Consider the following 40963-nt stretch of genomic DNA (forward strand, 5'->3'; position numbering starts at 1 on the left):
ATCCTTCCGGCCCACCAAACCGCAACCGAAATTGTTCTTGCGACATCGGAATAGTAAAGTGTCCGTTTTCTTCGAAAACGGATCGCTTGCGACGCAGCAAAGCTGCGCACTTGACGACCCAGATGTCGCGCTCATCCTCGATCATCCATTTTGGTGAAACAAGGTTTCCACCAAAATGGGTCCAGACGGAAAAAACCTTTCAGGCCGCTTCTTCTGGCGGGATCGGGCGATGTGTCGCGTTAAATCGCCCACGAACAATAATGTATGGCTTTTGGGGCAGGCAGGGCCTGCGCATAAGCCTTCCTGACGTAAACTTGAACAGAGCCACTTCAGGTTTTGCTTGACCGTTTGGCATTCAAGGACTGGGATTCACCTTAGGTGCGGCGCTTCTGTCGCCGGATGACACCGAATGCCACATCACTGAAGCGGCTACCGCTCGCTTTAGATACCGATGCAATTCAGAGCTAAAGGGAAATAACAGGTGACCGAATTCTGGGCAGCAATCGGCTTGATGGCATCCTTTCTGGCGTTAAGGCGTCTGGCTCGCTGGTACAAATGGAGCGCATTGATTCCCTACTTGGCCGTTCTTGGGTTGGGTTTGTTGTTCGCCTTTAGTTCAACCGTTACCTTGGATCGTTTGCGGCAATACTTTACCCCACCCTCTGACATCGCTGGTTTCCTGTCACAAGTTGCCATGACGCTGATCGTAGGCTTGGGAGGTGCGGTTTTATATATCCTGATCCATAAGGCCTTTCGACTGCCGCGTTCGGACGACAACAACCCATATGAGCGCTTTCTCACCGCAAAGCCTTATCAATTCTGCATTTTCGTTGCGCTTTATCTTCCCGTTATGGCGACGCTAGAAGAACTTGTATTCAGGGTGGCCTTTATTGGCATAGGATTGTCTGATGGCAGCACGAATTTTGAGACGTTTTGTCTTGTTTTGATGTCGTCAATTATCTTCGGCTTGGCTCATTTGTCGAAGGAAAGGCCGGGGCATGCCATCCACGCCGGGATCGCCGGCCTCATCTGGGGCTGTGCCTTTACCATTTCTGGATCAATTTGGGTGCCTTTGGTAGCGCACACCCTACACAATATGATCTTCTTTACCGCGCTCTATGTGCGCCTGCAAATCTCTCCGGAGGTAGAGTGAAGTCTAAATCGAGATTATTTCAAATAGGCTGAAAAGGCGCTACCCAACCACCTTCTGCTCAATCGCCCCAAAGATGGAGTGGCCGGAGGCGTCATCGGCCCAGATGCGTACGACTTGGCCGTGTTTGAGGAAGGGCGTCTTGGCGGCACCGTGCAGAATCGTTTCTACGACGCGCACTTCGGCCAAGCAGGAATAGCCAAGGCCACCTTCGGCGATCGGCTTACCTGGGCCACCAGCCGCATCGCGGTTGGACACCGTGCCAGAGCCAATAATCGTGCCAGCGCAGAGGTTACGGGTACGGGCGGCATGGGCGATCAATTGGCCAAAATCAAACGTCATATCCACGCCGGTTTCGGCCCGTCCCAAGGGCTTACCATCGAGGTCCACGCTTAAGGTGACATGCAGTTTGCCGCCGTCCCATAAAGGCCCGAGGCTGTCGGGCGTCACGGCGACAGGGGAGAACGCGCTGGCGGGTTTGGCCTGGAAGAAGCCAAAGCCCTTGGCCAATTCATTGGGGATCAGATTGCGCAGGCTGACATCATTGACGAGACAAATGAGAGCGATGTGGTCACGCGCTGCTTCTGCGCTAATTCCCTGCGGCACATCGGTGGTGATGACGGCGACTTCGGCCTCAAGGTCACAGCCCCAAGCTTCATCGGCCAGCGGGATGGGCGCACGTGGCGGCAAGAAATCGTCGGAGCCGCCTTGATACATTAGTGGGTCGGTCCAAAAGCTTTCTGGCATCTCAGCGCCGCGGGCTTGGCGCACCAATTGGACATGGTTCACATAGGCGGAACCATCGGCCCATTGATAGGCGCGCGGCAGCGGCGAATGGGCCTCACGTTCATGAAAGCGTTCGGTGGGAACTGCACCGCGTTCAAGGGCCTCGCTCAACGTCTGTAGGGCAGGGCCGCACCGGGCCCAATCGTCAAGCGCGGCTTGTAAAGTTGGAGCGATCAGGCCCGCATCGGTACAATAATTCAAGTCAGACGAGACCACGACGAGGCGACCATCGCGGCCAGATTTGAGTGAGGCGAGTTTCATCAGCGTTTCCTAAAGGCTGGGTGGTCCCAGACCGTTTCTATGGTACTTTTTAAGCCGGATCAGATTTTGCGTGGCTGGCGCGGGCCTTGGCGTGCAGCCAGTCGGCATGGCGTGGCGCTTTTTTCGTGCGCGACCATTCTTCCAGCATCTCGGGCGCAACCCGTCGCAGTTCGGTTAGTTCTGCAGCAGTGCCGGTATCATGGGCGAGTTCCAACCTGTGCCCATTGGGGTCGAAGAAATAGATGGAGCGAAAAATGCCGTGATCGGTTGGGCCAATCACCGTGCACCCGCGCGCCTCAGCTCGCGCCTTGCCAGCGAGCAAAGCTTCTTCACTATCGACCTTAAAGGCGATGTGCTGCACCCATTCGGGCGTATTGGGGTCGCGGCCCATGTCCGGCTGCTCAGGCAGTTCGAAAAAGGCCAGCACATTGCCGCCGCCGGCATCGAGAAAGACGTGCATATAAGGGTCATAGGCACCGGTAGAGGGCACATGGTCTTCGGCAAAGGCGATTTGAAAATCCATGCCCAACACGTCGTGATAAAAGTCCACCGTTTCCTTCGCATCGCGGCAGCGATAGGCGACATGGTGAATGCCTCGAAGCTGGCTCATGACTCGTCCCTTATCCTAGTTCTCGTCTGCATAAATGGCCACGCGCGCAGGGCTAACCGCACTCATTTGCGCGCGATACATGCCAGGTGTGTTCATGCTTGCAACCGTCTGCCCCCGCGCATTGACGACAATGACCCCGCCATCACCGCCCAAAGCGGTCAGGTCCTTTTTCATAACCGCATCTGCTGCAGCCTGCAGGTCCATGCCGGGCTCTGCCGCCTTATCGCAAATGGCACGGGCAACGCCTAAGCGGATGAAATATTCGCCCGTTCCAGTGCCCGAGACCGCGCAGGTGGGCGTCGCATAAGTTCCCGCCCCAATGACGGGCACATCGCCGACGCGGCCCCATTTCTTGCCGGTGAGACCGCCAGTGGAGGTGCCAGCCACCAACATGCCCTTGGTGTCGCGTACCACAATCCCAATCGTCCCAAAGCGCGCTTCCCCTGACTTGGCCGCATTCGGGCCCGAGCGGACGGGGCCATCATTGGTGAGGCCCGGGGGCTTTGGCGGGATTGGCATTTTTTGTTCGGTCAGAACTTCTTCAAGAATTTGCCAGCGCCGCGCCGTCAAGAAGAAGGTGTTGGGCACTTGTTCAAGGCCTTGTTCGCGGGCGAATTGATCCGCGCCTTCGCCGATCAGAAACACATGTGGAGTCTTTTCCATCACGGCACGCGCTGCACTGATCGGGTGGCGAGTTGTCATCATGCCCGCAACTGCGCCCGCCTTAAGGCCTTGGCCAACCATAATGGCTGCGTCCAAGGTCGCTTTGCCAGAGGCATCAATCGCTGCACCCCGGCCTGCATTGAATAAGGGATTATCTTCCAGATAACGGGCTGTGGCTTCCACCGCGTCGATCCCGTCGCCACCTTTGCGGAGGATATCGGCACCAATCTCAATGGCTTCTGCCAAGGCGGCGCGATAGGCTTTGTCCTGCTCGGGCGTTAAGTCCTTGCGCTCAATCACGCCAGCCCCGCCATGAATAGCAATCGACCAAGCAGGCATGGGGGCTGGGGGGCTTGTCAGGAAGGTGCGGGTCTTTTCCGGGCCGTCACCTATTTGGGTGGTCATGGTGCAGGCACCCAGCGCGAAACCTAAAGCCGCTATGCTGCAAAGCGCACCAAATTTTCCCATCCTAAACCGCTCCCAATTTCGGCCTTAGCCTTGCAAAACCCCGCGTCGAATCTGGTCCAATTCGATGCTTTCAAACAGGGCTTTGAAATTGCCTTCACCAAAGCCCTCATTTCCTTTTCGCTGGATAAACTCGAAAAAGATAGGGCCAACGGCATCCTTGCCGAAGATTTGCAACAACAGGCCTTGGCCTTCGCTTGGCGCACCATCAATCAAGATTTTGCGCTGACGCAGGGCTTCCACATCATGGCCGTGACCGGGCAGGCGGGTGTCGATCAAGTCAAAATAGGTATCGATCGTGTCCTGCAGTTCGACACCGCGAGCGCGGAGCTGGTCGACTGTGGTCAATAGGTCGGAGGAACCCATGGCGATATGTTGAATGCCTTCACCCTTATAGCGCTGAAGGAATTCTTCGATCTGGTCGGTCTTGCCTTCTTCGCCCTTGCTTTCGTTCAAGGGGATACGGATTTTGCCACAGGGGCTGGTCATGGCTTTAGAAAACAAGCCGGATACTTTGCCTTCAATGTCGAAATAGCGGATCTCGCGGAAGTTGAAGATGCGCTCATAATAGTCTGCCCATACGTCCATTTTTCCGCGGAACACATTGTGGGTTAGGTGGTCGAGATAGGTCAGACCTGTTGAATTGATGGCTTCTTCTTCGGCAGCGCCGGGGATGGGTTTAAAGTCGACATCATAAATGCTTTGGGCACCATAGCGATCAACCAGATAGATAAAGGCTCCACCAATGCCCTTAATCGCAGGAATATCCAGTTCCATCGGCCCGATGGGGCTGTCGACAGCTTCGGCCCCGCGCGCGACTGCCTCCCGGAAGGCGTGGGCGGCATCCTTGACCCGAAACGCCATGGCATTGGCCGATGGTCCGCGCTGCTGGCGGAACTCAGCTGCTTGACCCACAGGCTCCATATTGAGGATGAAGTTGATGTCGCCTTGTTTGAACCGGATCACATTCTTCGAGCGATGCTTGGAAACCGCCGTAAAGCCCAATTGGCGGAAATAGGTCGCCAATGCGTCGGGGTCTGGGCTTGTGAATTCAACAAACTCAAAGCCATCAGTACCAAGGGGGTTTTCAAACAAGTCCGTCATCGGGGGCTCCAACCATAGCTAGCCCCATTATAGTTTCATTTGTTACTAATTGCCAAGATGGGGCAACACCTATTTTGCCAATTTTTCGGTCTGGTCTTCCAACTTGCGCAGCATGGCTTCCAAGCGCTCAGCGGCTTGGCCGCCAATGGCCTCAATCAGAGACTTCTCAAAGGCGAGCGCAACGGGGGCGACCTCTTGAACGATGGAAACCCCTGCTGCCGTCAGGCTCAACTCAACAGCGCGACGGTCTTTTTCGCTCGGCTTGGATTGCACGAGGCCACGTGTGATCAGGGCTTGTGCTGCACGGCTGACGGTGACTTTGTCCATGGCGGTGCGGGTGACGAGATTTTGCTGCGACAGCGGCACGCCTTCGGCGAGGATCGCCAACAAGCGCCATTGTGGGATCGTCAACCCAAATCGTGCCTCGTAGGCCTTGGCAATCAAGGCGCTGACCTTGTTGGAGGCCACGCTTAATCGATAGGGCAGATAGGTTTCAAGATTGAGGGGCTTCATGATCTAGGTGTGGGTCTTTGGTTGGTGAAGACGAGATCAAACGCCAGTTGTCTGCGTCCTGCTTCGCCGATCTTGGTCAAAGCTTCTAGGGCTTCTTCGGCTTGTAAGATACGGGATTCTGCCTCTTGGAGAGAAGCTGTGAAAAAGGGGTCGTAGTCTGCAGAATAGCGCGCTTCTTGCAGTGCAATGCAATTGCTTGCCCAAACATGTTGTACGGCCTTGGCAGGACTCATGGGGACTGTTTTTGACCGCTCGCGGCCGCCTTCTGCGATCTTAAGCGCTATCTTGCGGAGCGTAGCATGCTCCAAAGCTCGAAAGGCACGTTGATAGCTGGCCTCACTTATCGCCCCTGCAGCGTGTTCAGGCTCAACAAAGGTTTTGGCGATGGGCGCACACACTTCTGAGAAAATGGCGTAATAGGCGGTGCTCACCGCTCTGTTTCGTGCAACTCTTGCCTCTGCGGTTTCGCCAGGCAGAAGCAACAAGCGGGCGACATCCAAAAGCGGATAAGTCATGGCTAAGCCGCTTGTACTTTTTCGCCCGCCAATCTGAGATACACAGGACGATCAATTTGACGGTCAGCTAGGATGGAAATGATCCAAGTATGCGCAGAGCGATACTCTGGACCACTGAGGAAGGGCTTATGGGTTGGCAGGTAGAGCGTCACAAACACAGCCTCTTCCCCGGTCGAATCGAGCTCTGTTCGTGCCTCAATGTCGGCAGGACTCCACCCGAGAACATTAAAGCTGTTCGCAAGGGCCTTTTGCAAAAGGATGGTTAGCTTGTGTTCGTGTTCCATAGGGTAACTCTAACGTAAACTGCACACTTAAGCTACAAAAATCAGCCTGCCTGCGTCTCTGGGGCGGTTGCAACAAAGGCCGGATGCGCGCGCGCTTTGGTATCGGCGGCAACCAAAAGCGGGAAGGGGGTCAAGTCCACCCCATAGCGGCGGGCATTATTCATCTGTGGAACTAAACAGATATCCGCCAAAGTTGGCGACGGCCCAAACAAATAACCCTGTTCTGGTGACCAAACGCGCTTGGCCGTCTCAATTTCTAATGCGGCAAAGCCTTTGGCAATCCATTCCGCACACCATTGCGTTGTACGTGCTTCATCGGCGCCAAAGTCGGCAGCCAGCTTGCGCCGAACACCCAAATTTTGCACCGGGAAGATATCGCTCGCAATGGCATGGGCAAAGGCGCGGCATAAGGCCCGCTGCCACGTATCAGTGGGATAAAGGCTCGGTTCTGGGATGGTGTCTTCCAACCAGTCCATGATCGCAAACGATTGGGTCAGAACCCCGTGCTCGGTCACGATTGCTGGCACCCGACCCTCGGGGTTGAGAGCGCGATAGGTCTCCGACAAATGGTCATTGGCAATCAGCGAGACAAAGTGGCTGTCACTGGTCACCCCTTTCAGGGCCAAAGCAATGCGAACGCGGTAGGAAGCCGAGGAGTGGGAAAATGTATGTAATTGAAGCATAGGCTTCTCCTAGCATAGTGCGTGTAGCCTCACCATATGGAAGGCTAACAGGGGTTGAGATCGGCGGCGACGGTGGCTGCTAGACAAAACGATCAGGCAACTCAATCGACTCATTACGGCCTCGCACACAAAATCGTGTAGTAAAGTTGTCTTGCGTCCAATGCTTAGCGGCATGATATTAAGGCCAAGCAATGCGACAGAAGGCTGTCCGCATGTTGAAAAGGAAAGAAAATGAACGACCAAAATAGGTTTCACGCTCAAGCGATCCCAGCCGGGACTACGATGGACATGTCCGTCGACGCTGGCCTGCGGAGCTTTATGTTGGGCGTCTACAACAAAATGGGCCTTGGCTTGGTGCTCTCGGGCATCTTGGCCTATATTACATCATCGGTGCCGCCGGTCCGCGATCTGTTGTTTGTGATGAACAATGGTCGCATTGGCTACACCGGCCTCGGGATGGTTGTGGCGTTTTCACCCATGGTGATCCTGCTCATCTCGATGTTTGCGATGCGTAACCCATCGAAGACCGGTGCGAGCCTGTTGTACTGGACGATTGTGACGCTGATCGGCGCGGGCCTTGGCGTGTTGGCTCTGATCTACACGGGTCAGTCCTTGGCCTCGACCTTCTTCATCACGGCGTCGGCCTTCGGTGCTCTGTCGTTGTGGGGCTATACCACGAAGCGTGACCTGACGGGCTTTGGTTCGTTCTTGATCATGGGCATGTTTGGCCTGATCTTGGCCGGTATCGTCAACATCTTCCTGCAAAGCCCGATGATGAATTTCGTCATCTCCGGCTTGGGCGTGTTGATCTTCTCAGGTCTGATCGCTTTTGATACCCAGCGTTTGAAGTTCGAGTATTATTACTTGAAGGGCAACGAAACCGCGATGTCAGTTGCAACCACGATGGGTGCCTTGAGCCTCTATCTGAACTTCATCAACCTGTTCCAATTCTTGCTCAGCTTCTTGGGCGACCGCGAATAGGCTGATAGGTCCAGCTAAAAAACAAAGCCCGTCGACGAAAGTCGGCGGGCTTTTTGTTTGACCAGATCGGCAAGGCTTTAGGCCTCGTCCCCCTCATCCAGCACATCGTCCAGCAGGTCTTGCGACTGGGCAAAGGGCAGGGCGGTCAGGGGCGCGCTGCCCGGCAGGGTTTCGACCGCCCGCAATTGCCGACCCAGCACATTTTCGCGGGTGCGGGCTTGTTGCACAACCGTCTTGGCTTGATCCAGCTTGTCTTCAACTTTCTTCAAGACGCCGCCAAACTTCTCAAACTCTTGCTTGACCTTACTCAGCACCTGCCAGACTTCGCTGGAGCGCTGTTGGATCGCCAAAGTCCGGAAGCCCATGCGCAGGCTTGTTAGAGTCGCCATCAAGGTCGTGGGGCCAGAAACCAAGACTTTGAAGTCGCGCTGCAAGCTGTCAACGAGGCCCGGCCGGCGAACCACTTCGGCAAACAAGCCTTCGGTTGGCAGGAACATGATGGCAAAATCGGTTGTGTGCGGAGGCGCGATATATTTCTCGAATATGTCTTTGGCGGCGATCTTGATGGCGCGTTCAAGACCCTTTTGTGCAGCATCGATTCCCACCGTGTCGGCCCGTTCTGAGGCATCAATGAGGCGCTCATAATCTTCCACCGGCAGCTTGGCATCAATCGGCAGCCAGACCGGCGTATCACCATCATTGGGCAGACGGATGGCGAATTCGACGCGTTGGTTGCTGCCCGGTTTCACTTCAACATTCTGGGCATATTGCTCTTGGCTCATTGCCTGTTCCAGCAGCATGCCCAAAGTAGCTTCACCCCACGTGCCGCGGGCTTTCACATTGGTTAGGACGCGTTTGAGGTCGCCAACGCCGGTGGCAATGGTCTGCATCTCACCGACAGACTTAAATACGCGCTCTAATTGCTCATTCACTTGGTTGAAGGAGGCACCCAAGCGTTGCTCCAACGTGCCTTGCAGCTTTTCATCAACCGTCACGCGCATCTGTTCCAGCTTAGCTTCATTTTCCTGCCGCAGGACATCAAGGCGGCCTTCGACGGTTTGGCGCAGCGCCAGCGCGGTGCGATCATTTGCCTCCATCATTTCCTTGATCTGGGTTTGCGCTTTGCTGAGCTCCTCAGCTTGAGAGCGGCCCTGCGCTGTCATGCCGTCGACCAATGTGGCCGAAAGCAAAGCAATGGCTTTATTGACCTCCTCGCGCAGGGCGCGGCTGTCTTCGCTGGTAGCGGCGCGATACTCCGCCAAACTCACGCCAAAGGCGTCGAGCCGCTCGCGCTGGGCAGCCGACATGACGTCAATCAGACGCTGCAGGTCTTGGGCGATTCCTGCCATGCGACTGGCCATTTCTTCGCGCGCTTGCAGGTTCTGGCGTTGGGCTTCTTCGCGAACCGAGGTGATGCCGGTCTGAAGGTCCTGCCGATAATCGACAAAACGCACATTCATGTCCTCAATCCGCCGACCCAATTGGGTCAAAGGACGGTTAGACCGCGTCAGGGCAAAATAGACCGCGACTAAGAGGATTAACACATAGAGGCCAATAACAGCCATCAAGTTCAAAAATTCGGGCGAAATGGTTTCCGGGCTCGTGGAGGGGGCCATGGCTAAGATGTCCTTGCGACTCAATCTGGAGATAGTCTGACATGTTTGTGCCACAGCTGGTGCCGGGCTCACACACAGCACGACAGTCTAGTCTAGTTCTACGTCAAAACGGGACGCAGTCGAGCTTTTGATAAAACAGATTGGGAGGTGGCAAGATAAAAAAAGGCCGCGCCATGGTTAGGCGCGGCCACCCTCTCGCGAGAGCCAAAAGGGCGTCTCCTCCCCGAAACGCCGCCGGACCGAAGTCCAAGCCTCTTTTGTGTGACAATCTGTCACCTTTCTGTCAAGTCCTTTGGACTCTCTGTTGCAGCAATTCGAAGGACAACTAAATTCCACTGTGCGGTCAACACACCTGATAATCTTCCCAAATTACAGTATTCACGGCCTCGGCATAAGCGGTGCAATTACGGCCCCAATTTTGTGTAATTTGCCCTTTTTCATTCTTGTACCAAGAATTGCAGCTGGGATCTGCCCAAACAGTTCGGCCTAAATCTTCTTGTAACTTCGCGATAAACCGTGCCTGAGCCTCGGGCTTAATGCTCGCGGATTTGGCCTTTTGTTCGGCTAGGCCTGCCAGCATTGCCCGCACATACTCAATCTGCCGCTCAATCATAAAGGTGATGGAATTGTGGCCCAGATTGGTATGGGGGCCATAGAGCATGAAGAAGTTTGGGAAGCCCGCTGTGGTGATGCCCAAATAGGCCTCAGGCCCTTCTGCCCAGTGATCGGCAAGGCGTGTCCCTTGTTGGCCGACGACATCTAAGCTCCAGTGCCAGCCGGTCGTTTCAAATCCGGTGGCATAAATCACCACGTCCAAATCATAATGGGTGCCTGTTTCAACGCTGAGGCCCGTTGCATCAAACCCTTCGATCCTAGCGGTCTCGAGCGTCACATGGTCTTGGGTGAGGGCGGGGTAAAAGGTGTCGGTGAAAAGAAAGCGTTTGCAGCCAACGGGGTAATTGGGCGTGAGCTTCGCGCGGAGAACAGGGTCTGCAATCTGCTTTTCCAAATGGCGCTTGGCGATGTCGGCATAGGCAGCGCGGCCTTCCGGGGTCCAGCTAAATGTCTGCCAGAAATACGTGTCGGCGGTGTCAAAAATCATGGCGCGATTGCGTGCGCCTAGGTCCATCGCCGCTTGTGGGTTGCTGAGCAGAAGCGCAATTTCGGTGGGTGGGATTTCGCGGTCACCGCGAGGCCCGATATAATTGGCAGAGCGTTGAAACACCACCAGCGAGCCCGCAACCTTTGCGACTTCTGGAATCAATTGTACCGCGCTCGCCGCAGAGCCAATGACCCCCACCCGCTTGCCTGTAAGGTCGATGTCATGGTTCCAAGCTGCCGAATGCATGCTGGCCCCCTGAAAGCCTTCTTGCCCCGGAATCGGCGGGATTGACGGGCGGTTCAATTGACCCAAGGCCGAGATGATGGCCCCGACCTGGTGAACTTGGCCGTCGCGTGTGGTGATCGTCCAGTGCTGGTGGGTCTCGTCCCAGACAGCAGAAGTGGCTTCGGTGTTCAGGGAAAGCATGGGGCTTAAATCGAACCCCGCGACCAATTGTTCGCAATAGGCCTGAATTTCGGCCGAGCTGGGATAGGTGTTGGTCCAATGGATCGCCGGGGCAAAGCTATATTGATAGAGCGCAACCGGCACATCGCAGGAGCAGCCGGGATAGGTATTCTGGGCCCACGTGCCCCCAACGCGGCTGGCTTTCTCCAGCAGGATCAGATTGGTGTAACCAGCCTGTTTCAACTGAATGGCAGCAGCAAGCCCACCGAGGCCCGCGCCGATGATTGCGATGGGGGTTGAATGATCCATGAAAGTCGCTCCCAGTTTTTATTGTGAGCGCCACGATCATACAAAAAGAGCTGGCTTACAATGCCCCTGTTTGGCTGGGTCTCAGGCGCGCAGATCGCCAAAGGCCAGACGATGCGCCCGTGTTATCTTTCCGCCCACGCCGGCAAGCTTGAGATCGAGTGTCTGACCTGCCCAATCCACCTCAACAAGGCCAAAGTTAATCGGTCCATAGCCATCACCAATCCGATTGCTGGCAGGCTCTCTTATCCAATCTGTGCCGGGTGCTGTGGTAAAGCCCTTATTGATCCCAGAGGCTGTGATGTCTGTCAGCGGATAGGCAACGCCGGTTTTTTGTTGATGGATTGAGCCAAAATGGCGGTCGCCAGATGCAAAGACGACACCATTGGCCTTGGTTTGGGCAATCAGATCATACAGCCGTTGTTGCGCCCGCGGGAAATTGCCCCAGCGCTCCCAGCCGTGGCCGTCCGCAATGACTTGGATAGAGGAGATGATGAGGCGCAAATCGGCGGGCTTTTTTAACTCCTCTTCTAAAAACGCCCATTGCGCAGCCCCCAAAATGTCGGCTTCAGAGCTCAGGGGGTGGGGGATATAGCGTTCTTTGCCCGGTGCATTGCGTTGATCGGTTCGCACAAGGGGGTCGCGAAAATAGCGCGTGTCGAGCAAAATGACCTGCAAGACTTGGCCAGGCGGGCCTGAACGAAACGCACGATAAATGCCCGGACGCTGGCGAATTGGGTTGTTGCGCGCAATGTTCCAAAAGCTCACGAACATGGCTTGGGCTTTGGCCTTAAAGGCAAAGTCTCCACCGCCATCATTCATGCCGTAATCATGGTCGTCCCAGACGGCTTCTGTTGGCGTGGCAGAGACCAGTCTGCGAAAGGCCGGTGCCTCGGAAAGCTTGCGATAGGCTTCTTTCAGGCCGGGCAATTGCGGATCTTTGGGCGTATCAGAGCCATAGACATTATCGCCCATCATAATCAGGAGATCGGGCTTTGCCGCCTGAACATCGTCAAGCAGGCTCAAGTCCAAGTCTTGGTCTGAACATGAGGTGAGTGCGATACGTGACACACGGCGATTGCCAAGTCGTGGGCTGATGGGCGCGCGGGGAAAATCGGGCAAATCTTCCAAGAAAGGCTTGGCGGTGACGCAGCCTGCTAAAGGCAGTGTGGTAAGGGCAGCACTGCCCCCTAGGGTCAAAAATTGGCGTCTTTGAAACATGCTTTTCCCTTAATCCCACTCAGCGTCATCTTCATGACAAAGTGAGGGTGAGTCGCACCTGTCATGAAGCGAACGGTCTTGAGCCGGTCAAGGTGTGGGCTTAGCACTGTTAGACAAGGGCTGCCGCCACCCGATACGTGGCGACAGCCCCGGCTTGATTAGTTCTTCTTCAGATCAAAGCGATCCAAGTTCATCACTTTGGTCCAAGCGGACACAAAGGCATCGAGGAAGCGGGCTTGCCCATCTTGGCTCGCATAGACCTCAGCCAAAGCCCGCAATTGCGAGTTAGACCCAAAGACTAGATCAACCCGCGTTGCCGTCCAAACCTTGGCTCCGGTGTGACGATTGCGGCCTTGATAGAGGCCAGATTCTCCCGCAATCGGGGCCCAAGCCACATCCATATCAAGCAGATTGACAAAGAAATCTGCCGTCAATGTCTCAGGGCGTGCGGTCAGAACACCATGGCGTCCATCCGGGCTTGTCACCCCTAAAGCGCGCAGGCCGCCTACCAATACTGTCATTTCAGGCGCGGTGAGGGTCAAAAGCTGCGCCCGGTCCACCAGCAATTCTTCAGCCGAAATCGACAGATTGGGCTTTTGATAATTGCGGAAGCCATCTGCGACCGGTTCCATCACTTGGAACGAGGCCACATCGGTTTGCTCTTGGCTGGCATCCATCCGCCCGGGGGTGAAGGGTACTTTGATGCTATGGCCTGCCTTGGCGGCTGCGGACTCTAGGCCGACAGAGCCTGCCAGAACAATCAAATCTGCCAAGGAGACTTTTTTGCCCGAGGTAGCTTTGGCATTGAACTTGGCCTGGATGGTGCGCAAGTGCTCCAATACCTTGGCCAATTGCTCAGGTTGGTTGACCTCCCAGTCCTTCTGCGGGGCCAAAGCGATGCGAGCCCCATTGGCCCCACCACGCTTGTCTGAGCCACGGAACGTCGAGGCCGACGCCCAAGCTGTTGACACCATTTCCGAAATGCTAAGACCTGTAGCCGCAATTTCTGCCTTTAGGGCGGCAATATCGGCGTCATCTACCAAGGCATGGTCCAAGGCAGGGATTGGATCTTGCCAGATCAATTCTTCGGCTGGAACCCAAGGGCCAAGATGCAGGGCGCGTGGGCCCATGTCACGGTGGGTGAGCTTATACCATGCCCTTGCAAAGGCATCGGCAAACTGGTCTGGATTTTCATGGAAGCGCTTGGAGATCGGCCCATAAATCGGGTCGAATCGTAGCGCGAGGTCGGTGGTAAACATCACAGGCGCATGACGCTTATTGGGGTCATGTGCATCCGGGACTGTGCCATGGGCATCGGCTTCTGCTGGCACAAATTGGGTCGCCCCAGCTGGGCTCTTGGTCTGTACCCATTCATAGCCAAACAGATTGTCGAAATAATTATTGTCCCACTTGATCGGATTGGTGGTCCAAGCCCCTTCAAGGCCGCTGGTGATGGTGTCTGCACCCTTGCCAGAGCCAAAGCTATTGGCCCAGCCAAAGCCCTGTTCCTCAATTGTGGCACCTTCAGGTTCAGGGCCCACATATTTGCTGGGGTCTGCGGCACCATGGGCTTTGCCAAATGTGTGGCCACCCGCGATCAATGCGACGGTCTCTTCATCATTCATCGCCATACGGCCAAAGGTCTCGCGAATGTCGAAGGCCGAGGCCAAGGGGTCAGGCACGCCATTGGGACCTTCTGGGTTCACATAGATCAAGCCCATCTGAACGGCAGCCAAGGGGTTTTCTAATTCCCGTTCGCCTGAATAGCGCTGGTCATCCAACCAGCCCTTTTCTTTACCCCAATAGATATCTTCTTCTGGTTCCCAGACATCCACACGACCACCAGCAAAGCCAAAGGTTTTGAAGCCCATCGACTCAAGCGCACAATTGCCTGCGAGGATCATGAGGTCGGCCCAGGAAATGGCACTGCCATACTTCTGTTTGATCGGCCACAGCAGGCGACGGGCTTTGTCGAGATTGCCATTGTCGGGCCAGCTGTTCAACGGCGCGAACCGCAAGGTTCCAGCGCCAGCGCCGCCCCGGCCGTCACCCGTGCGATAGGTCCCGGCACTATGCCATGCCATCCGAATGAAGAAGGGGCCATAATGGCCGTAATCGGCTGGCCACCAATCTTGCGACTGGGTCATCAATGCCATCACATCGGCCTTTAGTGCGTCGAGGTCTAAAGCTTGGAAAGCGGCGGCATAGTCAAAGCCTTGTCCCATGGGACTTGAAAGGCTGGTATGCTGATGCAGCATTTTCAGATTAAGCTGGTTTGGCCACCAATCACGATTGGATTGGGTTCCAACTTTAGCGGGTTGGCCGCCACCATGCATAACAGGGCATTTGCCTTGGGTTTCCATCGTCATATCCTCTTTTTTTGGTGGTGAAGTCATGGATCTACCCTAAGGCCACAGGTAACATTGGTCCAATCGATTATATGACGTTGATCAATAGCTTTAATCTATGTTGCATGCGCTCGGGTTAGCCGGGGTGGCCTTAAGTCGTCTTATGCAGGCGGCTTTGATAGAAGCCGGGCTTATTCATGACGGTTCCGGCTGCTTCATCCAAAGCCATTACCGCCCGCGACAGCGCCATATATTCGGCCCCCCCAGGCCGATAGGCTTGCGCCATGGTCAAGAGTTGATCGCGATAGGCGCGCAAGCGCTCAAAATCCTGCTCGGGGGCAAGAAGGCCAAGATAAGAACGTGCAACCATAGCCCATAGTATGTTCTTCTTTTGTTCTTTTGCAAGGGCCAAATGCGGGCAACAGGCTGTGTCGCAGCATCGGGATGTGGATAGAGCGCGGCAAGCCTTGCGTCTGTCCGGCGCGGCCTTCCTTGACGCAGACGTCACTTTGGCTTCCTATGCCCGCAATCGCCCACACATGGGCAAAACCCTGGGGAGGCAAACAGATTATGACACCACTTTTAACCGTTCTGGCTTGGACTTTGGTTTTGGCCTTTGTCCAGATTCTGTTGTTTGATGTCGCCCGGACGGGCCAATATGGCTTGAAGTGGAACATGGGGGCCCGCGATGAAACCATGCCGCCGCTCTCGCCCATGGCAGAGCGTCTCCGCCGAGCGCAAGACAATCTCTACGAGACCCTGCCCCTCTTCATTGCCGCAGTTCTGATTGCGGTTGCAGCGGGCAAGGAAAACGCGATTACGGTTTGGGGTGCCCATATTTATCTGATCGGACGGATCATTTACGTGCCGCTTTATGCCTATGGCGTGAAGAATATTCGCTCTTTGGTATGGATTATTTCCACCATCGGCCTTGGCATGGTGATTGTGCCTTTGCTGCTTGGCTAGGCGATTTGGGCAACCTTTAGGACGGCCAGCGCCTTGAGAAGGGGCGTTGGCGGTTCTGCCCGAGGCAAGTGCGTAAGGGTGGCTGGACAGATCACGTCTTATGCGCGCACCATCTTACTAGCCCAGTAAGATCAAAAGTAATGGAAATCCGACAATGCGTGACCGCTGCTTTCGCCAAGCCAAATTGGCCCTCATAAGTTTAAGCCTTGGGATGCTGGCCTTTGGCCCAGCGCTTGCCAAGACTATGCCGTCAGAGCGCGCAGCACGCGCGCTGCATGAGCGGATTTTGACGCTTGATACCCATCTAGATACGCCCGCTGTCGTGGCGCGTCCGGGGTTTGATATTCTCAAGCACAATGACTGGAAGACCGCCTTTGCCCAAGTCGATGTGCCGCGCATGAAGGAAGGCGGGCTCGATGGCGGCTTTTGGGTGATCTATACGGCCCAAGGTCCACGAACACCTGAAGGCCTCAATGCTGCGCGCGATGCGGGGCTGATGCGCGCCGTGGTGATCCGCGAAATGCTGGCGCGCAGTCCCAAAGTCTTTGGTCTTGCCTTGAAGGCCGATGATGCAGCCAGGATTGCCGCTGAAGGTAAGCGCGTCGTCTTCATGTCGATTGAGAATTCTTACCCCTTGGCCAAGGACGTTTCTCTGCTTGAGACCTTTTACAAACTCGGTGTGCGTATGGTCGGGCCGGTCCATTTTGCCACCAATGACTGGGCGGATAGTTCAACGGATAAAGCCGAATGGGGTGGGCTTAGCCCGCTGGGCAAGCAATTGGTGGCAGAGGCTAATCGTTTGGGCATGATCCTTGACCAGTCTCATGCCTCCGACCAAGTACTCGACCAGATGCTGGAATTGTCGACGGCACCCATCATCGCCTCGCACAGCGGCTGTAAGGCAATCTTTGACCACCCACGCAATTTGGATGATGACCGCCTGAAAGCTCTGGCTGCCAAAGGTGGCGTGATCCAGATGAATGCTTTTGGGGCCTATTTGAAGGCTTTGCCGCAATCGCCAGAGCGCCGCGCGGCCCTTGCAAAACTGGCGGCTGCTTATCCCAATCTCGCCAGCCGCAGCCAAGCCGATCAAGAGGCTTTCCGCCAAGCCCGCGTGCGCTTGGATGCAGAGTTTCCCGAAAATCGGGCGACCTTTGATGATTTCATGGCCCATCTGCTCCATGCAATCCGGCTGATCGGCGTGGATCATGTTGGTATTGGCCTTGATTGGGATGGTGGCGGTGGGGTCGTTGGCCTTGAAGATGCCTCTAAGGTTTGGAAGATCACGCAAGCCTTGATGGCCGAAGGCTATTCTGAGGAAGACATAGCCAAAATCTGGGGCGGCAATGTGCTGCGCGTGATGCGGGAAGTAGAAGCCAAGGCGCAGAAATAAGGCTTGCGGGCAGGGCGCTTGGCCAAATGGGTCGATGCGTCTAGAAGGGCGTCATGACCCAGTTAAACAGCCAATTTTTGACCGCCCTCCGTCTCCAAGTTGATTTCGCTGCGATGGCACGGATCGGCAAAACCCCCTTGGGTAATCGCCTCATCGCGCCGGTGACTGGAGGTCGATTTGAAGGGCCCCGTTTGACCGGCGATGTCCTTCCGGGCGGCGCTGATTGGGCGCTTTATCGCGGGGAAGACCGCATGCTGGTCGATGTGCGTTTGACGCTGAAGACCGATGATGGGGCTTTGATCTATCTGACCTATCAAGGAGCGCTGCGGACGTCTGCAGAAGATATGGTCCGCTTCAAAAAGGGCGAGATCTTGCCAAAAGAGGCGTTTAACTTGCGTACCGTTACCCGCTTCGAGACAGGTGCCGCCCAGTATGACTGGCTGAATGATATGATTGGCATTGGCGTCGGGACGCAAGAAGCCACTGGCGTTGTCTACCAGATTTTTGAAATCCTCTAATCCGCGCTGGGGCGGCAGCTTTACAAGCTTAGGCCAATGGCATTAGCGAGGCCAAATTGCCGACGTGGGAAGGGGCCAGACATTGCCAACCGATATCGAAATTGCTCAAGCCGCAACTCCTGTCCCCTTGGCCCAGGTCGCAGCCAAAATTGGCATTCCAGCAGACGCTCTAATCCCCTTTGGCCGCACGAAGGCTAAACTCGACACGGCACGACTGGCGGGGGCCAAGCGCGACCATAAAGCAGCGCTCGTTCTGGTCACAGCCATGAGCCCAACGCCTGCTGGCGAAGGCAAGACCACCACGACAATCGGTCTGGGCGATGGTCTGGCCCGGCTGGGCAAGTCAGTTGCGATCTGCCTACGCGAACCCTCACTCGGTCCCTGCTTTGGGCAAAAAGGCGGTGCCACGGGTGGCGGCCACGCCCAAGTCATCCCGATGGATGAGATCAATCTCCACTTCACCGGCGACTTCCACGCCATCACTGCCGCGCATAATCTGTTGGCCGCCATGGTCGACAACCATCTCTATTGGGGCATTGCACTTGGGATTGATCCCCGCAAAGTCGTGTGGCGGCGGGTGATGGACATGAATGACCGCGCGCTTCGCTCGATCGTCAGCTCCCTTGGCGGAAATGGACAACCGGTGGAGACGGGCTTTGACATCACAGTTGCCTCAGAAGTCATGGCTATCTTTTGCTTGGCGAAGGATTTGGCAGATCTGCAAGCCAGACTGGGGGCCATTATTGTCGCGTATCGGAAAGACCATAGTGCTGTTACCTGCGCAGACTTAAAGGCCGATGGGGCCATGACCGCCCTTTTGAAGGAGGCGTTTGAGCCCAATCTGGTCCAGACGTTGGAGGGTAATCCAGCCCTGATCCATGGCGGGCCTTTTGCCAATATTGCCCATGGGTGCAACAGCGTGGTGGCCACCAAAACAGCCATGGGCTTGGCTGACTTTGTTGTGACCGAAGCCGGTTTTGGCGCGGACCTCGGCGCTGAGAAATTCTTCAACATCAAATGCCGCAAAGCAGGCCTCAGCCCGAAGGCGGTTGTTGTGGTCGCCACAATCCGTTCCTTGAAAATGAATGGTGGGGTGGCAAAGTCAGACCTTAGTCGTACGGATGTGGAGGCTTTGGTTCGCGGCTGCGCCAATCTTGGCCAGCATTTGGAAAATCTCGCCCGCTTTGGCGTGCCCGCTTTGGTGGCAATCAATCATTTTGTGCAGGATTCAGCTGAAGAGATTGCCGCGGTTGAGCGCTTTGTTGAGGGCCACGGCAGCCGTGCCATCCTGTGTCGTCATTGGGCAGAGGGCGGGGCCGGCACGCAAGAGCTGGCGCAAGCCGTGGTTGAAGTGGTCGAGGCAGACCGTGCGCGCTTTCAACCGCTTTATGCCGATGATCTGCCCTTGAGCGCTAAGATCGAAGCAGTTGCCAAAGACATTTATCGGGCCGCCGAGGTGGTGATCGATAAAGCTGCCCTCACCAAACTCCGCCGCTGGCAAGAGGCAGGCTTTGGTCATCTGCCAGTCTGTATGGCCAAGACCTAATATAGCTTCTCAACCGATCCAACCATCTTGGGCGCGGCGCAAGGCCATGTCGTAACCGTCCGCGACGTGCGTCTAAGCGCCGGGGCAGGCTTTGTTGTCGCATTGTGCGGCGACATCATGACGATGCCCGGCCTGCCCAGAATCCCAGCCGCTGAAGCCATTGGGGTGGATGCAGACCGTCACATCACCGGCCTATTTTGACGGCGCAGCCCCGATCGTAAACGGCCCAATTGCGTCCATGATTTTGGGGTCATTGGCGGATTTGGCCCCGCCGAAGATAAAGGCCCCAGCCTTGGGCTCTAGCGCGCGATAGGCGGCATCATAATCCCAGGTCGTCAGATAGAGCTTAGCTCCACTCAAATCGGCTTGCTCACCAAAGCTGGAGCTTGGGAAAATCAAAGTAATCCGCTTGGCGTCTTTATCCACCGAAATGCTGGGAGCCGGACCCGTCTTGGTGCCTTCTTGGGTCGCACTGGCACCGACATGGCTGAACAGTGCATTGGTCCAGCCATGGGCGCGGAATCGATAGTGCCAACTCATGCCGTCTGGTAATTCCCCGCGCTGGTTTGGCATGACGCGCGCGCCGCTATCGGTCTCACCTGGCAATTGGATGAAGCCGGTTAGGCTAAGATGGTCAAAGCCATTTTGCGGGCTCCACACTTGGCTAATCGCGCCCACATCAATCTCGAGCTTGAGAGCACCGCCAGCAGTCGAAGCCCGCACGCCGCGCAAGTCCATGGTGGGCTCGGCAAAGCTCGGGTCAGTTGGATAAGCATAGGCTGCCCCCGGCGGCCCCGTATCGTCCCCCGCAGGATCGGCCACATTATTGCGCAGGTTCCAAGCCGGGCGCACGCTGAATGTGCCCGCGTTTGAGGCTTGACCCGAGTTGGTAGCATAGGCCGTCACCCGATGCGTGATGGTCTCATCGACAAAAGCGGCGGTGGAGATTTTCGCGGACCAGCGCCCTGTGGCATCGGCTTGGACAGTTTGGGCATCGCCCAAATTGCCATCGAGTACGAGCTTGATGGTTTCTGAGGGTGCAGCTTGCCCCCGCACGGTCAAAGTCGGCTCGGTAATCGGGCCAGAGGGCAAAGGGTCTAGGGCCAAGCTGTTGGGTGCGGCCTTCAGGGTAAGCGGCGGGGCTTTGGAAACCCGCCATACGGCCCCCGCATGTGGACCCAATTCGGTTGTCAGGCGCTGGTTTTGGCCGACCACCAAGAGAGGGGCCTTGCCGTCCATCGCAAAGAGCGGCTGAAGAACCGTACCTGCGCCTTTGCCGATATCGAGATTATCGAGAAGGACCGGATGGTCGGCGGTATTCATGGCAACCACGAGGGTCTCGTTGCCATCCTGCATTAGATAGACCAGTGCCCCAGCACCAGCAGCCTCCCCCGCCAAAACTTTCGGCGTGCCGCGCGATAAGACCCGGTTTTCGCGACGCAATTTCGTAAGGCTGGCGATATAGCGATAAAGCGGGCTTGTGGTGTCGAAATGATCGCGTCCGCCCGAGCCCCAACCTTCGGCAAACATGGCGGCGCGCTGGACGGTGAAGCCTTGCTCTGTCCCATAATAAATGACGGGAATACCCGGTAGCGTCATCATCATCAGCAGGTTTTGACGCAAGCCCGTTTCTGTTCCGCCACTCAAAAAGCGGTCGACATCGTGATTATCGAGGAAGGTCGGCATCAGATGGGGCTGTTTGTGCAACGCCATCATAGTTTCGATCCGATAGGCCAATTCTGCGGGCGGTCTGCCGCGCGCGAAGACATCTGTGGCGGTGCCATAGAGCGGGAAGTTGATCATGCCGGGCGCACGCGCTTCGCCATTTGGGCCGACCATATAGCTGTTGATGCGCCGGGCGACTTTGTCTTCAAAGCGGCGGTCCATCCCAAAGCCTTCGCCAAAGACATGGAAATTGTCCCGGCCAGTCCGTCGCGCCACTTCGGCAATTCCAGGTGCCTTTGGGTCCTTGCTGTACAGAAAATCGGTCATTAGTTCTGGCGGCACATAGAAGATCGTATCGACCCGGAACCCATCCACCCCCGCTGCCTTGATCCAATGCGCATAGGACTCGCGCAAGGCGCGCTTCACCACAGGATTTTCGGTATTGAGGTCATCGAGGCCGCTTAGTTGAAAATTGAGCTCTTGATCGCGGATGGACAAATTATTGATGTCCGGCGTCCAATGATAAATCCCGGCTTCACGGTCCGCCTTCCGGCGCGGGTCATTTAAGGAAAACGGATATTGCGTGGGGGCTGCCATGGGCACGGAGTTTGGATATGGCGTATAGCCCTTGGTCGGGTCTTTTGGGTCGTAATCTGGCCCATAATTGAAGAAATTACCGGTATGGTTGAGGACGATATCTTGGATCAGATACATGCCCCTGCCGTGCAGCGCGCGCGATAGGCTTTGATAATCCTGAAGCGACCCCAAATGCCGATCAATGGCTTTGAGATTGCTCGCCCAATAGCCATGATAGCCGCCATAGCCCGTCGCGGGGTCCAGCCATTGATTTTCGACCGGCGGCGTCACCCAGACGGAGGTTGCACCAAGGCCCTGAATATAGTCGAGCCGCTTTTCAACACCTTTGAGATCACCCCCTGAAAATCGCCCGCGCTGGGTGGGGTCAAATTCACCCTTGCCTTGGTCATTATTGCTGGGGTCGCCATCCTCAAACCGATCGGTCATCACAAAATAAATGACCTGATCACGCCAATCGGGCGAGGGCACATGTAGGGGCCCTGTGGCCTGCGCCATTGCCCCACCGCCCGCCAAAGTCGCGCACGTCAGTGCTGCCAAGCTTAAGCCTTTAAGAAGCGAACGAAAGGTCATGCAGAAGTCCTTATGGGCTGGGGTAAGCTGCGTGTCTGGCCGGCGTGTCGATAGGCACGCGGGGTTAGTCCAAAACGCTGTTTAAACTGAAAGGCAAAATGGGCGGGGCTGGAAAAGCCTGCATCTTGGGAAATGATGCCAATGGGGTCCCGGCCTTGAACCAAGCGCCGTGCGGCCAGTTGCAAGCGGTAAATCCGAATATAGGCGGTTAGGCTCATGCCCATAATCTCGGCAAACCGCCTGGAAAAATAATTGGCTGACATGTGACAAAGCGAGGCCATTTGCTCCAAGGTCCAGTCCTTGCCCGGCTGGGCGCGCAGGGCGTCCAAGGCTGGGCGCAGGCGGTCGACAGGCAGCGCGACTTGTTGGCCCTTGCCGTGCAATGGGGCGGGCGAAACCCGGGTGGCATGGGCGGCCCACAGGATCAACTCAGCGGTTCGGGCCACGATGGCCGATTGTGCGTTAGTCTGGCTGGCTTCTAAGAGGAGGTCACAGAGCGTGTTCAGTTGCTTGCTTTGTTGCGGGCTTGGCAGGCCATAAAATGGATGGCCCAAGTCCAATTCTGGCAGAACTTGAGAAAGTGCCTGCACCGTATCGGCGTCCAGTTGCAGCAATACCCACGATTTTTCCCCGGGGCTGAAGGCATAATCATGGCTGCACATCGGCGGGACATAGACGACACTGTGTGGCTCAAGTGTGGTCTCTTCCCCGTCCAACCAAAATGAGCCCTTGCCGGACTCAAAAATCACCAATTCGGCGACGCTGTGATAATGGGGAAAGCGATCTAAACCCGGTGCGTCGGGGCCATGCTTTACCCGCTCAGCCCATACGTGCGTGCCAGCGGCTAGTTCAACGGGTTCGCAAAGGTGACGCAGCGGCATGGTGTTACCATGACTTGAATTGAGATGGGGTGCAAGATTAGCTTGGCTGACGAGGCTGTGAACCGGGCGGCCTACCCACCTGAGCGCATCATGTCTCTGGCTAAATGATCGCCCACGCGCAAAGCATTGGCCACAATCGTCAGCGTTGGATTGACGGCGGCAGAGGAGACAAACACGCTGGCATCCACCACATAGAGATTGTCCAAATCATGCGCCTTGCACCATTTGTCGACGACCGAAGTTGCAGGGTCGTCCCCCATCCGCAACGTGCCGCATTGATGGGCTGTGCCATAGAGCGGCAATTCTTGGTCAATGGTGAAATTGGCTTCGAACAAGGAAGAGCGTTCCCGCGTGAACCCTTCAAGCCCAGCTTCTAACTTCTCGACCAATCTCTTATGCGCCGTCAAATCGCCTTCGGTGTAAGACAGCTTGATCCCGCCATTTTCATTCAGTGTCACCCGATTAAAAGGCCGAGGCAGGTCTTCCGACATGACCAAAAAGCTGACCATGCGTTCGGCCAATGCGTCCATGAAACTGTCGGGCAGCAGATTGGGGCTGATGAAGTCTGCTAACTGCCCTTCAAGCGTCTGCCCGGACATATATTCCAGCATTTGGATTTGCCCCATCGGATAGGGGAATTCCTGTTGGGTATCGCCATAGTAAAAATCATTGACGCAGAGGGTCTTTGGGAAGCTGGAATCGAAATGCCGCAATGCTACCGAAATCACCGCCGATGTGGTGTGAAACATATAATTGCGCCCAACTTGGTCCGAGCTATTGGCTAGGCCATTGGGATGTTGCGCGTTGGCGGACTTAAGCAATAGGGCCGCAGAATTGGCCGCACCAGCGGCTAACGCGACATAATCGGCGGAGAAGGAGACCTCGCCATCTGGTCCAGAGGCCACCACTTCGGTGACTTTCTTACCACGTGCGTCCGTCTTCAACTCCAGAACCTTATAGCCCGGTAGAAGCGTCACATTCGAAAAGGCCTCTAAAGGCTTCAGTGCGGCCGTGCGGGCATCGACCTTGGCCAAGAGACGGCATGGGAAGCCGCCACAGGTCTTGCAACGCACGCATTTGCCTTCCTGCGGATTGGCATCATTGCGGCGAATACCCAAAGGCAAGGGCGAAGGGGTCCAGCCCAAATCCTCGAAATGGGCTTTCAGCCGCAGCATGCCGGGGTCATGGGTCAGGGCGGGGAAGGGGTAAGGTGGGTCGTTGGGATCGTCCGTTGGATCAATCCCGCGTTCGCCATGCACCTCCCACAGGCGCTCTGCCTTCTCATACCAAGGCCGCATATCGTCATAGGTAACGGGCCAAGCTGGGCTGACGCCATCGACATGGTCTACCCGGTCAAAATCCAGCGGCTTAAAACGCATCAGGGCGGCACCATAGAAACTCGTATTGCCGCCCACCCAATAATGGGTGTTGGGGGTAAAGGGCTTGTCATCCTTATCGGTCCATTGCTCGTCGGTGCGATAGATTCGGTCGACAAACACCCGTTTCGGGTCCCAGTTTTCACGCCCAACGGGAAGATGCTCACCCCGTTCTAAGATCAGGATTGACTTGCCCGTGTCCGCCAAAGCTTGGGCAAAGCTCGCGCCGCCGGCACCAGAACCGATAATCACAACATCATAATGGGGCATCAGAATCTCGTCAGGCTTTTGGGTCGGGTAGGGAAAACTTCTTAGCTTGCGGCCGGATCAGGGCCGCCGTCCAACTATCGGGAAGAATTTTCATAAATGCAACTGCAAGTTTATTGGGCCAGCCAGGCACGACCACTTCCTTGCCTGCCTCATTGGCGGCAATCGCAATGGCAACAACTTCTTCGGCGGTTTGTTTGTAGAGGCCGGATTTCGCGATCAATTGGTCGGTACCATTCGCCTTGGCAAACTCACTTTCGGTTTGGCCGGGGCAGATGGCGGTCAGTATCACGCCCTTATCTGCCACTTCAGCGGATAGAGATTGGGTCATTTTCACAACAAAGCTTTTGGCAGCAGGGTAAAGCGTATGGCCCGCTGCACCCGAGGAAAAAGCAACCATGCTGGCCACATTGATGATCCGTCCATAGCCGCGCTGGACCATCGCAGGCAAAAGTGCATGGGTGAGGCTGACAACAGATGTTACCAGAACCGCGACAAAATCGGTTTGCTCTTGGCCTTTAGTGGCCAAAAAGGTCTGGGGCAGGGAATAGCCTGCATTATTGATGAGGATATCACAGGATCGACCTTGTTTGGCCAGAGCGCCGACGATTAGGTCAGTGGCCTCGGGTTTGGATAAATCTGCCTGCACAGCAAAAGCCATAATGCCATGTTGCTGGCTCAATTCGAGCGCCAAAGCTTCTAAGCGGTCGAGACGGCGCGCCACCAGACAAAGGTCCGTATCGCGCTTGGCATAGGCGCGGGCAAAGGCCTCCCCAATCCCCGATGAAGCCCCGGTGATAACGGCAAGGCGGCGCGTAGGTGCGGGCTCGGTCATAACAGATCGCCTTTTCTTGGTGAGTTGGCCCACCCTAATGTGAAACCATAGCACTTGCACAGGTGGCAGGGTGATGGATGTGCGTTGCGCACCGGTGCTCATGCAGTCGGCATAATCTTGCCTGCGAATGTCCTGCGGTGTCAGCAACCGCTGAAGCCAACAGGAAATTACACGTTCCTTGGTTGGCAAGCGGGAAAAGGGGTGCAACAGTTGACAGTGGAAGTGCTGAAATCAAACTGGACTTGCTCGACCTGCTTTCAGCCTACGGATCATTTTGGGGGGCCAAAACGAATGTCTTTGAAGTCTAACATGCTGTGTTGCACCATTTTGGCGACACTCTCCTTTGCCGTTGTCGCACCCGTTTTTGCGCAAACAGCACCCGCACCAACCCCAGCAGAACCTGCCAAGGAAGCAGAAGTCGTGGTCGTGGTCGGCACACGCATTGAAGGCGCGAAGGCTGCTGGTGATTTGCCGGTTTCGGTTCTGACGGCTGAGCGGATTGCCGCCGTTGGCAGCGTCTCGGGCGATGATTTGTTCCGCTCCATCCCGCAGGCAGGCGACGTTCAATTCCAAGAATCACGCACCACCGGCAATTTGAACGATGCCCGCGGCGACAACTCATCCATCAATTTGCGCAGCGTCGGCACTGGCAACACCTTGGTGCTGCTCAATGGTCGCCGCATGATCCTGACGCCGGGCACCCAGACAGAAAACTTTGTGCCGGTACAAACCGCCAATACCAACTCGTTGCCAGTCGGCGCGATCAGCCGCGTTGAAGTATTGCGCGATGGCGCGGCGGCCATTTATGGCGCGGATGCGGTTGCGGGCGTCGTCAATGTCGTGCTCGACAAGCGCTATAAGGGCGTGCGGGTAGATGTGCGCCATGCATTCGCAGACGGGACCGAAGAATCGACAGCCGCGATCAAGTCGGGCTTTGAGACCCCAGGCGGTGGCCGCCTCATGTTGTTTGGCAGCTATACCCACCGTACCCCGTTGATGGCGAGTGAACGCGAATTCTCGGCCAGCGAAGATCATCGCGCCGCTTTGTTTGGCACGCCTTGGGCGGGTGATACCTCGTTTGATAACCGCTCAACCTCTTCGCCATGGGGGTCGTTCACCGTCCTTCCGGCAACCACGATTGTTCGCCAAGGCACAACGGCTTTGACGGCTTCGGGCGTGTTCCATGTGGAGCCGGTCAATAACTTTGCAGCCGGTTGCTCCAGCACCGTTTATAATGGCAACCTCTGTCTGCGCAGTGGCACCATCACGGGCGCAAACTCCCGCGTGTTGCGCTATGATGAAAACCCAGATCGCAGCATTCGTGGTGGTCTAGACCGCGCGACATTTTTCGGCACCTTCAGCCAAGATATTGGCCCGATGGAGTTCTTCTCAGAGCTTGGCTATTATCACGCGGAATTGGAAGGCCAGCGTGAGCAGTCGGCCCCGATCTCCAGCGCGGTTATCTCCATCCCTGCCAGCAATTTCTACAATCCCTTCGGTGCGACGACCATTAATGGTGTGGCTAATCCCAACCGTCTGGCAAATCTGACAGGTGTACCGACTACGGGCTTGGCGCTGCGCATCACCACCTATCGTCCTGTGGACACTGGTCCGCGTACCTTTGTCGTAACCGATGATATGGTGCGTGGTCTGGCAGGCCTGCGCGGCGATTGGCGCGATTTCAAATGGGAATCGGCGGTGACCTATTCTTGGGCACGCACGAATGACGAGACCCGTAACGCCATCAGCAATACCCTGTTCCAGCAGGCCTTGGCCAAATCGACGCCAGATGCCTATAACCCCTTCAATGGCGGCACGCAGCCTACCTATTCGTTTGGCGACGCAACCCCCAGCAATGCTGACACGATCAAGTCCTTCTTGGTGAATGCCAACCGGATTGGCACCACCTCTTTGGCCACCATCGACTTTAAGGCCTCTAAGGCAGAGCTGTTCAAACTGCCTGCGGGTTCGGTTGGTTTTGCTGGCGGCGTGGAAGTCCGCAAAGAAACCTATCAGGACAATCGCGACTCTCGCCTCGATGGGAAGATTACCTATACCGACATTGTGACCGGCATCACCTATGGCACCGACATTATGGGCGCGAGCCCTGCGCCGGATGTGAAAGCAGACCGCACGGTTTCGGCCTTGTTTGCTGAATTGTCGGTACCCGTCGTCTCCGAAGAGATGGGCGTGCCTTTGATCAAGTCCATCGACTTGCAATTGGCTGCCCGCGGCGAAAGCTACTCGGATTTCGGCGACGTGGTGAAGCCAAAGATTGCGGGCAGCTGGGTCATTGTCGATGCGGTCAAGCTTCGCACCTCTTGGTCGCAAAGCTATCGCGCGCCAAACTTGGCGCAATTCTATAGTGCCGGGACCCAAGTGGCCAACACGCGGACCGACTTTGCCGCGTGCCGCCTCAACAATACGACCTGTACCGGTGTCAGCACGCTGGAAGTGCGGGCTGGCAACCAAAAGCTGAAGCCGGAAGATGCCGAAACCTTCTCTTACGGTGTCGTATTCCAGCCGGTTAAGGGCCTGACCTTGACGGTCGATTCCTGGTCTTTGAAATCAGAAGGGGTGATTGGGATCCAAGGGGCTCAAAACCAGATCCTCTACGACCTCTTGTTGCGCCAAAGCGGCAAGTCCAATCCAAACGTGGTGCGCTTGGCCCCCGTCGGCACCCAAGTGGTGGGTGATCTTTCCTTTGTGCAGGATGATTATTTCAACCTCGGCCCCCGCACTTTGGAAGGGATCGACATTGGCTTGAGCTATGACCTCCGGACCAAAAAATATGGCAATTTCAGCATTGATTTGGCCGGTTCCAAGCTGACGGAATTCCAACAGTCCGCCTCACCCTTGCAGCAAGAGCTGATCGATGCCAATGCGGCGGGCAAGTTTGGTACGGGCGTGACGATCACCCAAGCTGGCAGCCAAATTCAGGTCAATGGCAATCCTGAATGGCGTGCTTCTGCGAACCTGACATGGCGCAAGGGCCCGATCAGTATTGGTGCTTTGGTCAATTATGTTGGGCCTGTCTTTGATACGGGCACCTTGTTGGTCGATGGACAGAATTACCAGCTCGAATCCATGACTACGGTCAATACCTACATCCAATATCGCAAGGACGGCTATCGGGCTCGCTTTGGCGCACGCAACGCGTTTGACCAAAAACCACCCCGTAGCTCGTCCAATTACGGCTTCTTGGGTTCCTTGCATGACCCAATTGGTCGGATGTTCTATCTGGAACTGTCCAAAGACTTCTAAGGACAGACCAAGCGCGATGGAGGCCTCTTTCAGGTGCACTGCTTGAGAGAGGCCCTGCGTGTTTGAGGTATGTGGATTGGATTTTTAGCGGGGAAGACATAGCGATGAAGCAAACATCACCACTGATGCGATTGGTTGTGGGGGTTGTTGTTTCAGCCTCGCTGATTTTCACCCCCGTTCAGGCTCAACGCAGACAGCTGCTGGAATATCCCAGCATTCATTCCCCCGTTGTCGGCCAGTCCGGCATGGTGGTGACCCAGAATGCCACCGCGTCGAAAGTTGGGGCTGACATCATCGCCGAAGGCGGCAATGCGGTTGATGCGGCGGTTGCCATAGGTTTTGCGCTTGCTGTGACCTTGCCGCGTGCGGGCAATATTGGCGGCGATGGCTTTATGCTGATCCATGATCAGGCCACTGGCAAACAAGACTTTATCGACTTCCGGTCCGTCGCGCCCAAGGCTGCGACTTTGGCCATGTTTATCGATAATGCCGGTAAGGAAAGCCCGATTGCTGGGCGGGGTTATTTGGCCCCTTCGGTTCCGGGCACCGTCGCAGGCCTTTATTTGGCCCATCAAAAGCATGGCAAACTGCCGTGGGCGAAAGTTGTGGCCCCGGCCATTGCTCTAGCGCGTGACGGCATCGCCATTACCCCTGACGAAGCTTTTGTATTTGAATGGGCGAAGGAGCGTCTTTCGACCAGCGAGGCAGCCAAGCGCACTTTCTATAAGCCAGATGGCAGTCTTTATAAGGCCGGTGAGATTCTCAAGCAGCCAGACTTGGCTTGGACTCTGACCCAGATCGCCCGACGCGGTGCGGATGGCTTTTACAAGGGGCCTGTCGCCAAGAAGTTTGCCGCCGATATGGCCCGCCACAATGGCCTGATTACCGAGGCAGACCTTGCCGCCTATCGCCCTGTAGAACGCCAGCCCCTCAGGGGTAGTTATCGCGGCATTGAAATTGTGACCGCCCCGCCAGCCAGTGCAGGTGGGGCCACCATGCTCAATATTCTGAATATGCTTGAGAATTTTGATATGGCCGCCACACGTTCAGGCTCTGCGCAATCCTTGCATTTGATGTCAGAAGCCATGAAGCGGGCCTATATCGACCGTGCTGAAGTTTTAGGTGACACCGATTTTGTGAAAGCCCCCGTGCAAGGCTTCATTTCGAAGGCATATGGCCAAGAGCGCGCCAAGACCATCGACCCAAATAAAGCGTCAGAAGTGAAAAAACTGAGTGTGGGTGATCCCATGCGCTTTGAAAGCCCATCGACAACCCATTATTCGGTGGCCGATCCTGAGGGCAATGTCGTCAGCACCACCTATACCCTGGGGGCAGACTTTGGCTCGGGCGTCATGATTGAGGGGACGGGCATTCTTCTCAATAATCAGATGAATAATTTCGACCATGAAGGGGCCTTTGAAGCGCAAAAGAACGGCACGCCACCGCCGCTAAATGCCATGGCACCAGGCAAGCGCATGTTATCGACCATGATGCCGACAATTGCCTATAAGGATGGCAAGCCTTGGTTGGTGGTCGGCACACCTGGGGGCAGCACCATCATCACAACTGTCACCCAACTCATCGTCAATGTGATTGATTTTAAACTCAATATTGATGAGGCGACCCATCAGCCCCGTATCTATCAGGGCTGGACTGATACGCTGCGGGTTGAACCCAACTTCAATCCAGACACTGTCGCGATCCTCGAGCGCATGGGGCATAAGGTGACGTCGGATGAGACGATGGGGAGCGCCCAGTCCATTATGATTGAAAATGGGCTATATCTCGGTGCAGCTGATCCACGTCGTCCCGGGGCATTGGCTGTTCCGGTGAAGGCGCGGCGCTGAACCCAAGCGTGGACAAGGGATAGCTTGATGGTTCCAACCTATGCCATAGGTTGGGAGGAGTGAGACAATGGATCAGGTCATGCAAACCACGCTATCCCCTTTGAAATTCCAAGACCCTTTGCGCACGGCCAAGGGGGAAGAGCGGGCCTGTGTGGCTTTTGATCGGTTCCAAACGCTGTGGTTTAACACCGGCACCTTATGCAATATCACCTGCGTCAATTGCTATATCGAAAGTTCCCCCACCAATGACCGTTTGGTCTATCTGACCCCGCAAGATGTCGTCCCCTTTCTAGATGAGCTGGCGGCGGTACAGCCGGGGGCGGTCGAAATTGGGTTTACGGGCGGCGAGCCCTTTCTCAATCCCGATATCCTAGAAATCTTGACCCTTTCTTTGGAGCGTGGGCATCCAATTCTCCTTCTCACCAATGCCATGCGGCCGATGATGCGGCCACGCGTGCGAGAGGGGATCGCGCGCTTAATTACCCGCTTTGGCGACCAATTGACCTTCCGCATTAGCCTGGATCATTGGAGCGCTCATTACCATGATCAAGAGCGTGGCGAGGGTGGCTTTGAGGAGACGTGTCAGGGGATTGATTGGCTTGCAGCCCAAGGGGCAAAGCTCGCGATCGCCGGGCGGACTTTGTGGGGGGAAAGCCAAGAAGAGAGTCAAGCAGGCTTTCATGCTCTGGTGGCAGCGCGCAACTGGCCAATCGATGTGGATCAACCTTTGTCGCTCGTCCTGTTTCCAGAAATGGATGCGCGGGTGGATGTGCCTGAAATTACCCCAGCCTGTTGGGGGATTTTGGGCGTCGATCCAAAAGGCCTGATGTGTGCAAGCTCGCGCATGATCGTCAAACGCAAAGGGGCGGTCGCACCTATCGTTCTGCCCTGCACCCTATTGCCCTATGATACCAGCTTTGAGATGGGCACGACTTTGGCGTCGAGTCTTGGGTCGGTCCGCCTCAACCATCCCCATTGCGCGAAATTCTGCGTCTTGGGGGGCGGTTCCTGTTCGGCCTAATCCCAAGTCCGGCCTAACAGGGCACCAAGCTCTTCCAGCAATTGCGCCTCGGAAGTCACCTTAATGGTGCGCATCCCCATGGCTTTGGCGGGTTTGAGATTAATCCCGAGATCGTCGAGATAGATGCATGCGGCGGGATCCACCTGCAGCGTTTCACACATCAGCTGATAGATACGGGGATCGGGCTTGCGTATGCCGATTTTGGAGCTCTCGATCACATGGTCAAAAATTGTCATCACCTCGCCTACAGCCTGCGCCTTCTCCAAAGTGCCCGCCATGCCGGCACCGTGGCCCACGGGCACATTGTTGGTGATGCAGCCAAGCCGATACGTGCCTTTCAGCGCCTTTAGGGCAGCAATGGCGCCGGGGCGTAAGTCTCCCGCCAGCAAGGCCAAGACGTCTCCTCCCGCCACCTTATGGCCCAAGGCGGTGCTTTCGGCGGTGAACAGGGCATCGAACGTCGCCGCGTCGATTTCGGCCCGCTCAAACAAAGCCCAAGCATTGGTGTCGGGGTTCACACTATTGACTTGGCGAATGAAATTTTCGGGCAGACCGCTCTGGCGTTCATAACGGGCGAAGGCTTCAAACGGCGATGAGGTCAAAACGCCGCCAAAATCCCAAATCACTGCCTCAACTTCAACCATTCCAGTTCGATGCCCCCAACTCAAGTCTTTAAGGCGACATTAGGCTCTTTCGTGCCATAGGAGCAAGCGTTAGACAAAGCTGTTTGGCCCAACTAGATGATCTTTGCCAGTTTGGCCTTGTACACGTTGTTTGGGTCTTTTTGAGGGTGCAAGGTGTGAGTGAAGTTTCTAGTGGGCACGCCTATTTCACCGAAACAGACTATGAGGTCTTCAATATCTTCCCAGGAATGTGCCCCGCGGCCATCCGCTTTGCGGGCCTCATGACGGGTATCAAAACCCCTGATTTTGAACAATCCTTCGATTTTTTAGACTTGGGCTGTGGGCAGGGATTTGCTTCTAATGCTTATGCCGCCGTTTATCCAAGTGGCCGATTTGTCGGTGTTGATATGGCAGAAGGTGCCATTCTAGGGGCACGGAAACTGGCAGAAGAGGCAGGCCTCAACAACATCCGATTTGAAGTTGCCACCTTCGCTGACTTTGCCAGAAATACCACTCAAAAGTTCGATGTGATCGGGTTGCATGGGATTTGGACCTGGGTAGGGATGGATGTCAGGGAAGACGCACTCGAAATATTGCGTACTTTGCTTAAGCCAGGCGGGGTTGTTTATATCTCAACAAACTCGGCCTATGGGCGCGATCAAGCCAAGCCTGCACATGCGCTTCTCATGGCAATGCGACGCGCCAAGCCAGATGAAGACGTCGCAGATCTTATGAAGCGGTTTGGCGACACGCTGAAGCAAAATCCGACAATTCTCGAAAATGCACCTCGCGCGAAAGCTTTCCTTGAATTTCTGATCAATGGCTCGGCAAATTTCTTCTCACATGAATATCTTTCAAGTGCGTGGTCGCCCGTTTCTTTGGCCGATTTGGCTGCTGATTTGGCCCGCGCAGACTTAAGCTTTTTGGCTTCGGCTAATCCTTGGACCCTAAACCCAAGTCAGTTTATCAATGAGCCGCATCGCAGCTTTGTCGAGGCTTTCTCGGACCCAATTGATCGCGCAACGGCCTATGACGCTCTTATGGGTACGGAATTCAGAACTGATCTGTTTATCAAAGGCCCTCAAGTAATCACCCCAGAAGAACAGCGTCAGATGGTGCTTGCAACGCCGCTGGCATTCAAGAACAAGTCCCGCCTCCAATTGGTGAAGGATGGCCGTGGGGAAGTAGCAAGAATTGCCGCCAACGCGTCCTATTCTTTGATTTGTGAGCGATTGTTACAAGGACCCTGTACGATTGGCGAAGCGTTGAGTGGAACCGAACTTGAAGCGATTGATACCCAAGATCTGCTGGATTCGCTGCACTTGCTGAAAGTCGTAGGTGCGGTTTCAAGTGGGATCGGTGCAATCGATGATCCAGAGATTAGAGCGCGCGCCCAGCGCTTTAATGCCGCCGCACTGGCGGTCCATGCGAGCCTGAATGGTACCACGCCCTTGATTTCGCCAGTGTGTCGCGGCCCGGTAACGGTCTCAATCATCGACAGCATTGCGATACGCGCCGAGAAAGAGCCAATTGATCCGGTTGCGACCCTCCTTAAAGTCGCAGCTAAGGAGAGGGTCAGCCTCCAAGTTGACGGCGTCGCCGTGGAAGATGCTGAGGCGGTAGCAAAGTCTTACCGCCGCACCTTTGCAGCATGGCCGCTGGTCAGGCGACCCGCTTTAGCCAGCCTTGGTGTTCTATCTTAGCTTCGAACAAACTTCGGTTCAGGCTAAGCCAACGGGCTCAGTAATTTCCTAAATGACATTATTGAGCACCAGATTTGGGTCGCGGATAGCTTGCGTTCTTTGTTGTGAGTTCCCGACTTGATTGCTTGGTAACTTCGCCTTTAAAGCGAAGTATGAGGTAAATATTACGCCATTAACATGTATATACATGATTTTTATTGACTTTATATCTTCAAAATGACTTTCTGCTTGCGGTAACCACTGCCTAAATAACTGCACAGTCGCACCAAGTCTTGTTTGTAAGGTCGCATCTATGAAACGCATCGCCCTTTGGTCTGCATCGGCATGCTTGCTGGTCCCAGCGCTCGCCTCGGCACAACAACCAATGGATTTACAATTGCCCACCAATGCGAAAGCCGGGCAATGTTTCGCGCGTGTCCTCGTGCCTGCAACCTATCGGGCCGAAACGGTGCCCGTGATTGTTCGCGATGCCCACGAAAGCGTGCAGGTTCGCGATCCAGTATTTAAGTCAGAGGTAAAGACCTTTCAGTTGAGTGACGCCTATAAGGATTATGTCGTCACACCACCAACCTTCCGGACCGAACAGCAGAAGATTATTGTTCGTCCAGCCCATGAGCGCTTGCGTGCTTCCCCGGCCGTGATTGGAACCCGTCCCGTAACAGTGGTGATCCGCGAGCCACGACTGGTTTGGCGTCCCGGTAGCAAGGGCTCAGATGTGCGCCGCATTGATGCGGCCACGGGCGAAGTATTTTGTCTGGTCGAAGAACCAGCCAAGACGACGGTAATGCATCGCGAAGTGCAGATCACCCCAGCACACGTCACGCGTGAGTCTGTTCCCGCGGTCGAAGAGACGATTGTGCGCCGCTATTTGGTGACGCCACCCTCCGTGCGGGAAGTATTGGTCAAAGCAGAGACAAAAGATATCAAGGTGGATACTTTGGTTGAGCCAGCTCGCGAGGTCCGCACGAAAGTAGAGCCTCGGATGGGCAGCATGCAGCGTGAAGTCGAAGTCTCGCCGGAGCGCTATGAATGGGTGCCCGTCGTCTGCGTCGATACGCCAGAGGGTAAACAGTCGATCCAGGCGGTTCAGCGCGCCTTGGCCGCCCGCAAACTCTATAATGGCCCGATTGATGGCGTCGTTGGGCCAAAGACCAAGCAGGCACTGGCTGCTTTCCAGCGCGCTACTGGCTTGCCGGGCCAAGGTAGTTTGACGGTAGAAACAACGCGCGCGCTTGGACTATAAACAATCAATCATTTAAGATTGTTTGCCCGGTGAAAAGGCTGGAATACTTCTCAGTTGATCTGAACCCAGTCTCTTGCGCTAATATTTTCTTCGGGTATCAGTTTCGCCACCTTGGAGAACTTGTGCTTTGGCTGCATCGACTTCGATTCCCATAACCATAATGATTGTCGACGATAATCAGCATATGCGCGGGATCTTGAAGGAATTGCTGCGCGCGGCTGGCGTCAATGACATCAAGGAGGCCTCCGACCCAGTTGAAGCTTTCGAGTATATGAAGGCGAGCTCGGTTGATTTACTTCTTGTCGACTTGGCGATGCCATTGATCGATGGTGTTGAATTCACCAAAATGATCCGCACAAGCGACGATAGTCCAAACCCCTTCCTGCCCATCATTATGATCACGGGCCACTCAGAGCGTTCCCGTGTGAGTGCAGCACGCGACGCGGGCGTGAATGAGTTTCTGGTAAAGCCCGTAACCGCCAAAAGTTTGATGGAGCGCCTGACGTTGATCGTCAACAAGCCCCGAAACTTTGTGAAGAGTAAGACTTATTTCGGGCCGGACCGCCGTCGGAGACCCGATCCGAATTATGGCGGCAGTGAGCGCCGCAAAGACCTGCAAGCCAAAGGCTGAGACAGGCCGCGTGTGCCTTGCGTGGCAAGGTGAGATTCCCCTGAAGTTTCGTGACTTAAGAAGACTGGCGAATTCCATGCCAGATTCTTTGAAAAAAGTGCAGCAAAAAAACCTAGATAGAATATTGAAAAATAACAGCTTTTCGAGGATTTTTTTGAAGCTGTTTTTTGAGGTGAAAAAAACGATTGCGCCACGGAAAAATAGCCTTATACGCGCTTCTTCCGGCGGACCTGGAAACAGCATCCAGTCCACTAACGCCCCCTCGGGCCCAGGCCACACGGCAGCGGCTTCCATCCCCGCTTCCGGCGTAAGCTTCCAAGGGCGGACCTGACTTACATCCGGGTAAGGATCGGGGTTCCGATTTTTGCCTAGCATGTCCGACTAACGCCGGCCTGGGTTTAGATCATAGGGGGGTCCGCATGGATCACTTCAATTCTGCGCACGACGCTGTCGTGAAGCTGCGTCCGGATGTGCCATTGGCCGTCAACCGTCCGCATCTTGTTCGGGCGGCTGCACGTTGGTTCCTCGATTCATTCGAGGGTGATATTCTCTATGCCGTGAAGGCAAACCCTTCGCCATGGGTGCTGGAAGCTTTGTGGCGGGAAGGCGTTCGTCATTTTGACGTCGCGTCGGTCAATGAGTGTAAGCTGGTGCGGGACATGTTTCCAACCGCAACCTTGGCCTTCATGCATCCTGTGAAGAATCGCGCCGCGATTGCGCGTGCTTATCATGAGTTTGGTTGCCGCATTTTCGCGCTTGATAGCGTGGAAGAGCTGCAAAAGATTCTCGATGAGACCGGCGGGGCCACCGATCTGACGTTTATTGTGCGCTTGCGCGTCAGCAATGCGGACGCCAGCTTGAAGCTCGAAGCCAAGTTTGGTGCCATGGGCGACGAGGCTGTAACCTTGTTGCGCCAAGCCCGCGCTGCAACGCAAGAAGATTTGGGTGTGTCCTTCCATGTGGGCAGCCAATGCATGAACCCAAGTGCGTGGCGCGCAGCCCTTCGCGAAGCTTCCCAATTAATCATCCAAGCTGGTGTCACCATTGATGTGGTTGATGTTGGGGGTGGCTTCCCATCCATTTATCCAGGCATGAACCCGCCACCGATGCAGCTCTTCATCGATGAAATCCATCGCGTGTTTGACGCCATGCCGGTGACGATGAATTGCAAGTTGTGGGCAGAACCCGGTCGCGCGCTTGTGGCAGAAGCAACCTCGATTGTTGTCAAAGTTGATCTGCGCAAGGGTGATGCGCTTTATATCAATGACGGCTCTTACGGGAACTTGTTTGACGCCACTCATGTTGATTGGGTCTATCCGGTCGCCATGATCCGTCCTGAAGGTGGTGAGCCGTCTAAACTAGCTGACTTCCGCTTCTATGGGCCAACCTGTGACTCCATGGATGCCGCAAATGGTCCATTCCGTTTGCCTGCCGATATCGGCGAAGGCGATTGGATCGAGATCGGCATGCTGGGCGCTTATGGTGTTGCCATGGCTACGCGGTTTAATGGCTATGGGGAGAGTGTGGATGTCATCGCAGAAGATGCGCCCCATGCTTCGATGTTCCCATTGCCAGAGCGCGTCGCCGCGCGTGTCAGCCGGTTTGCAAAAGCCTAGTTGAAGCTGGATCGTTTTCGGGAAGGCAGGTGCGCGATAAGCCACCTGCCTTTTCTTTTTGAGGCCCGCACTTTACTGCACTCCAGCGCCCCTAACCCTTTGCCGAAGCTTGAGACTTGGACTATGTCACCTATACCGCAGTCGGTATGAGGATACGCGTCGCATGGTACAGCTTACACTTCCAGCCAATTCTCGAGTGACCAAGGGCAAGCATTATCCTGCCCCTGCCGGCGCTAAGAAAGTGCGGACGTTTAAGATTTACCGCTATGACCCAGAAACGGGCCAGAACCCCCGCTGGGACACCTATGATGTCGCCGTCGATCAATGCGGCCCTATGGTTCTCGATGCGCTGATCCATATCAAAAGCACGATGGATGCGACCTTGACCTTCCGCCGTTCCTGCCGCGAGGGCGTGTGCGGGTCGTGCGCGATGAATATTGGTGGGCGCAACACCTTGGCCTGCACCAAGGGCCATGACGAAATTCCGGGCGACACGCTGTCGGTCAGCCCATTGCCACACATGCCCGTCATCAAGGATCTGGTGCCGGACCTCACCAACTTCTACGCCCAATATGCCTCCATTGAGCCTTATATGCAGACAACGACGCCTGCGCCGGAAAAGGAATGGAAGCAAAGCCCAGAAGATCGCGAAAAGATGGATGGCCTCTATGAGTGCATCCTGTGCGCCTGCTGCTCCACCTCTTGCCCATCCTATTGGTGGAATGGCGACCGTTATTTGGGCCCCGCCGTGCTTTTACAAGCCTATCGCTGGCTGATCGACAGCCGCGATGAGGAAAAGGGCAAGCGTTTGGATAATCTGGAAGACCCCTTCCGGCTCTATCGCTGCCACACCATCATGAATTGCGCCCAAGTCTGTCCAAAGGGCCTCAATCCCGCCAAGGCCATCGGCGAGATCAAGACCATGATGGTTGAGCGCGCGCTTTAGGCGTATCTTCCACCCCATAAGAACCGATTAGAGGTCTGCGCCTGTGAGGGCGTTTTGCCCAAGCTGCGTCAATCTTACGCGCGGCACGCCGTCGCGCGGCAAAGTGTCAAATCGAATTTAGTGGCGCATAGGTCCAGAAGTTTCCGCGTTCTCAAAGCCTGATTTGAGGCAATTTTCTTGAGGGGACGCAGATGAAAAGACTTCTAATCGCTTCAATTGTCGCCATGACACTGACCGGAGGCGTTGCCTGCGCGCAAGACGCCTTCCAAACTCCCAAAGCTGGAACCATCAAGCTGGATGTCCGCTTGACCGGGATTGTCCCAGATGAAAGTGGCTCGATCCGGACTGCCGCAGGGGCTGCGACAGGCCTGAATGTAAAGGTCAATGACTCGTTCGTCCCCACCATTGGCCTTGAATATTACGTCAATCCTTCGCTCTCGCTGGAACTTATCGCAGGGTCTGGCAATCATAAGGTAAAGGCGGTTGGTGGGGCGACCAATGTAGAGGTTTTGGAGCTGTGGCATGTGCCGCCCACGTTGACGGCCAAATATCATTTTGCCCCAGATGCCCGTGTCTCGCCCTATGTCGGGGCCGGTCTGACCTATATTTGGTTTGCGTCTGAAGACGGCAAGAATGGCTTCAACGTCGATCTGAAGGACGACTTTGGCTATGCCCTGCAAGTGGGGGCTGATATTGCCACAAGCGGGCCTTGGTCGGTCAATCTAGATCTCAAGCACATCGCCTTTGAGACCGATGCCAATATTAATTTCGGCGCGCTGAAGTCCAAGGTCACGCTAGACCCTTGGGTGGCTTCGGTCGGAATTGGCTATAAATTCTGATCGCGCTCAACGAAAAGGGGCATCACAAACCTGATGCCCTTTTCGTGCACCTGGTGCATGGCCTAAAGCCGGATGACACTTTCGATCTTATGGGCCAAATGGGCATATTGGGGATAGTCTTCACATAGGATTTGCAGGAAGACATCCCAAGGCGGAATATTGCTCATATAGACGGGGCCTTCGAGGCCCGCATAGGCACCACCGCCAACCCCCGTGTACAGACCGCCGCCTGGACCGGTGTAAAGGCCGCCGCCGGGGCCAGTATAGAGACCGCCGCCGGGCTCCCGGCTTAGGCCGCCGCCACGCCCGTTTGAAAGGCCCCCGCCGGGCCCCTTATAGAGCCCGCCGCCCGGACCATCATAAAGCCCGCCGCCTGGTTCCTTAGACCGACCGCCGCCTGGACCTGTGTATAGACCGCCGCCGGGGGCCGTGCTGCGCCCGCCGCCTGCTCCGACAGATTGATTACGTGGCCACATGTCCTGCACTCCAATCGAAGAAAGAAGCAATCTTAGCGCCTAAAGTTTAACTTTGACTGACTCAAAGACTAAACGAATAAAGGCCGGAGGGGCTCCGGCCTTTTTGATGCACTTTATTTTAGTTGAAACTGACTTTTGGAACCGCGCTTACAGAGCCGCGTTCATTTCGGTCGAGTTCAAAATACGCCCGTTCTGGGAAGTTGAACACCGCGGCAACCATGTTGCTGGGGAAGGACTGGATCGCGGTATTATAGCTGGCTACCGCGGCGTTAAAGGCCCGGCGCGAAGCACCGAGTTTGTCTTCAATATCGGCCAATTCACCCTGCAGGGTCTGGAAATTGGCGCTGGCCTTCAGCTCTGGATAATTCTCGGCGACCGCCATGAGATTGCCCAAAGCACCAGACAATACTTTCTCGGCCTTTTCCAACTGGTCGGGGGACTTAGCGTCCAAAGCACCGGCGCGTGCGGCGATCACTGCCGTTAGCGTGCCAGATTCGTGGGTGGCATAGCCTTTCACGGTCTCAACCAAATTTGGCACCAAGTCATGACGTTGGCGCAGCGCCGCATCAATATCGGCCCAGCCTTGGTTGCAATTCTGGCGTGCGGCAACGAGATTATTATACATGCCGGCGACCAAGAAAATCAGAATGACCGGTATGCCGACCCAGATAAACAATTCCATGGCTTCTACTCCCAACAGTCTGGCGCAAGCGCCTTCAGGCCCGAACGCCGCCCATTTGGCCTGCACGCGGCACCTCACACGCGCCTCCATGCCATAGGAAAGACTATAAATCGTTAAGCACTTTGGTGCGCGGTTCTTCTAGGCTTCATTCTTGGTTGCTTTCTGTTTACTTGGCCGCGCTAAACTTCGCGCCCATGAGACATCAAGCCCTTTTCGACCATGTTATGTCTAACGGCCTGCGGGACTGGCTCGATAGTCAAACCGCCGCGCGTGAAGAGGCTAAGCGGCGCAATCTACAGATTCTGATGGTCGGGATGGGGCTTGCGGCTGCCGCCGCGATTGCCGTGATGGCCTATATGCCTGATCAGGCCGAATACGGCTTTGTGGTTGGGGCTTTGATCGGGGGCGTCACATGGTGGATTGCCAATAGATCGGAAGAGCGTAG

At 55.6% G+C, this 40963-nt stretch carries 36 protein-coding genes and 1 pseudogene; 17 read left to right on the top strand and 20 right to left on the bottom strand.

Annotated elements, in window-relative coordinates; genetic code table 11:
* The first annotated feature begins 481 nt into the window (after positions 1-481).
* Complete coding sequence (locus tag IOB61_RS11305; RefSeq protein ID WP_290816590.1) at positions 482-1153, top strand: CPBP family intramembrane glutamic endopeptidase; 672 nt, start codon at positions 482-484, stop codon at positions 1151-1153.
* A 39-nt stretch (positions 1154-1192) separates the two neighbouring features.
* Here IOB61_RS11305 and IOB61_RS11310 read toward each other — a convergent pair whose 3' ends face one another.
* From IOB61_RS11310 to maiA, 8 genes are all read right to left on the bottom strand, one after another.
* Positions 1193-2197, bottom strand: coding sequence for a fumarylacetoacetate hydrolase family protein (locus IOB61_RS11310; protein ID WP_290816593.1), 1005 nt, complete (start codon positions 2195-2197; stop codon positions 1193-1195).
* A gap of 49 nt (positions 2198-2246) precedes the next feature.
* Positions 2247-2807: a VOC family protein gene (locus tag IOB61_RS11315; protein ID WP_290816596.1), complete on the bottom strand. Its 561-nt coding sequence runs from the start codon at positions 2805-2807 to the stop codon at positions 2247-2249.
* A 15-nt stretch (positions 2808-2822) separates the two neighbouring features.
* A complete protein-coding gene (locus IOB61_RS11320) occupies positions 2823-3875 on the bottom strand; it encodes an isoaspartyl peptidase/L-asparaginase family protein (RefSeq protein WP_290816599.1) in 1053 nt (350 codons plus the stop codon).
* Between the two features lie 87 nt (positions 3876-3962).
* Positions 3963-5039 carry a 4-hydroxyphenylpyruvate dioxygenase gene (gene hppD / locus IOB61_RS11325; RefSeq protein ID WP_290816601.1) on the bottom strand — a complete coding sequence of 359 codons (1077 nt, stop codon included), beginning with the start codon at positions 5037-5039 and terminating at the stop codon, positions 3963-3965.
* Between the two features lie 69 nt (positions 5040-5108).
* Positions 5109-5552: a MarR family winged helix-turn-helix transcriptional regulator gene (locus tag IOB61_RS11330; protein WP_290816603.1), complete on the bottom strand. Its 444-nt coding sequence runs from the start codon at positions 5550-5552 to the stop codon at positions 5109-5111.
* The gene (locus IOB61_RS11335) at positions 5549-6067 is read right to left on the bottom strand and encodes a hypothetical protein (RefSeq protein WP_290816605.1); all 519 of its coding nucleotides are present in this window, start codon (positions 6065-6067) and stop codon (positions 5549-5551) included. The genes IOB61_RS11330 and IOB61_RS11335 overlap by 4 nt, the downstream gene beginning before the upstream one ends.
* Positions 6068-6069: 2 nt before the next feature.
* A complete protein-coding gene (locus tag IOB61_RS11340) occupies positions 6070-6351 on the bottom strand; it encodes a hypothetical protein (protein WP_290816608.1) in 282 nt (93 codons plus the stop codon).
* A 41-nt stretch (positions 6352-6392) separates the two neighbouring features.
* On the bottom strand, positions 6393-7034 hold the full coding sequence (gene maiA / locus IOB61_RS11345) for a maleylacetoacetate isomerase (protein ID WP_290816611.1): 642 nt from the start codon (positions 7032-7034) through the stop codon (positions 6393-6395).
* Positions 7035-7265: 231 nt separating this feature from the next.
* Here maiA and IOB61_RS11350 point away from each other — a divergent pair, with 231 nt between their 5' ends.
* Positions 7266-8015, top strand: coding sequence for a Bax inhibitor-1/YccA family protein (locus IOB61_RS11350; RefSeq protein WP_290816614.1), 750 nt, complete (start codon positions 7266-7268; stop codon positions 8013-8015).
* A gap of 77 nt (positions 8016-8092) precedes the next feature.
* On the opposite strand, the gene rmuC is transcribed toward IOB61_RS11350, so the two are convergent.
* The 5 genes from rmuC to IOB61_RS11375 all read right to left on the bottom strand — a co-directional run bounded on the left by rmuC (position 8093) and on the right by IOB61_RS11375 (position 15383).
* Positions 8093-9631, bottom strand: coding sequence for a DNA recombination protein RmuC (gene rmuC, locus IOB61_RS11355; RefSeq protein ID WP_290816617.1), 1539 nt, complete (start codon positions 9629-9631; stop codon positions 8093-8095).
* Between the two features lie 343 nt (positions 9632-9974).
* Positions 9975-11447, bottom strand: a complete 1473-nt coding sequence (locus IOB61_RS11360) for an NAD(P)/FAD-dependent oxidoreductase (protein WP_290816620.1) — start codon at positions 11445-11447, stop codon at positions 9975-9977.
* Between the two features lie 81 nt (positions 11448-11528).
* Positions 11529-12665, bottom strand: a complete 1137-nt coding sequence (locus tag IOB61_RS11365) for an alkaline phosphatase D family protein (RefSeq protein WP_290816623.1) — start codon at positions 12663-12665, stop codon at positions 11529-11531.
* Positions 12666-12823: 158 nt separating this feature from the next.
* A complete protein-coding gene (gene katG, locus IOB61_RS11370) occupies positions 12824-15028 on the bottom strand; it encodes a catalase/peroxidase HPI (RefSeq protein ID WP_290816688.1) in 2205 nt (734 codons plus the stop codon).
* Positions 15029-15164: 136 nt separating this feature from the next.
* Positions 15165-15383, bottom strand: a complete 219-nt coding sequence (locus IOB61_RS11375) for a hypothetical protein (RefSeq protein WP_290816626.1) — start codon at positions 15381-15383, stop codon at positions 15165-15167.
* 200 nt (positions 15384-15583) lie between these two features.
* On the opposite strand from IOB61_RS11375, the gene IOB61_RS11380 reads away from it, so the two are divergent.
* From IOB61_RS11380 to IOB61_RS11395, 4 genes and pseudogenes are all read left to right on the top strand, one after another.
* Entirely contained in the window at positions 15584-15979 is a 396-nt protein-coding gene (locus IOB61_RS11380) for an MAPEG family protein (protein ID WP_290816630.1), read from the top strand.
* 154 nt (positions 15980-16133) lie between these two features.
* A complete protein-coding gene (locus IOB61_RS11385; RefSeq protein WP_290816632.1) occupies positions 16134-17372 on the top strand; it encodes a dipeptidase in 1239 nt (412 codons plus the stop codon).
* Between the two features lie 53 nt (positions 17373-17425).
* Positions 17426-17890 carry a DUF3237 domain-containing protein gene (locus IOB61_RS11390; RefSeq protein WP_290816635.1) on the top strand — a complete coding sequence of 155 codons (465 nt, stop codon included), beginning with the start codon at positions 17426-17428 and terminating at the stop codon, positions 17888-17890.
* An 82-nt stretch (positions 17891-17972) separates the two neighbouring features.
* Positions 17973-19637: pseudogene (locus tag IOB61_RS11395) on the top strand (formate--tetrahydrofolate ligase).
* Here the strand turns inward: IOB61_RS11395 and IOB61_RS11400 are convergent.
* The 4 genes from IOB61_RS11400 to IOB61_RS11415 all read right to left on the bottom strand — a co-directional run bounded on the left by IOB61_RS11400 (position 19629) and on the right by IOB61_RS11415 (position 25627).
* Complete coding sequence (locus tag IOB61_RS11400) at positions 19629-22268, bottom strand: alpha-amylase family glycosyl hydrolase (protein WP_290816638.1); 2640 nt, start codon at positions 22266-22268, stop codon at positions 19629-19631. The pseudogene IOB61_RS11395 and the gene IOB61_RS11400 overlap by 9 nt on opposite strands.
* Positions 22265-23149 carry an AraC family transcriptional regulator gene (locus IOB61_RS11405; protein WP_290816641.1) on the bottom strand — a complete coding sequence of 295 codons (885 nt, stop codon included), beginning with the start codon at positions 23147-23149 and terminating at the stop codon, positions 22265-22267. Before IOB61_RS11405 ends, IOB61_RS11400 begins: the two co-directional genes overlap by 4 nt.
* A 71-nt stretch (positions 23150-23220) precedes the next feature.
* Positions 23221-24795 (bottom strand): GMC oxidoreductase, encoded by a 1575-nt coding sequence (locus tag IOB61_RS11410; protein ID WP_290816644.1) that lies wholly within the window; start codon positions 24793-24795, stop codon positions 23221-23223.
* A 10-nt stretch (positions 24796-24805) separates the two neighbouring features.
* A complete protein-coding gene (locus IOB61_RS11415; protein ID WP_290816647.1) occupies positions 24806-25627 on the bottom strand; it encodes an SDR family oxidoreductase in 822 nt (273 codons plus the stop codon).
* A gap of 291 nt (positions 25628-25918) precedes the next feature.
* Here IOB61_RS11415 and IOB61_RS11420 point away from each other — a divergent pair, with 291 nt between their 5' ends.
* The 3 genes from IOB61_RS11420 to IOB61_RS11430 all read left to right on the top strand — a co-directional run bounded on the left by IOB61_RS11420 (position 25919) and on the right by IOB61_RS11430 (position 31759).
* Positions 25919-28891, top strand: coding sequence for a TonB-dependent receptor (locus tag IOB61_RS11420; protein WP_290816650.1), 2973 nt, complete (start codon positions 25919-25921; stop codon positions 28889-28891).
* 104 nt (positions 28892-28995) lie between these two features.
* On the top strand, positions 28996-30738 hold the full coding sequence (gene ggt / locus IOB61_RS11425) for a gamma-glutamyltransferase (protein ID WP_290816653.1): 1743 nt from the start codon (positions 28996-28998) through the stop codon (positions 30736-30738).
* 79 nt (positions 30739-30817) lie between these two features.
* Positions 30818-31759, top strand: coding sequence for a radical SAM protein (locus IOB61_RS11430; RefSeq protein WP_290816656.1), 942 nt, complete (start codon positions 30818-30820; stop codon positions 31757-31759).
* Here IOB61_RS11430 and IOB61_RS11435 read toward each other — a convergent pair.
* Entirely contained in the window at positions 31756-32403 is a 648-nt protein-coding gene (locus IOB61_RS11435) for an HAD-IA family hydrolase (RefSeq protein WP_290816659.1), read from the bottom strand. The two genes, IOB61_RS11430 and IOB61_RS11435, sit on opposite strands and share 4 nt — an antisense overlap.
* A 155-nt stretch (positions 32404-32558) precedes the next feature.
* Between IOB61_RS11435 and IOB61_RS11440 the strand changes: the two genes are divergently transcribed.
* The 7 genes from IOB61_RS11440 (at position 32559) to IOB61_RS11470 (ending at position 39360) form a co-directional block, all read left to right on the top strand.
* Complete coding sequence (locus IOB61_RS11440) at positions 32559-34085, top strand: class I SAM-dependent methyltransferase (protein WP_290816662.1); 1527 nt, start codon at positions 32559-32561, stop codon at positions 34083-34085.
* 292 nt (positions 34086-34377) lie between these two features.
* A complete protein-coding gene (locus IOB61_RS11445; protein ID WP_290816665.1) occupies positions 34378-35328 on the top strand; it encodes a peptidoglycan-binding protein in 951 nt (316 codons plus the stop codon).
* A gap of 127 nt (positions 35329-35455) precedes the next feature.
* Positions 35456-35959 (top strand): response regulator, encoded by a 504-nt coding sequence (locus IOB61_RS11450; protein WP_290816667.1) that lies wholly within the window; start codon positions 35456-35458, stop codon positions 35957-35959.
* A gap of 76 nt (positions 35960-36035) precedes the next feature.
* Positions 36036-36290, top strand: coding sequence for a hypothetical protein (locus tag IOB61_RS11455; protein ID WP_290816670.1), 255 nt, complete (start codon positions 36036-36038; stop codon positions 36288-36290).
* Positions 36291-36378: 88 nt separating this feature from the next.
* The gene (locus IOB61_RS11460; protein ID WP_290816673.1) at positions 36379-37575 is read left to right on the top strand and encodes a type III PLP-dependent enzyme; all 1197 of its coding nucleotides are present in this window, start codon (positions 36379-36381) and stop codon (positions 37573-37575) included.
* Between the two features lie 163 nt (positions 37576-37738).
* A complete protein-coding gene (locus IOB61_RS11465) occupies positions 37739-38521 on the top strand; it encodes a succinate dehydrogenase iron-sulfur subunit (protein ID WP_290816676.1) in 783 nt (260 codons plus the stop codon).
* A 191-nt stretch (positions 38522-38712) separates the two neighbouring features.
* The gene (locus IOB61_RS11470) at positions 38713-39360 is read left to right on the top strand and encodes an OmpW family outer membrane protein (protein WP_290816679.1); all 648 of its coding nucleotides are present in this window, start codon (positions 38713-38715) and stop codon (positions 39358-39360) included.
* 62 nt (positions 39361-39422) lie between these two features.
* Here the strand turns inward: IOB61_RS11470 and IOB61_RS11475 are convergent, their stop codons facing one another.
* Positions 39423-39836, bottom strand: a complete 414-nt coding sequence (locus IOB61_RS11475; RefSeq protein ID WP_085340181.1) for a hypothetical protein — start codon at positions 39834-39836, stop codon at positions 39423-39425.
* Positions 39837-39954: 118 nt separating this feature from the next.
* Positions 39955-40518 (bottom strand): LemA family protein, encoded by a 564-nt coding sequence (locus IOB61_RS11480; RefSeq protein ID WP_290816682.1) that lies wholly within the window; start codon positions 40516-40518, stop codon positions 39955-39957.
* A gap of 224 nt (positions 40519-40742) precedes the next feature.
* On the opposite strand from IOB61_RS11480, the gene IOB61_RS11485 reads away from it, so the two are divergent.
* Positions 40743-40963 (top strand): hypothetical protein (locus IOB61_RS11485; RefSeq protein ID WP_290816685.1); only part of this gene is annotated, 221 nt, incomplete at its 3' end.

Source organism: Aquidulcibacter sp. (assembly GCF_020253525.1).
Taxonomy (GTDB): Bacteria; Pseudomonadota; Alphaproteobacteria; order Caulobacterales; family Aquidulcibacteraceae; genus Aquidulcibacter.

Excerpts from the sequence above, each read along its gene's own strand:
- IOB61_RS11415 (WP_290816647.1), bottom strand. The coding sequence starts at position 25,627 with ATGACCGAGCCCGCACCTACGCGCCGCCTTGCCGTTATCACCGGGGCT.
- IOB61_RS11420 (WP_290816650.1), top strand. The coding sequence starts at position 25,919 with ATGTCTTTGAAGTCTAACATGCTGTGTTGCACCATTTTGGCGACACTC.
- katG (WP_290816688.1), bottom strand. The coding sequence starts at position 15,028 with ATGGAAACCCAAGGCAAATGCCCTGTTATGCATGGTGGCGGCCAACCC.
- IOB61_RS11375 (WP_290816626.1), bottom strand. The coding sequence starts at position 15,383 with ATGGTTGCACGTTCTTATCTTGGCCTTCTTGCCCCCGAGCAGGATTTT.
- IOB61_RS11320 (WP_290816599.1), bottom strand. The coding sequence starts at position 3,875 with ATGACCACCCAAATAGGTGACGGCCCGGAAAAGACCCGCACCTTCCTG.
- IOB61_RS11360 (WP_290816620.1), bottom strand. The coding sequence starts at position 11,447 with ATGGATCATTCAACCCCCATCGCAATCATCGGCGCGGGCCTCGGTGGG.
- IOB61_RS11380 (WP_290816630.1), top strand. The coding sequence starts at position 15,584 with ATGACACCACTTTTAACCGTTCTGGCTTGGACTTTGGTTTTGGCCTTT.
- IOB61_RS11400 (WP_290816638.1), bottom strand. The coding sequence starts at position 22,268 with ATGACCTTTCGTTCGCTTCTTAAAGGCTTAAGCTTGGCAGCACTGACG.
- IOB61_RS11365 (WP_290816623.1), bottom strand. The coding sequence starts at position 12,665 with ATGTTTCAAAGACGCCAATTTTTGACCCTAGGGGGCAGTGCTGCCCTT.
- IOB61_RS11430 (WP_290816656.1), top strand. The coding sequence starts at position 30,818 with ATGCAAACCACGCTATCCCCTTTGAAATTCCAAGACCCTTTGCGCACG.
- IOB61_RS11410 (WP_290816644.1), bottom strand. The coding sequence starts at position 24,795 with ATGCCCCATTATGATGTTGTGATTATCGGTTCTGGTGCCGGCGGCGCG.
- IOB61_RS11390 (WP_290816635.1), top strand. The coding sequence starts at position 17,426 with ATGACCCAGTTAAACAGCCAATTTTTGACCGCCCTCCGTCTCCAAGTT.
- IOB61_RS11330 (WP_290816603.1), bottom strand. The coding sequence starts at position 5,552 with ATGAAGCCCCTCAATCTTGAAACCTATCTGCCCTATCGATTAAGCGTG.
- IOB61_RS11350 (WP_290816614.1), top strand. The coding sequence starts at position 7,266 with ATGAACGACCAAAATAGGTTTCACGCTCAAGCGATCCCAGCCGGGACT.
- IOB61_RS11435 (WP_290816659.1), bottom strand. The coding sequence starts at position 32,403 with ATGGTTGAAGTTGAGGCAGTGATTTGGGATTTTGGCGGCGTTTTGACC.
- IOB61_RS11455 (WP_290816670.1), top strand. The coding sequence starts at position 36,036 with ATGCCAGATTCTTTGAAAAAAGTGCAGCAAAAAAACCTAGATAGAATA.
- IOB61_RS11470 (WP_290816679.1), top strand. The coding sequence starts at position 38,713 with ATGAAAAGACTTCTAATCGCTTCAATTGTCGCCATGACACTGACCGGA.
- IOB61_RS11480 (WP_290816682.1), bottom strand. The coding sequence starts at position 40,518 with ATGGAATTGTTTATCTGGGTCGGCATACCGGTCATTCTGATTTTCTTG.
- IOB61_RS11475 (WP_085340181.1), bottom strand. The coding sequence starts at position 39,836 with ATGTGGCCACGTAATCAATCTGTCGGAGCAGGCGGCGGGCGCAGCACG.
- IOB61_RS11405 (WP_290816641.1), bottom strand. The coding sequence starts at position 23,149 with ATGCCGCTGCGTCACCTTTGCGAACCCGTTGAACTAGCCGCTGGCACG.
- IOB61_RS11335 (WP_290816605.1), bottom strand. The coding sequence starts at position 6,067 with ATGACTTATCCGCTTTTGGATGTCGCCCGCTTGTTGCTTCTGCCTGGC.
- IOB61_RS11310 (WP_290816593.1), bottom strand. The coding sequence starts at position 2,197 with ATGAAACTCGCCTCACTCAAATCTGGCCGCGATGGTCGCCTCGTCGTG.
- rmuC (WP_290816617.1), bottom strand. The coding sequence starts at position 9,631 with ATGGCCCCCTCCACGAGCCCGGAAACCATTTCGCCCGAATTTTTGAAC.
- IOB61_RS11460 (WP_290816673.1), top strand. The coding sequence starts at position 36,379 with ATGGATCACTTCAATTCTGCGCACGACGCTGTCGTGAAGCTGCGTCCG.
- IOB61_RS11315 (WP_290816596.1), bottom strand. The coding sequence starts at position 2,807 with ATGAGCCAGCTTCGAGGCATTCACCATGTCGCCTATCGCTGCCGCGAT.
- IOB61_RS11385 (WP_290816632.1), top strand. The coding sequence starts at position 16,134 with ATGCGTGACCGCTGCTTTCGCCAAGCCAAATTGGCCCTCATAAGTTTA.
- IOB61_RS11340 (WP_290816608.1), bottom strand. The coding sequence starts at position 6,351 with ATGGAACACGAACACAAGCTAACCATCCTTTTGCAAAAGGCCCTTGCG.
- maiA (WP_290816611.1), bottom strand. The coding sequence starts at position 7,034 with ATGCTTCAATTACATACATTTTCCCACTCCTCGGCTTCCTACCGCGTT.
- IOB61_RS11445 (WP_290816665.1), top strand. The coding sequence starts at position 34,378 with ATGAAACGCATCGCCCTTTGGTCTGCATCGGCATGCTTGCTGGTCCCA.
- IOB61_RS11465 (WP_290816676.1), top strand. The coding sequence starts at position 37,739 with ATGGTACAGCTTACACTTCCAGCCAATTCTCGAGTGACCAAGGGCAAG.
- ggt (WP_290816653.1), top strand. The coding sequence starts at position 28,996 with ATGAAGCAAACATCACCACTGATGCGATTGGTTGTGGGGGTTGTTGTT.
- hppD (WP_290816601.1), bottom strand. The coding sequence starts at position 5,039 with ATGACGGACTTGTTTGAAAACCCCCTTGGTACTGATGGCTTTGAGTTT.